The sequence below is a fragment of the Dyadobacter sp. CY323 genome (assembly GCF_021390245.1).
Taxonomy (GTDB): domain Bacteria; phylum Bacteroidota; class Bacteroidia; order Cytophagales; family Spirosomataceae; genus Dyadobacter.
The window spans coordinates 1-57,671 of the sequence record NZ_JAJUXH010000008.1; the positions used below are offsets into that span (position 1 = coordinate 1).

The following is a 57,671-nucleotide window of genomic DNA, read 5'->3' on the forward strand; positions in this document are numbered from 1 at the left end:
ACTAATGACCGACAATTTAAAGGCTAAATTGTAGTCACGCTGACTACGCTTCTTTCTTGATAATGAGACACTTCCCATAATAAGTTGAATTTGTGTCAACTTATTTTAGGACTAGACATTTTTACAAAGCAAAAAAGCGGACTAAGGTCCGCTTTTTTGCTTTGTAACCTTTCCCTCATCCCCATCTCACATCTCACATCTCACATCCAATCATCTCACATCTAATCATCTAACATCTAACGCCTAACATCTAACATCTCACTTTCCACATCCCACAAGCTCCTATTCCCACTCAATTGTTGCCGGCGGTTTGGATGAAATGTCGTAGACAACGCGGTTAACACCTTTTACCCTGTTAATGATATCATTCGATACTTCGGCTAGGAAATCGTAGGGTAAATGCGCCCAATCGGCTGTCATACCGTCTACAGAAGTCACAGCGCGTAGTGCTACCACACTTTCGTAAGTTCTTTCATCACCCATCACTCCCACACTCTGAACCGGCAGGAGCATCGCCCCGGCCTGCCATACTTCTTTATATAAATCCCATTTCCGCAATCCTCCGATAAAAATAGCGTCGACTTCCTGCAAAATCGCAACCTTTTCCGGCGTGATTTCTCCGAGGATACGGATGGCCAGACCTGGTCCCGGGAATGGATGACGTCCAAGTATTTTAGGATCTATCCCTAATGTGCGACCTACTGCCCGAACTTCATCTTTAAAAAGTGTATTAAGCGGCTCCACCACTTTCAACTTCATAAAATCAGGCAACCCGCCCACATTATGGTGCGACTTGATCGTGGCGGAAGGTCCTTTAATAGATACGGATTCTATCACATCAGGGTAAATCGTACCCTGACCAAGCCATTTTACTTCCTCAATCAAATGCGCTTCCTGATCAAAAATATCGATGAATGATTTCCCGATCGCTTTACGTTTGGATTCAGGTTCCGAAAGTCCGGAAAGTGATTGGTAAAAGTGAGATTTTGAATCAACACCTTTGATATTCAACCCCATATCCTGATAAGAATGCAATACCTCAGCGAATTCATCTTTGCGGAGCAATCCATTATCCACAAAAATGCAGTATAGATTTTTGCCAATCGCCTGATGCACCAGGGTAGCAGCAACCGTAGAATCAACCCCGCCAGAAAGGGCCATTACCACCTTATCATCGCCTAGTTTTTTGCGAAGACTGGCAACGGTTTGCTCTACGAAGGATTCAGATGTCCAATCTTGCCTGCATCCACAAATTTTGGCTACGAAGTTGTACATCAGCTTTTTACCTTCGGTTGTATGCGTAACCTCGGGGTGAAACTGAATGCCGTATGTCAGCTCATTCTCAATTTTAAATGCGGCAACTTTCACCGATTCCGTCGATGCGATGACATGAAAGTTTTCGGGTGCATGAACAATCGTATCGCCATGAGACATCCAAACCTGCGAAGAATCCGAAAGGCCGGCCAGCAAAGACGAGTCGGTATCGTCGATTCCCAGACGGGCACGGCCGTATTCACGATGTTGAGAAGGTTTTACATCGCCACCCAACTCCTGGGCTAGTAACTGCGCACCGTAGCAAACGCCTAAAACAGGTACCACTTTACGGAATTTATCAAGATCAATTCTCGGAGAATCGGCGTCCCGGACAGAACAAGGGCTTCCTGAGAGAATAACGCCTTTTATATTTGGAGTAAGATAGGGGTAATTATTGAAGGGGTGGATTTCACAATAAACATTAAGTTCACGGACACGTCGCGCTATTAATTGGGTGTACTGTGAACCAAAATCTAAAATCAGAATTTGTTCAGTCATATATAATGCTATCTAAGTCGCAAAGGTAGGGAGATTGCCCGAAATCAAAAAACTGGCTTCATCATCCGATTGTCTCTCACACAGCTATATCGACCACTCAAACTTTTTTTCTCGCCTCGAGCAACTTTCCTTCTTCCCTTTGTATCTATAAAACGGATCCCAGACACACACAAGCCGCTTATATAACAGAAAAACCACTTATGTAATCTAAGGTTCTATGTTATACCAAGTACTTACATTTGCAATGTACTGAAACAGAGAAACAGTGCATTGACCACAATTTATTAGCCATGAAAATTTTATTTAACCTAACTGTAGCCCTGCTACTGACTGGAAGTTTTGCGTTTGCACAAACCCCTGCGAAAGGAAAAGTATCTGGTTCTATCTTGGACGAAAAATCCCAGCCGTTCCCGTTTGTGAATGTATTATTGCTACAATCCGCTGATTCTGTTCTTGTTAAAGGACTGGCCGCCGACGAGAATGGTAAGTTCACATTCGATCAGGTTGCGCAGGGTAAATACCTCGCATTGGTTTCGATGGTAGGATATCAAAAAAGCTACACCGATGTTTTTACTGTAACCGATTCGCCGGTAACTCTCCCGACCTTCAATCTAAAAACAGATATTCAGGCTTTGAAAGAAGTTACGGTTGTTGCTAAAAAACCTTTTATCGAACAGGAAATCGATCGCACGGTCGTGAATGTTGAAAACAGCATCGTATCGGCCGGCGCCACTGCTCTTGAAATTTTAGAACGGGCTCCCGGCGTAACGGTCGATCAGCAAAACGAACAGCTTAAACTCAGGGGTAAAGAAGGTGTCATTGTACAAATTGACGGAAAACAAACTTTTCTGTCACAACAAGAACTGATTAATCTTCTTCGGAACACGCCCAGCGATAACATCGAAAAAATCGAGCTGATCACCAACCCTTCCGCGAAATACGATGCAGCAGGAAACTCGGGGATCATCAACATTAAGATGAAACGCAACAAAAATTACGGTACCAATGGGAATGTAAACCTGGGAGTCGCACACGCCAAATACGGCCGCGCCAATGCCACCGCGACGATCAACCACCGGGCAGGGAAAATCAGCACGTTCATCAATGGTGGCGCTTTTTTGAACAAGGGTTTCAACAACAACGACATTTACCGTTCTATTCCGTTTGAAGACAAGGTCACCATTTTTGATCAGCGCACCGAGCGCATTAACAAATCCGAATACTACAATGTGCGCGCCGGGCTGGATTATTTCGCCACCAGCAAAACAACTGTCGGTGTCTTGGTTTCCGGATTTTACAACAGTTACAGCAACCCTTTCGGACAAACAAATACACGCATATTAGACGAAAATCTGATTCTGCAAAGAACATTCCGGACCAATGTTTACAATGGCGGGACTATGAATAACATCAGCACCAACGTCAATTTTAAACATCAGTTTGATGATAAAGGGAAAGAGATGACTTTCGATGTGGATTATGTCAATTATGGAGGTAAAAAGAGCAGCAACCTCGACACCCGCTACTACAAACCGAACGGACAAGAAGATGGAAGCCCTGAAACGGTCCGCAATAACATGCCGTCGGACATCAATATCGCAGTTGCCAAACTGGACTACACCCAACCACTTTGGAAAGGAAAATTTGAAACCGGACTGAAAGGCAGCTTCGTGGCTTCTGACAATAACATGGTTTTTGAAACAAAAGCAGATGACTGGGTGCTGGACCCGACACGTTCAAATCGTTTCAAATACACCGAAAATGTGAATGCAGCTTACCTGAACTACAGCGGCGCCATTTCGAAAAAAGTAAAATATCAGTTGGGGTTACGCGGAGAACACACGCATTCAATCGGTAACTCGGTGACCTTGAACCAGAAACGCGACCGGAACTATGTCAATCTTTTCCCAAGCGTGTTCCTTTCAAATCAGCTGGACACAAACAATGTCCTGAATCTGAGTTACAGTCGTCGCATCGACCGTCCCAATTACCAGTCACTTAACCCATTCGAATTTTACCTGGATCCATATACTTTCCAAAGAGGTAACCCGAATCTTAAACCACAGTACACCAATTCATTCCAACTTGTACACGTTTACAAAAACTTCCTCAACACCACACTGGCTTATAGCCGCATTAAAGATATGATCGCTGACGAGCTGCCTCAGCAGATCGCCTCAGAAAACAAAACCTTTGTAACGTCGGATAACCTCGATAACCAGGACAATGTAAGTCTTACGATCTCATTTCCGATTAAAGTTGCCAAATGGTGGAATGTACAGACCAACTTCACGGGTGTCTACAATCATTATAACTCGATTTATCTGGAAGAAAAACTGGAAATCAAACAAGCTTCGTGGAATATGTTCGCGAGCAATCAATTTACTATCACAAAGCAATGGTCCGCCGAGCTTTCCGGATGGTATAATAGCAGAGCGTTCTACGGCTTGTATCAAGCCAAACCAATGGGAATGGTAAATGCAGGTTTACAAAAGAACATCTGGAATAAAAAAGGCACCATCCGTCTGAATGTAAATGACATTTTCTGGACTAACCGTTTCCGCGGTCGGGCGATCTACAAGGACATCGATTTCCATGTAAAATCGCAGTGGCCAAGCCGCCAGTTCAGATTGACTTTCACATATAATTTTGGTAACCAGAATGTGAAAGGCGCCCGCCAGCGCAACACCGGATCTGATGATCTTCAGAAACGGGCAAACGGCGGAAGTTAGTAGGAATTCCGGTCCAACGGGCCCGTGTTCATAAATTAGTTAGGTTTGTTATACAGAAAATCCATCCCGCGGTGTGCGGGATGGATTTCTTTTTTATTCAAAACCTTATTTACAAGTTAAGCTTCCAAAGCTGCAACGCCCGGAAGTACTTTTCCTTCCATGTATTCGAGCAATGCGCCGCCGCCTGTTGAAACGTAACTCACGCGGTCGCCATAACCTGCATTGTTGATCGCGGAAGCAGAATCTCCGCCGCCGATCAATGAGAATGCGTCGTTTTCTTCCGTTACCGCTACGACCGACTGTGCGATTGCATTGGTACCCTGAGCAAAATTCGGGAATTCGAAAACACCCATCGGACCGTTCCAAAGTACGGTCTTCGAGTTCTTGATGATCTCGGAAAAAATCTTGATGCTTTCCGGACCGATATCAAGTCCCTGCCACTCATCCGGAATTTCACCAGCTTTTACAATTTTACGCTCGGCGTCATTGCTGAACTTATCCGCGATCATCGAATCAACCGGCAAAATCAGGTTAACACCCTTATCTTTTGCTTTTTGAACCAGTTCCAATGTAAGATCTTGCTTGTCAGCCTCCAAAAGTGACTGTCCAATGCTTCCACCTTGCGCTTTGGAGAAAGTATATGACATTCCGCCGCCGATAATGAGGTTATCCACCTTATCGATCAGACGTTCGATAATCAATATCTTATCAGAGATTTTCGCACCGCCCATAATGGCCGTGAAAGGTCTTTCCGAATGTTCAAGTAGTCTTTCTGCATTGTCGAGCTCAGCCTGCATTACGTATCCGCAAACCTTGTCTGCGAAAAACTTACCGATCACAGCTGTGGAAGCATGTGCACGGTGAGCCGTTCCGAAAGCATCCATTACCCACACATCACCGAGTTTGGAAAGCTTTTCGGCAAACTCCTCATTTCCTTTTTCTTCTTCTTTGTAAAAACGAAGGTTTTCAAGAAGCAAAACTTCTCCCGGATTTAAAGCTTCCGCAAGTGTCGTGGCGCTTTCTCTAATGCAGTCGTCCGCAAATTTTACCGTTTTCCCCAGGATCAGGGAAAGTGGATTTACAAGGTGTTTCAGGGAATATTTCTCAGTCGGCCCATCTTTCGGACGTCCCAGATGAGACATTAAAATAACGGAACCTCCGTCGTTAAGAATCTTACTGATTGTGGGAATTGTCGCACGGATACGGGTATCGTCCGTGATTTCAAATTTGTCATTTAGCGGGACATTAAAATCCACGCGGACCAAGGCTTTTTTGCCTGAAAAATCATAAGAATCTAATGTAGTCATGGGCGGTAAAATTGTTTTCCATAGGTAACAAATGTAATCCAATTTCTTTATTATATACTATCTTATCGAGAAAAGACGGCATTCGTAATAGGTATAATGCAATTTTTGCTGTCAATTTTTCTATAAAACAACAACTTAACCAAATTTTAATAATCCGGATGTTATTGGTAATTTTAGTTTCTTAAACGAAAAGAATATTACCGTTTTGAACGACGTGCTACCGGATCCATTTGTGCAGAATAGTGAGTTCCCGACGGATCTTCCTCCCAAATATTACCACGATTATTTCAACTATGTCCTGGACTTCGTTAAGAAGAGATATGCTCATATTCTGACGGAAACGGAGGCTGGTTTCCTGGAAAGCTACGAGGCACTTTCCGAGGATGCGCAATGCCTATTTATCCGGTTCAGCAATCGGAGCAAATCCTTTTTCAGGGTGAACAATGTCTCCTACTCTGAAATCGCCGACATGCCCGCGATTTTAAATGAACTGCTTGAAAACGGCTTTATTGAAACGATCTGCGAAGCCCACGAAAAACGCTTTGCCGAAATCATCGATCTTTTTACAAAGCCTGAACTGCTGGTTTTGACCAAACTGCTCGAACCGGATGTAATGCCTTCGAAAAGCATTAAGAAAAACGACCTGGTGCGCTGGCTTCTTCACACGTACGAATTCCATGTATTGTGCGACATCATTTCACAAATGGAGCCGGTCGTGAAAGTGACTTATGAGGCGGAGGTTATGCTCATGAAATTCCTGTTTTTCGGAAACCGGAATGCCGATATGACGGAATTTGTGATCCGCGATCTCGGACATGTTCGTTTTCAGTCTTTCGACGATCAGCATTTGTCTATTCAGTTTGAAACTCGAAAAGATGTGGATGATACCTTGATGATTTCGCTTTTGAAGGAAACTTTTGACGAGATCAAACAGGAATTGCCGCCGGAAGATATTTTCGACTGGTTTATGAACTGGCAGGCAGGAAGTGCGTCGGACCTCAGCCAGAAAGCGATCCCTTCTTTTAATGCATTCATTCTGAGAGTAAGTGCGTGGCTCGAACGCAAAAAAATGCTTTCGCAGGCACTCAGCATTTACCAGCTCACCAACGATGCGCCCGCGCGCGAAAGACGGGTGAGATTGCTGTACAATCTTGGTGAAATCGATGAGGCGTTGGCGCTTTGTGAAGAAATCGCTGAAAATCCGCAAAATGCCGACGAACGTTATTTTAGCAAGGATTTTTACGATCGCATTAAAAACAAAAAAAGCCGGATCATCAAACGGACGACGCAGGCGCTGAAAGCTGCGGAAGCCATCGAAGTATCGGTTTTATTTCGGTATCAAGTCGAATATGGCGCGCTGGAATATTACCGCGCGTTGGGCTACAATGCGTTTTTTAGCGAAAATGAACCGTGGCGGGCATTATTTGGTCTGCTGTTTTGGGACATTATATATGATACCAATGTGCAGACGATCCATAATCCGTTCCAGCGCATCCCGACCGATTTCTTCCTTCCTGATTTTTATTACAAAAGATCAGCTCAGTTAAAGGAACGTTTGCAAGCTGCACATTCCAAAGAAATTATCGACGAAATGGTCAGCCAGACTTTTAAAGACATGTATGGCATTACCAACGTTCTGGTTCCGTGGTACGATGGCGCGCTGGATAAAGTTCTGACATTGACCTCGTTGTTGACTCCCGAACAAATCCGGCTCATTATGCTCGAAATGGCATTGAACCTGAAAGAAAACACGCGCGGTTTCCCGGACATATTGGTTTGGAACGAAACGGAATATGCCTTTATCGAGATAAAATCCCCGACGGACCATCTTTCTTCCAGACAGTTGCACTGGCAGCATTTCTTCGCCGAACATGGTGTAAAAAGCCGGGTAGTGCGTGTGAACTGGATTAAGGATGAGCTAATTAGTCCAATGTAAATTCGGCGGTTACGGGCAAATGATCCGACGCATATTTTTCATCAATTACCTTTGTATCAGACCCTTTCAGCCTTTTTCCTTTTAGATACATAATGAAGTCGATGGTTTTATTCGGCGTTTCAACCGGGATCGTCGGCTTGCATTCTGTACATGTCCGGGTGAAATACTGATCGAAATAACCGATCACCTGACTTTCAGGAACTGCATTGAAATCTCCCGCGAGGATTAATGGCAGCTTGGTTTTCCCCAGATGCTTCATCAGCGTTTCGGCCTGCAAAAGCCGGTTTGGTTCTTTCAAACCCAAATGCGTGCTCGCAAAGATTATCTTCTTTTTATTTGGTAAAATCACCGTCACGGCAGCTACGGTACGGTTTTCTTCTTTCAGTTCCGGATGAATGGGAAGGTCATATCGCACCGAATCCACGATTGGGAATTTAGATAAAACTGCTACTCCATAATCCCCGCCGCCATGATCGATGGCTTTTGAAAAATAAAACCGCATCCCTGTTAATTGAGCAAGTTGTTGTGCCTGATTTTTACCTTTCCCCGAACGCTCCGTATTCACATCCACTTCCTGCAATGCAACAAAATCCGGCTTCTCTGCATTGATCACTTTCGCAATCGCCTCAACGTCAATCTTGTCTCCGGCCGATGGCGGATTACAGTGGTGAATATTATAAGTCATGACCTTGAACCGCTGTTCTTTTGGAAAATCACGATCCCCACTTTTTTCCGGATTTTTCGAATAAACGAAACCGGACAGTACCATTAAGACGCAGAAAATGCTACTTTTCATCGTATTTTTAAAGGATTTAGAATGAATGGAAAATCAAAAATAGAAACAATGTCATCAATGAACCTGAGAAAATTTTTACTGATTGCCCTGCTTGCGGCCGGTTTCGGCACAGGTTACGCACAAACCAAACCCGAAGATGTCAAGACTTTTACATTACCCAATGGAATGAAATTCCTGGTCCTCGAAGACCATTCCATTCCCAATGCGAATATGTACATTTTCTGGAAAGTAGGATCCAGAAATGAAGTCCACGGCATTACCGGACTTTCCCACTTTTTTGAACACATGATGTTTAACGGTTCAAAAAACTACGGACCGAAGCAATTTGACCGGGTAATGGAAGCCAATGGCGGTTCCAATAATGCATATACCAATGAAAATGTAACGGTTTACACCGACTGGTTTCAGAAAGATGCATTGGAAACGATCTTCAAACTCGAATCGGACAGGATCGCAAACCTGTCCATTGATCCTAAAATGGTAGAAAGCGAACGCGGAGTTGTGCTTTCCGAGCGCAGTACCGGACTGGAAAACAGCAATTACAGACTTCTTGGCGAACTTGTTCAATCGGTTGCTTTTCAGGAACATCCGTACATGCTGCCAGTGATCGGTTTCGAATCGGATATTAAAAGCTGGACGCAGCAAGACCTTGAAAATTATTTCAAAACCTATTATTCACCCAACAATGCAACGGCTGTGATCGTCGGCGACGTAACGTTGGAGCAGGTGAAAAAGCTGGCCGACCAGTACATTGAGCCGATCGCGTCACGCGGGTTACCTCCTAAAATACGGACGGTGGAACCTCCTCAAAACGGCGAAAGAAGAGCTACAACCTACAAGGATATCTCAACGCCCAATATCATGATGGCCTACCACGTGCCGGAAACCAAACACGAAGATTATTACGCGATCGACCTGCTGAGCAGTTTGCTAACTTCCGGAAATTCGTCACGACTAACCAAATCGCTCGTCATGGATTCCACACTTGCCACTCAGGTATCCAGTTTTACGGACCAGAGTTTCGATCCGAGCCTGTTAGTAATGTACGCGATTGCCGGAAATAATGTCTCCGCAGATCACCTCGAAAAAGCCATTGACAGACAAATTGAATTGGTTGTAAAAGAAGGTGTAACGGATAATGAATTGCAAAAAGTAAAGAACCAGAAGTTGATGGAATTTTACCGTACACTTGAAACGATCAACGGAAAAGCGAATAGCCTGGGAACGTACGATGTGTTTTTTGGTGATTATAAAAAAATGTTCGAAGCACCGGAATTGTACAAAAAAGTAACCAACGAAGACATCAAACGCGTAGCTGCTAAATACCTGAGCAGCCGCAACCGGACAGTAGGCTATCTGCTTCCCGAAAAATCGAAATAAGGCTTATCGCTATTAAATCAAGTCATACCTGATGAAAAATATTTTTATAGTCTTCCTTGCATTCATCTCTGCGAATGCATTTAGCCAGAGCAGCTTTAAAGTACCGAAATATGAAAAGTTCAAGTTAAAAAACGGACTGACGGTTTACTTAATGGAACAGCATGAAGTTCCATTGATCAATGTTTCGGCTGTTTTTGATGCGGGATCGATCCACGATGGCGAGCGTTTTGGGCTGGCAAACCTCACGGCCGATGCATTGCTGTTTGGTACCAAAAAATACACCAAACCGCAGATTGAAGAAATGATCGATTTTGTAGGGGCGAGCGTGAATACATACGCTGCGAAGGATATGGCGGGCATTACTTCTTCGTTTGCGGTGAAAGATCAGGAAAAACTGTTTGACATAATCCAGCAAATGTTGCTGCATCCGGTTTTTGATCAATCAGAATTTGACAAATATCGCGCACGTACGGTCCAGCAATTGATCCAGCAAAAAGAAAGCCCGCGAGCCGTGATCGGTAACTACTTTAATGCATTTGTATTTAAAAATTTCCCGTATGCCAATCCGGACGCGGGAACGAAGCCAGCTGTTGAAAAACTAAATGCGGCTGATGCAAAGGCTTTTTATGAAAGTAACTACACGACCGGGAAAGGCGCCATTGCGGTGGTAGGTGATTTCAAAACCGCAGAAATGAAAACCCGGATCACCAACCTTTTCGGGGGCTGGAAAACGGCTGAATCCCGAATGATCAAACGCGTGGCACCGGATCTCGATTTTGATAAAAGCCGGGTGTTACTGGTCGACAAACCGGATGCGCGCGAAACTACATTTCTGATCGGAGGAAAAGGAATCGATTATCTTTCAGCAGATTATGTACCCGTTTTAGTGATCAATACCATTTTGGGCGGACGGTTTACTTCCTGGCTCAACGACGCGCTTCGCGTGAACTCGGGACTTACTTATGGGGCAAACAGCCGTTTCAGCCGAATGAAATACGCAGGTACTTTCTCCATCAACACATTTACAAAAAACTCCACGACCGTTCCCGCGATCGATATGGCGCTGAGCGTGCTGGACAGTCTGCACAAAACCGGGATCAATGAGGAAATTCTTTCATCGGCTAAATCCTACGTAAAAGCCAGCTTTCCGCCCGCCTACGAATCGTCGGGCGCATTGGCGCGATTGCTGACGGATATGTTTGTCTACAATTTTGACGAAAGTTTTATCAACACATTTCAGGCGAAAGTGGACGGAATGACGACCGCGAAAGCGAAGGAAATCATTGATACCCATTTTCCGAAAGACAAGCTGCAATTTGTTCTGATCGGAAAAGCGGACGAGATACGGGACCAGGTTAAAAAGTATGGTGAGATCAGCGAAAAGCAATTGAAAGCGGATGGTTTTTAAAGCCAGAAATGACAGGTAATCATTAGTTTGAGTTTGCGGCGGATCAAGTAGTTTTTAGAATATCCGCTGCTTTTGCTCAAAAGTATCATTCAATTTTTAACAACCTTTTGACATGAAGAAACTTACGAAAATGGTATATTTTGTTCTCTCTGTTTTGATCTCTTTTGAAACGCTGGCGCAGAAACCCGTATACACCAATCCCATTGGGATGCAGGCGTATACCTTCCGTGGAAGCTGGGGCAATGGCATTGAAGCAACACTCGATACGATCAAATCATTGGGAGTGACGGAAATGGAAGGCGGCCCGATTAAAGGCATAACCACTGAGGAACTGCGTAAGCAACTCGACAAACGCGGGATTAAGATGGTGTCTATCGGTGCCGATTATAAACAAATCGTGGCCAGCACCGCGGAGACGATCAAAAATTGCAAGATACTGGGCGCAACGTATGTGATGGTCCCATGGATCCCTCATAATGGAGCATTTACCCTGGAAAATGCCAAACAGGCAGTTACTGATTTTAATAAAGTGGGCAAAGAGCTGAAAGCGGCCGGCATAACCTTCACCTACCACAACCACGGCTACGAATTTGAGCCGTATGAGGACGGAACCCTATTTGATTACATTGTGAAAAACACAAATCCGGAATATGTCAGTTTTGAAATGGACGTACTCTGGACCGCATTTCCCGGCCAGGATCCCGCGAAATTACTGTTAAAATACCCTACCCGATTCAAACTCATGCACTTGAAAGATTTGAAAAAAGGCGTTGTCGGAAATTTGTCAGGTGGTACGCCTACTACCAACGACGTTGCGCTCGGAACCGGTTCGATCGACATTCCGGCGGTTTTGAAAGCTGCGAAGAAAGTGGGGGTTAAGCATTATTTCATCGAAGACGAAAGTCCCTCGTATCTGAAACAGATTCCTGTAACGGTTGCTTATATTAAAGGTATTAAGGAGTAATTTGCGTTGGTAGACGTCCTGGACTTGGCAAGTCTTTAAGACTTACCAAGTCTACGAAAAAACAAACTAATATGGAACCAGCACTTCTCAACCAGGTCCCGTCGCTGGATCTGGCAGATTACACATCCGGAAATACGCAGCAGAAAGAAAAATTCGTAGCGGATCTCGGTGCCGCATTTACCAACATCGGTTTTGTGGCCATTAAGAATCACGGACTTAGCGACGATTTGCGTGGTAAATTGTATGATTCGGTTAAAGAGTTTTTCTCCCAACCGGAAGAAGTGAAAAGGAGATACGAGTTCCCGAACCTGTTTGGCCAGCGTGGTTACATTAGTAAAGGAAAAGAAACAGCAAAAGGCTTTAAGGTGGCGGATTTGAAAGAATTTTACCACGTCGGCCAGCCCGAGCCTACGGGTAATATGCCATCGAATACATTTCCGGAAGAGGTACCGGATTTCGAAAAGTATACTTTGGAAGTTTACCGGACTTTTGAGAACACGGGAAAGACATTACTGCGCGCCATCGCCATTTACCTGCATTTGCCGGAAGATTATTTTGAAGATAAAGTCAAAAACGGCGATAGCCTGCTTCGTGCATTGCATTACTTCCCGATCCCGAATCCTGAACTGGTGGCCGAAGGCGCCGTGCGCGCCGCTGCCCATGGCGATATTAATCTGATTACCTTGTTAATGGGCGCCAGCGCCGAAGGTTTGGAGGTTTTGAGGAGAGACGGACAATGGATCGCCATTACCGCATTGCCCGACCAGATTGTAGTAAACGTGGGCGATATGCTCGACCGGCTTACGAACCACAAACTAAAATCCACCATTCACCGCGTCGTAAATCCTCCGCGCGAGAAAATGGGAACGTCACGCTACTCGATTCCATTTTTCATGCATCCCCGCGCCGATATGGACCTGACCTGCCTGGAAAGCTGTGTCTCGCAGGAGTATCCGAAACTTTATACCGATATGACGGCCGGAGAATTTCTGGACGAGCGTCTGAGGGAATTGGGATTGAAAAAATAATCGGTAAAAACTCTTGGCTTATCCACCCATTCGCCGGTTTCGCTACATCATTTACCTGATGGATATCCTGTTGTTATCACTCACTGCTTTTGGCGGTCCGCAGGTACATTTAATGATGATGATCGAAAGATTGGTACGGAAAAGGAGATATATCACAGAAGAGGAATTACTTGAATTACAGGCACTTTGCCAGGTTTTACCCGGCCCCAGCTCCACGCAGACGGTAACTGCCATTGGTTTAAAAATCGGTGGACAGCTTCTCGCCTACCTCAGCCTGATCGTCTGGTCGATCCCCGCCATGGTACTTATGACGGTCGCGGCGATCGGGATACATTACCTGGAAAGAAATTCCATTTCATTGTCTTTTACCAAGTTTGTAGGTCCAATGGCGGTTGCATTTCTGATGTACGGTGCCTCCGCCATCGCGCGAAAAGTGATCCATAATGCACAAGGCTGGACATTTCTGATTATTTCGACCATTCTGGCATATCTGTATCCGTCACCATATATGACCCCGGTGTTGATTATTTCGGGTGGCGTTGCGGCTTCCCTGAATTTTAAAAAACATGAGAAAATGGAAAAAGGGCCAATCCGGATCCGTTGGCGGCCGATCATTTTCTGGATATCCGTTTTGATTGCTGCGGCGATTATTGGTAAAATCACCAATTCCCTACCAGTCAGGCTTTTTGAAAACTTTTACAGGAACGGAAGTCTGGTTTTTGGCGGCGGACAGGTACTGATTCCGATTCTTTATAATGAGTTCGTCGAATTTAAACATTACCTCACCGACCAGGAATTCCTCGCAGGAATGGCGCTGACGCAAATCGTGCCGGGCCCCGTTTTTTCCATTGCCACCTTCGTGGGAAGTGTATCTCTCCAATCGGAGGGCTGGACAGGCCAGGTTATCGGCGGCTTTGTGGCTACTGCCGGAATATTTCTTCCGGGCACCTTTTTCATTTTTTTTGCCTACCCTTTCTGGGATCAGCTCAAAAAATACCGGGGCATACGCGCATCGCTGGAAGGCATCCACGCCGCCAGCTGCGGGCTAACTATTGCGGCAGCCATTTCCCTTTTTCAACCCATGATGACCAACTGGCAACCTCTGTTCACGGTCATTGTTACCTTACTGGTTTTAACCTTCGCCAAGATCCCTTCGTACCTCATCATCCTCGCCGGGTTAGTCCTCGGCCTCATTTTCTGACACCTTTTTCTTGAAGGCAAAACTGATTTCTATGTGTATATTTACCAGACACTTTAACTATTGGTTATGCTGCTGGAACTTGATGATCAAATTGTGCAAAGTACCGGACTTACTCCCGAAGAACTGAGAATTGAACTGGCGGTACAATTGTACGAACAGGGTAAAATTACGGTTGGACAAGGAGGAAGAATGACCGGAATGGGTTCAATTCGATTTCAGCGTGAGCTTGGAAAGAGAGAAATTGTATCGTCCTACGATAAAGAGGATCTTGATTCAGATCTCAATACGCTTAGCAATCTCTTCCAGTGATCGTCGTAAGCGATACGTCCGTTGTTAGTACCCGCTGAAAATGAATCTAACATTAATAAAGATTAGCATATAAGAATGAAAAATACCCTTCTGTTACTCCTCTCTTTTTCCCTGTTTGCTACAAGTTTAAAAGCCCAATTAAATACATCACCCACTTTTCTGCATAAAAACCAACAATGGGTTGATTCTGTTTTTGCGACGCTCACGCCTGATGAACGCATTGCCCAGCTCATTATGATCCCGGCGGTTTCGGATGTAAAAAGGGCTTTGATTGATCCTAAGGCGAGTAGTCCCGCGATGGTTGAAAAACTGATCCGGGAAAACAAAGTCGGAGGCGTAGTGTTTTTTCAGGGCGGCCCCGTACCTCAGGCAAGACTGACCAACCATTATCAATCCATTTCGAAAGTACCGTTGCTGGTAGCCATGGATGCCGAATTCGGGCTGGCCATGCGGATTGACAGTACCGTGCGATATCCCTATCAAATGACGCTGGGTGCGATCCAGGGGAGTAACGAGCTGATTTATGAAATGGGGGCTCAATTGGCGAAACAAGCCAAAAGATTGGGAATGCATATCAATTTCGCGCCGGTTGCCGATGTCAACAACAATCCCGATAATCCGGTGATCAGCTTCCGCTCATTTGGCGAGAATAAATACAAAGTAGCCGACAAAGCGGTTGCCTACATGAAAGGAATGCAGGATAATGGCCTGCTTACCAGCGCAAAACATTTCCCGGGCCACGGTGATACCGGAACCGATTCGCATTACGACCTCCCGCTGATCTCCCATAACACAACGCGCCTCGATTCGCTGGAATTATATCCATTCAAAGCATTGATCAGCAACGGGATCAGCGGCATTATGATCGCCCACCTGAGCATTCCTGCGCTGGATAAAACGCCGAATCTACCCTCGACACTTTCAAAACCAATTGTAACCGATGTTCTGAGAACAAAACTGGGTTTCGACGGTCTCATTTATTCCGACGCCATGAATATGAAAGGCGTTACCAAATATTTCCCTGATGGTAAAGCCGATGCAATGGGCCTGGAAGCTGGAATGGACATTCTGGAATTCACCGAAGACGTCACCAAATCCATCACCGAGATCAAAAAAAGCATTGCAGAAGGAAAAATTACGCAAGAGGAAATTGATTATCGTGTTAAAAAAGTGCTTCACGCGAAAGCCTGGGCCGGGCTTAATCACTACAAGCCTGTAGACCTCAACAATTTATACGAAGACCTTAATCCAAAATCCGCTGAACTTGTAAACCGGTTGCTCACCGAGCAAGCCCTGACGGTTTTGAAAAATGACAATGCACTCTTGCCACTTCGGGCACTGGATACGTTGAAAATCGCATCCGTTTCGATCGGCGCCGATACCATTACTACCTTTCAAAAAACACTTGAACTGTATTCGACTGTTGACCATTTTTTCATTCCGGCAAAAGCAACGGAAACCCAGGTTGCCGATTTACGCTCCAAACTGAAAAACTATAACCTGCTGCTCGTGGGAGTGCATTTGGGTAGCATTTCTCCACGCACCAATTATGGTTTGACGGATCAAATGAGCGCCGTTTTGCAGGAATTAATCGCTACGAATAAAGCAGTTGTCTCGATTTTCGGAAATCCCTACGCATTGAACAAAATCCAGAAACCGGAAAATGCAAAGGCATTGGTCATGGCGTATCAATTGACACCCTACACGCAGGATTTGTCTGCCCAGTTGATCTTCGGCGCCATTCCGGCAAAAGGAAAATTGCCTGTGATGGTGAATGCGACATTTCCTTATAATGCAGGCATCGAAACGCCGGCGATCGGCCGACTCAAATACACCATTCCGGAAGAACTCGGACTTGATTCAAAAATCATCACATTTAAAATCGACTCCATTGCAAATCTGGCGGTTACAGAAAAAGCGACACCTGGCTGCGTAGTGCAGCTGGCGAAAGACGGGAAAGTGTTTTTTAGAAAAGCTTATGGCAAACATACGTATGAAGGTAACCAGAATGTGAAGCTCACTGACCTGTATGACCTCGCGTCCGTCACCAAAATCACAGCTTCGACTTTAGCATTAATGAGCTTGTACGACCAGAAAAAATTCGATCTGGATGCGACTATGAAGGATTATCTGCCTGATTTTGCCAAATCAAATAAAGCCGACCTCGAATGGAGACGCGTGCTGACGCATAGTGCCCGTTTGAAAGCATTCATCGTTCTCTGGAAAGAAGCTCAAAATCCCGACGGAAGCTGGAAAAAGAAAACATTCAGTACAAAGCAGTCGAAACGCTATCCTACATCTGTGGTCGGCGACAGTTTGTTTATTTTCAAAAATTATGACCAGACTATTTTCCACGCCATCCGCGATTCTCCACTAAATGAGAAAGAAGGCTATGTGTACAGCGATTTGTCTTTCATTCTTTATCCTCAAATTGTAAAAAGCCTGAGCGGGGAAAATTTTGAAGATTACCTCAAAAACCATTATTACCATAAACTGGGCGCGAATACGCTGACATTCAACCCGAAACGGTTTTACCAACTGGAAGACATTGTGCCAACCGAGAAGGATACGTTTTTCAGGATGACGCAGCTGCACGGCCAGGTGCACGACGAAGCAGCGGCTATGTTAGGCGGACTAAGCGGACATGCCGGCTTGTTTGGCGATGCGAATGATGTGATGAAAGTTTGGCAAATGTATCTGCAACAGGGGTATTACGGGGGCGAGCAGCTTCTTAGCAAAGACGCTCTCATTGAATTTACCCGTTACCAGTATCCCGAAACGGGAAGCCGCCGGGGGATCGGATTCGACAAACCTACATTCAAATACTCGGGTAATGCGCCGAAATATGCGAGTCCATCCAGTTTTGGGCACACAGGTTACACCGGAATTATGACCTGGGCCGACCCGGCGTGGAAATTAAATTATGTATTTCTGTCGAATCGCGTGTATCCGACCCGGGAAAATTCGAAGATCTCGACGCTTAATATACGTACCTCCATTATGGACGTCGTTTATCAGGAACTGTTGAAAAAGTAGGGAGGCGTTCTGGTGCCTAAAGTTTATCTTTCTAAATTTGTCCGACTCACCTTACTCTATTATGGCACAACACTATCGGTTCGACAAAGAAAAAGCGTCCCGGCGCCCGGGCGTCACGCCATTAAAGGATGCGATCGAACAGATGCTGGACAAGTATCGTATCCGCAACCGTTTTGATCAATCCTACGTGGTAGCGCATTGGGACAAAATCATGGGTTCTGCGATTGCCACCCGGACCAAAAAGGTTTACATTAAAGATCGGACACTGTTTCTTCAGATCGAGTCCGCCCCATTGCGCAGTGAATTATTGCGCGCCAAATCAAAGATCATCGAGCTGATCAACAGAGAAATGAATAGTAGTCTGGTTGATGAAGTGGTGTTTATCTGATTTTGATGAAATTGTAAATTGTATAAATTTGTTGACAGGCTAATTACAACAATTACCCCATGACTACATTAACAATCAATACAGAAAGCCAGGAGGTTTTAAAGGCGGTAAAAGCACTATTAACCGGTTTTCAGGTGTCATATGAAGAAAGTAAATCTTCACCATATAATCCTGAGTTTGTGGCAAAAATTGAAAAAAGTCGGCAGGAGATCAGGGAAGGAAAATCCGTAAAAATTGATCTCGATGATATATGGAAATAGAATATTCTATTCAAGCAAAAAACGACATCGACTACTGGAAAAAAACCAACAATTCCGTCATTCTCAAAAAGATTAGAGCGCTACTCGAATCAATTCAAAATACTCCATTTGAAGGTATCGGGAAACCCGAATCCCTGAAACATAATATGACCGGTTGCTGGTCGAGACGAATTACGCAAGAACATCGGATTATCTATGAGGTCTCCGAAAATATCATCCACATTCTCTCGATCAAAGGACACTACAAGTAAATGCAAGTAAACAACATCAAACTCCCGCCATTTCTAAAACCTGGGGATAAAATAGGGATTGTCGCGCCGGCTAGTGTAGTTAACTATGACGATCTTTTGCCCGGCATTGAGCTGTTCCAAAATAAATGGGGACTGCAAGTGGTGGAAGGTTCTACATTAAAAAGCAACTTCAACCAATTCTCTGCTCCCGACGAAGACCGCCTGGCTGATCTACAACAAATGCTGGATGATCCGACCATCAAAGCGATCATTGCTGCCCGCGGCGGCTATGGCTGTTCGCGCATTGTCGATGATTTAGATTTTGATGCATTTATTAAAAACCCGAAATGGATCGTCGGTTTCAGCGACTTGACGGTGATTCTTTCAAAGTTATATCAATTGGGCTTTGCTAGCCTTCACGCGCCCATGGCGAAATCCATTACGACTGCGGGTGCCGAGGAAGCAGCCGAGTCGTTAAGACAAACGCTATTTGGTGAAATGCCTTCATATTCCTTTCCGGCACATCCGCTCAACAAAATTGGCACTGCTTCCGGTAAACTGGTCGGCGGTAATCTCTGCATGCTGGCCCATTTAATCGGCTCGGATACCGAAATTAACACCGATGGAAAAATCCTTTTCATCGAAGATATCAATGAATACCTGTACAACCTGGACCGTATGATCATGCAATTGAAACGTGCGGAAAAACTAACAAACCTGGCGGGACTGATCGTCGGCCAGTTTACCGATATGAAGGATAATGCATTTCCCACATTCGGAAAAGATTCCTATCAGATCATCCACGAGCATGTACAGGATTTTGATTATCCCGTTTGTTATGGTTTTCCGGTCGGTCATGTTAGCGATAACCGCGCAATGGCCATCGGCATGACAAGTATGCTTGAAATCAAGGAAGAATCTGTCGCATTCCATTACCTGGACCTCTTTCCTGAACTTTCCTGACATGGATTTTTACAAAGACAAAGTGGTGTGGATTACCGGCGCATCGTCCGGAATTGGAGAAGCACTGGCCATTGCTTTTGCAAAAGAGCAGGCAAAACTGGTACTTACCGCTCGCAGGACCGAAGAACTGGAACGTGTTAAAAATCTGACCGGCCTGCCCGACTCTTCGGTGTTGATCTTACCAATGGACGTCACCGAGCTCGATCAAGCTGAAAATGCAGCCAGGCAGATCATCACCCATTTCGGCCGGATCGATATCATGGTGCATAACGCCGGAGTGAGCCAGCGATCCTATATCAAGGATACCAGCATGGAAGTTTATCAACAACTGATGACAATAGATTTCTTCAGTACGGTAGCGATCACCAAAGCCGTGTTACCTTATATGATTGCGCAAAAGAGCGGACATTTTATCGTCATGAGCAGCGTGGCCGGAAAAATCGGCACGATTATGCGATCCGGTTACAATGCAGCAAAACATGCGTTGCACGGATTTTACGATTCGTTGAGAGCCGAGGGTTATTCCGACAATATCAAAGTGACAACGATTTGCCCCGGTTATATCCGTACGAATATTTCCTTAAATGCATTGAACGAATCCGGCGGAAAATTTGGTAAAATGGATTCAAACCAGGAGAACGGCATACCGGCCGATGAATGCGCCCGGATGATTCTGGACGCGGTTAAGAAGGATAAAAAAGAAATCTACATTGGCGGATTTAAAGAAGTGGCCGCCATCTACCTCAAAAGATTCTTTCCCAGCCTGTTGTTCGAACAGGTGAGAAAGAATATTCCGAAATAGCAGGTTTATTTGGTCTTCGTCTTCCCTTTTTCTGTGCCTGTTTTATTTTTCTCCATATAATCGGTTGTCAAACGACTGAGCGATCTCACACCTAATACCAGGCTTCCCTCGTCCAGATAAAAATCGGGAGTATGATGCGGCGCAGCGTCCGCGACATTCTTTCCTTTTGGCATTCCGCCCAAAAAGAAGAACAGGCCCGGCACTTTCTGCTGATAGTAAGAGAAATCTTCCGCCCCGGTTTTAGCGCTGATGAGGTTTACATTCTCTTTCCCAGCCACACTTTGCAGCGTACCGATCATATTTTCAGTTAATGGTACGTCGTTGACCGTCACCGGATAAAGAATGTCAATCTTCACTTCTGCCGCAGCTCCCGCGCTTTCAGCCACATTGGTAGCGATATCATTGATCCTTTTATGAACGAACGTATGCATCTTTTCATCGAACGTGCGTATTGTTCCAACCATTTTCACAGATTCCGGAATAATATTCTGTCTGATCCCGCCATTGATCATCCCGATCGTCACCACCGCAGGAGCCTGGGTAAGGTTCAAATTTCTGCTCACGATGGTCTGAAGTGAGTTAATGATCTGCGCAGATGTCACAATAGGATCTATGCCTGACCAGGGATAGGCACCGTGCGTTTGTTTGCCCTTCACCGTAATATTCAGAATATCCACCGCCGCCATCGTAGGTCCGGGCTTGTATCCGATCTTCCCGACCTCAATCTGAGAATCGATGTGTAATCCGAAAATTGCGTCCACTTTCGGGTTTTCCAGCACACCTTGTTTCACCATCAGCAATGCCCCTCCCTCCTCGCCTTCCGGCGCACCTTCCTCGGCAGGCTGAAAGATAAACTTCACAGTCCCCGACAGATCATTTTTCATGGACGACAGCACTTCCGCAACGCCCATCAGAATGGCTATGTGGGTGTCGTGACCGCAGGCATGCATCACCCCGGTTTTCTGACCGTTGAATTCAGTGATAACCGTCGATTTAAATGGGACATCCACGCGTTCCGTTACCGGCAATGCGTCGATATCTGCGCGTAATGCCACAACCGGACCGGGTTTGCCACCTTTTAGCAACCCAACCACACCTGTATGCGCAACGCCGGTTTGAACTTCGATGCCGAGTTGTTTCAGGTGACTGGCTATTTTCTCGGCTGTTTTGAATTCCCTGTTTCCCAATTCCGGATTCTGATGGAAATCGCGGCGCCATTCGGACAACCTTTTCTCTAATGCCTGTGCTTTCTGATCGATCCTGCCAGCCATGGTAGTCTGACCGTAGCCGCCGGTTGCGAGCAGCGGTAACGCCGCAATCATCAATTTTCTGAGTAACATGCCATTTTTTAGGTTAAGTAAATATTAAAATAATGCAATCGATCAAAAGAATAAAATCGCGGAGGAAAGTGTAGTTTTCTGACTAGGCCAGGCTCGTTTTAATTTAAATCCATTCTTAATAATGTTGACGTATAGCAAATACAATTGCAACTAGTTCTAATTGCCAATCTTAAAGTCAGTTGCAGGTAATGATACAAAAAACATAACAAAATGAACATAATGTTAACAAATATATAACCTCAGAAGGATTTTTTGAGATTTTAAACATTTATAAAAATCGCAAAAAATGCCATTGTTCAGGTATAAAATTTTTCAAAATCATAGCTCATACCAAAGTATATTTTGAAATTTGCTAATAAAAAGGTTGTAATGGTTGAACTAATAATTAATTTTGCAACATTATGTTAACGTAACAAACCTAATTAGTTAATCACGTATGAGGAAGACTCTATTATCCCTACTGGGATGCATGCTGCTTTTGACTGCACAACTGTATGCCCAGGACCGCGCCGTGACTGGTAAAGTCACAGCAGATGACGGTTCCGTTTTGCCGGGTGTCAACATTTCTTTGAAAGGTACTACTCGGGGTACCACTACAGACACACAGGGGCAATATTCTATCAACGCCGAACCGGGAGCTACATTGGTGTTCAGTTTTATTGGATTCCAAACTCAGGAAGCTCTTTTAGGTAGCCAAACCACGATCGATATTTCTCTCAAGAACGATGTAAGCCAGCTACAGGAAGTGGTTGTAACCGCATTGGGCCAGGAGAAAAAACGCAATGAACTGGTTTATGCTGCACAACAAGTGAGTGCAGGATTGCTTACCCAAGGCCGTAACACGAACATGATGAACGCACTTGCCGGTAAAGTAGCAGGTTTGGACATCAAGGCGAGTAACACAATGGGAGGCTCTACCAGTACCATCATCCGTGGTTACAAATCCATTACAGGTAACAACCAGGCTTTGTACGTAATTGACGGTATCCCGGTCTCCAACGCGAACACAAACACCAATGCTCAGCAAACAGGTGGTGTGGGGACGGATTTCGGTAACGCTGCGTCGGATATCAACCCTGACAACATTCAGTCTATCAACGTTTTGAAAGGTGCTGCTGCAACTGCTCTTTACGGTTCACGCGCAGCAAACGGTGTGATTTTGATCACAACGAAACAAGGTCGCAAAAACAGCTTCGATGTAACTGTTAACAGCGGTGTTACCTGGGGTAAAATCGACAAATCGACTTACATTAAATACCAGAAAGAATACGGTGCTGGTTATGGTGGCGCCAATGATTTTTATACCGGAAACCTTGGTTCAGGCGATGGTAAAATTGTTGCCTTTGATGCAGATGCTTCTTTTGGTCCAAAATTCGATCCAAATTTGAATGTATACCACTGGGATGCAATCGACCCATCTTCTCCATTCTACCGCCAGATGCGCCCATGGGTTGCAGCGGAAAATGGCCCCGACAAATTCTATGAAACGGGTGTAACTTCCAACCAGAGCATTAACATCACAGGTGGTGGAGACAACAGCACATTCAAAATCGGTTACACTAGAAACGATGAGAAAGGTGTTCTCCCAAACAGTAAGCTTGGCAAAAACCTTTTCAACTTCTCTGCTTCATACGATCTGTCTAAAAAATTGACGATTGCTGCAAACGTGAACTATTCACAAGTGACAGGTCTTGGTCGTTTTGGAACAGGATATAACGGTAAAAACCCTAACCAGGCTTTCCGTCAGTGGTTCCAGACGAACGTAGATATGGTTGAAATGAAAGACGCTTATTTCAGAAATGAGCAGAACGTTACCTGGAACTGGGCAAACCATTCAGGTGCCGGCGCGGAATTCGCAAACAACTATCCGATCTACGCGGATAACCCTTACTGGTCACGTTACAAGAACTATTCGAACGATTCACGTGACAACTTCTTCGGATATGCCACAGCAACCTATAAAATTGCTTCATGGTTTGATCTGACAGGTCGTTTTGCCTATAATGGAACAAGCGATATGCAGGAAGAAAGAATCGCGGTATTGAGCCAGGCTCCTGGTAACTATACACGTTTCAACCGTTCCTTCAATGAAACGAACCTAGACGTAATCGCTAACTTTAGAAAAAGTATCACAAAAGATATTAACTTCTCTGGTTTGGTTGGTGGTAGCATGAGAAGATCGAAAGAAACCTCAATCCGCGCTTCTACAAACGGCGGTCTTGTGGTTCCAAATCTTTACTCTCTTGAAAACTCGAAAAACCCGATCGAAGCGCCAACTGAAATCTATCGCCGTATCGGTGTGGATGGTTTGTATGCACAGGCATCTTTCGGATTCAAAGAATTGGCTAACCTTGAATTAACTGCGAGACAGGATAAATCAACAACACTTCCTGAATCAAGCAACACGTATTTTTATCCATCCGTTGGAGCAAACTTCGTGTTCTCTGAATTGCCTGCTTTGAAAAACAACTGGCTGAGCGTTGGTAAGATCAGCGCAAACTACGCGGAAGTAGGTAACGATGCTCCATTTGGTTCAACTCGTGACATTTACGACAAACCAACTGCAATCGGTTCTATTCCTTATTTCTCTCTGCCTAACATCAAGAACAATCCTGATCTTAAATCAGAAAGAACTAAAAACCTGGAATTCACCCTGCAAATGGGCTTCCTTCAGGAACGCGTAGGATTTGATGTTACTTATTACAAATCAAATACCCTTGACCAGATCCTTCCGGTTGATATCACAGCTGCGACAGGTTATACCGGCCGCTATGTAAACTCAGGAGAGGTTCAGAACAAAGGGGTTGAGATTTCTGCATTTGTTACACCAATCAGAACTGGTGATTTCGAGTGGACTTTGAATGTAAACTTTGCAAGAAACCGTAACGAAGTATTGAGCCTTTACGGAGACGTGCAAAATGTACAAGTAGCTTCATTACAAGGTGGTGTCACTTTGAATGCGGCATTTACAAAAGATGCGAAGGGAAATGTGAAAGGTATGCCGTTCGGTATCATCCGGGGAACAAATTTCGTTTACCACGAAAACGGACAGAAAATTGTTAAAGCAAATGGTATGTACCAGGCTTCTGCAAGTTCTTCTGAAATCATCGGTAACCCGAACCCGGACTGGATCGGTGGCCTGAACAACACCTTGAAATACAAAACACTTGCACTTAGCTTCCTGATCGACGTTCGTCACGGTGGAGATATCTGGTCATTGGATCAATGGTATGGAGAAGGTACTGGTATGTACCCAATCACTGCTGGTCTGAATGAACTTGGAAATCCTAAAAGAAACCCGGCTTACCTGTACGATGCAAAAGGAAACAACCTAGGTGCTGCACCAAATCAGGGTGGCGTATTGTATCCAGGTGTTCAGGCTGACGGTACTCCTAACACCATCCGCGCAGAAAACACAGATGGTGGTGGCGCAACTGCTTACGGTTATCCTGCTAACCCTCCAAGAGCTCAGTATATCTACGATGGTAGCTATGTGAAACTGAGAGAAGTTGCATTGACTTTCGGCTTGCCAAATGCATTGGTTGCTAAAACCAGAGCTTTCAAGGCGATCGATGTCTCATTTGTAGGACGCAACTTGTGGATCATCCATAAAAACATGGATTTCCAGGATCCGGAAGAAGGTTTGGGATCAGGCCTATTATCAGGTGCAGGTGGTTACCAGACAGGTGCTTACCCAGCTGTAAAAAATTATGGATTCAATGTTAAATTCCGTTTCTAAAAACAACATGAAAAAATTAATCATATTCTTATTACCGGTCGTGCTGCTCGCATCCTGCGTGGATAGCCTGGACGACTACAACATCAATGAGAAGAAAGCGACGGTGGTACCGCCAGCGACCCTTTTTTCAAATGCATTGAAAGGTTTGGCAGATGTTTTGACTACGCCAAGCGTAAATACAAACAACTACCGTTTGTACGTGCAACACTGGTCTACAACGACTTACCTGGATGAGCCACGTTACAATCTTACCGCACGTACGATTCCACAAGCTCTGTGGCAGGCGGTTTATCGGGATGTAATCTCTGATCTGAACGAAGCGAAAAAAATTCTGAATGCGGATGCGCTTTTAGATGCGAAAGTGAAAGCGAACCAATTGGCACAGCTTGAAATCATGGAAGTTTACAGCTGGGCTGTATTGGTGAACACTTTTGGAAACGTTCCTTACACAGAAGCTTTGGATCCTACCAATCCACTTCCAAAGTATGACGATGCGAAAACGGTTTACGACGCGATCCTGGTTCGTCTTGACGCTGCATTGGCCGGAATCACTCCGACAACAGCTGGCTTTACTACCGGTGACCTGATCTATAAAGGCGACATGGCTAAATGGAGCAAGTTCGGAAACTCTCTGAAATTGAAACTGGGAATGATCATTGCTGATGTGGATGCTGCAAAAGCTAAGACATTGGTTGCTGCTGCGGCACCGAACGTATTTACGTCAAATGCTGACAAAGCTGCTTTCCCTTACATTGGAACACCGCCGAACTACAATCCGATCGCACAGAACCTTAACATTCTGTATTCAACCCGTCAGGATTTTGTAGGGTCTTCTACGCTGATCGACCCATTGAATGCATTGAACGATCCGAGAAGATCTTCTTTCTTCACAACTGTCGGAGACAAATATGTGGGCGGTAACTACGGTTTCCTTAACACCTATGCAAATTTCTCAAAAGTAGGCACGAAAATCATCGAGCCAACATTGGAAGGTTTGTTGATGGACTACGCCGAAGTTGAGTTCTTCCTTGCAGAAGCGGTTGAAAGAGGTTTCATCACAAGTGGAACAGCTGCATCGCACTATAACAATGCGGTTACAGCTTCTATCACTTACTGGGGTGGAACTCCTGCCGAAGCTGCTGCTTACCTGGCTCAGCCAGCCGTAGCATATGCTACCGCAAAAGGTGATTACAAAGAGAAAATCGGTTTCCAGAAATGGATCGCCCTTTACAACCGCGGCTGGGAAGCGTGGGTTGAATGGAGAAGACTGGATTACCCAAAACTATCGCCTCCGACAGGTGGAAGTGCCCCTGCCGGTCTGGCGATCCCAGTACGGATCATCTACCCGATCAACGAACAAACGTTGAATCCTGCAAACCGCGAAGCTGCTGGCACTGCGATTGGAGGAGACCTGGCAACTACCAAATTGTGGTGGGATAAATTTTAAATGAAAAAAGTTTAGCATAAAAAAAGGCGGACAATTGTCCGCCTTTTTTTATGCCCCTACCCTTAAAATCAAAAATACTGCCGCAGAGTAACTCTAAAGGCACATTTCATTTTGATAATGCTTGCTTTAACCAAAGTATGAATGGACAAATCGAATTTTCACCACAGATTTATTTTGAAAAACTCGAAATGACCGTTGTGATTGTCAGAACAATAATTATTTTTACTGGTAAATCTTTATAACAAACCTAGCTTAATGAAAAAACATTTATTACCCTTTTTGGGAGGGTTGCTGCTGCTCTGCAGTCAAGCCTATGCCCAAAGCCGTGAGGTGACCGGGACGGTCACTTCCAAAGACGATGGTTCGCTCCTGCCCGGGGTTTCTATCCGAGTCGCCGGTACAAATACCGGTACGCTCACCAACGACAAAGGTGAGTACAGTATTAATGCACGCACCGGGCAGTCACTCATTTTTTCTTTTGTCGGTTTCCTCAATCAGGAGCTGAAAGCGCCAGCCAGCGGAAACCTGGACGTTTCTTTGACGCTGGACGAACTAGCGTTGAATGAAGTCGTGATTACAGCGGGAGGTCTCACTGCCCAGCGCCGCGAACTCGGTAACCAGTCCACGACGGTGAAAGCGCAGGACATTGTGCAGGGCAAGCCCATTAGTGTAGCAGCCAGCCTTGCAGGCCGCGTCCCCGGATTATTGGTAATGGGTGTGAGCAGCGGTGTTAACCCCAACTATCGTTTAGTCCTTAGGGGTAACCGTTCACTCACTGGTAATAACCAGGCTCTCGTTGTGATCGATAACATCATTTCCACGAATGACATCCTGGGTAACCTCAATCCTGAGGACATCGAGGATATTCAGGTTCTTAATGGAGCCGGGGCCGCGGCGCTATACGGATCTGACGCTTCGAACGGCGCACTCATTGTTACCACTAAAAAGGGTAAGTCAGGTAAAACGGAGTTTAGGGTATCGAACACAACAACTATTGAAAGAGTAAGCTTTCTGCCCCAGCTGCAGAAAGGGTTCGGATCCGGAACAACACCGGATGATGTTCCTGAATATACACCATACGAAAACCAGCAATATGGTCCCGCGTTTGATGGATCCATGGTAGAAATCGGTAAGCCATTACAGGACGGCTCCATTCAGACGGTTCCCTACAGTGCACAAGATTTCCGTGAGGATTTCTGGAACACCGGCGTCGCCAACCAGACAGACCTTAGTGTAACTTCGGGTGATGAAAAAGGTACTTTCTATCTTTCAGCACAGTATTTCGACCAGAAATCGACGGTGCCTTACGACAAGTATAAAAGATATAGTGTCCGTGCCAACATTGTCCGTCACATCTACAAAAACCTCACTGCGTCGTTCAATACCAACTTTATCGGAAACCGTACGGACCAGAGCAGCCAGACCTTAGCGGCTTATCAAAACCTGCTGATGTCTCCTTCCCAGGTCGATGTTACCCAGTATGAAGACTGGCAGAATAATCCGTTTGCCAACCCGAACGGATATTTCAACGAGTATTTCCAGAACCCATATTTCACGCTATCGAACAACCGGCTTACGGACAGAAGCGACTATCTGCAGGGAAATATGGAGTTGAAATGGAATCCGGTCAAGCCATTGACATTCACTTACCGGGTTGGTATCAGCACACGTAACCTTTCCGGGAAAGTAAGTACCGGTAAATTCATTTTCTCTGATTATACCAAAAGCATTTCCGGTAGCTCAAAAACAGATATTGCGGGCTCCGTAGCGGACTATTCCGGATATACCACGCAGTTAGTCAATGACTTTCTGGCCGAATACAGAACCACCCTAAGCCCTGCCGTTAGCCTGAACGTAACGGTCGGCACGACGGTTCGCGAAAATGCCACCAAGGCCATGGCGATTGCAGCTAACGGACTTGTGATTGACGGATTGTATAATGTGGGTAATAGTCTTAGTAACCCAACTGCGATCGAAGGCAACTACAAAGCGCGCCAGATTGGTGTGTATGGCGAGGCCCGTCTTGGATTTAAAGAATTCCTTTATCTGCACGCAACTGCCAGAAATGACTGGCGTTCCATTCTTGCTAAAGAAAACCGTTCTTTCTTCTATCCTTCTGTTGACGTTTCCTTCATTGCCAGCGACGCAATTCCTGGATTGGGTAACTGGGAAATGCTCGAGAGCTTGAAACTTCGTGCGGGATACTCGCAGGTTGGGCAGGTCAACCTTGGTGCCAACAGAACTTTTGGTCAAATTCCTTTGAGCAACCAGGGTGCTTATGCGCTTAACAGCACCTTCTCACAGGGTTTCGGATATCCTTATTCAAGCGGCGCAGGTTTCACGCTAGATAATACGCTGGTTTCTTCCAACCTCAAACCGGAAATTACTACCGGACTGGAAGGCGGAATTGATTTCGAATTGCGCCCGATGCGAATTGGTGGCGGACTTACCTTCTATCAAACCAACACGGTAGACCAAACCATTACGGTACTCATCCCAAACTCCACCGGATATGGATTTTTGACAACTAATGTTGGAGAGGTTGAAAACAAAGGTATTGAGGCTACGTTGCACATTACTCCAATTAAGACCGCATCAGGATTACAGGTGGATCTGGGGGCCAACTACACGTATAACAGCAACAAAGTAATTTCCCTTTCTGATCAGTCGAACGAATTGAGTATTGGTTCTGTCGGTGCTACTGCCAAGGTACTCGCGAAAGTGGGTTCACCATTCCCTCTTCTTCAGACCACACGCTACAACCGTGACGAACAGGGACGTATTATCGTGGATTCCAAAACAGGTTATCCGTCAACAAATGGATCTTTCCATGACGTGGGCATCACCAACCCACCTCATATTTTGGGTGTGAACGGAGCAATCAAATACAAAGGATTCAGATTTAATATATTATTTGAATACCGCAACGGACATTATATCTACAATGCGATTTCAACCGGTTACGACTTCTCGGGAGCGGGTGTTCGCACTGCCTGGTACAACAGAGACCGTTTTGTTATTCCCAATTCATCATATAAGAACAGCGAAGGGAATTACGTTGAAAATACCAATATAGCAGTAAGAAGCGGTGGTGCTGACTTCTGGACAGACGGAACAAGAAATACAGGTATTGGAGAAAACTATTCAAATTCTGCCGGTTTCTGGAAGCTTCGTGAGGCTTCGATAGGATTTGAGTTACCATCTTCTCTGCTTTCCGCCACAAAGTTTATCAAGGCAGCAAACATAAGTATCCAGGGAAGAAACCTGTTTATTTGGGTTCCAAAGTCAAATCTTTATACCGATCCTGAGTACAGCCAAAACGGTGCTGACAGCAATGCGGTAGGTTTTACAAACCTCGGACAAACACCGCCCGCCCGCTATTTCGGTGGTACGTTATCATTAACATTTTAATTGAAACAACTAATGAAAAGATATAACATCAGTTGGATACTGGCGCTGCTTATAACGGGCCTTTCATCCTGTAATGATTATCTCGATATCAATACAAACCCCAACAATGCCACCAGCGCCGACGCATTGCTCGTCTTGCCCCAGGCTATCGTAGGTAGTGCTTCTGTCGCTAACCAGTTCAATTCTTATGGAGGGCATTTTGGCGGATACATTGCCAATGCAGGCGGATTTTCGGGTTTCGGTAACTTGTTCAACTATCAGCTGGTGCCGGGCGATTATAATGGACTTTGGGCCAACTCTTACGACAACTTAAATGATTACCAATATGTGATCAATCAGACAGCCGGCAATGATGAGCAAGCCTACGCAAATGCAGCGGCCAAAATCATGACTGCTATGAACTATCAGCGTTTGGTAGATGCATTCGGGGATGTTCCATATACCGAGGCATTGAAAAACAATGCGAACCTGACGCCGAAGTACGACGACGCTGCCACCATTTACCAGGACCTGGTTACCAAGCTGGATTCCGCCATCCTGATCATCGACGGAGCGCAGTTCCCGAAATCGCTCAACTCTTCGTCCGATCCATTATTCGGGGGAGATATGATGAGATGGAAAAAGTTTGCAAACACGATCAAACTTAGAATCCTGATACGTGTTTCCGGTGTTGCGGCGCTTTCTTCTTTTGTGACCACCAAATTCGCAGCAATGGACAAAACGCTCGGCTTTTTAACAGATGACGCAGTCGTTAATCCAGGTTACGTGAGAGACAAACCAAATCCGGTTTGGAATTCGTGGGGGTATTCATCTACCGGAGCAGTGGCGAATACATCCCGGATCCCTACCGAGTTTGCTTTTGGTTTCTACAAAGGTCAGAAGTTGACGGATAATTGGAGAGGATCGGTGATTTATAAAAACTTTGCAACAAATACACCCGTGAATCAACTTGGAAATGAGGTGGATGCACCAACGATCATTACCAATTACTCCACTTGGTATACTGGAAATTTCAGTAGTGCATCAAGCATCGGTAACGCTTTGGGTGTTCTTAAAGGACCAAGCCAGGGACAAGTACTGATGCTGCTCGCAGAATCTGAATTTTTACAGGCAGAAGCGAAGCTGAAAGGTTTCCTGACAGGTGATTTCACTACCAATTTTGACGCTGGAATTGCTGCTTCGTTCAAGTATCTATACAAAGATGTGACGAATGTTGTTGCGGCAGGAAAAGATGTCGCTGCGGATGTAACGGCCTATAAAACCGAGAATGCAGCCAGCTATCTGGTCAATATCAAGCTGGCAACAACACCAGCCCAGAGGCTTGAAGCGATCATTACTCAGAAATATATTGCAGTAAACATGATCAATTCGGAAGAAGGCTATAATGAATTCCGCAGAACGGGCTATCCTGTGACCGCAGCTAATGGAGACGCATACCACAATATCGCTTCCCTGCTGTCCACTTCAACCAGACCGGACAAGCTGCCTTCCAGAATTCTTTATCCATCCTCCGAGCAGTCGTATAATGCTGCTAACTACAAAGTTATTAATCAGTTCACTGACCTCATTTTCTGGGATCCTAACTAATTGAAATATGAAATTTTCGATAAAAATAGCCAGTCTGTTCCTGACGGCAGCGGCATTCACATCCTGCTTAAAGGACGATATCACACTTGATCCGGACAAATCAACCAATGTGGTCGAGTTTAAAAACCCATCCAGTTTTGTGTCACCCTCAGGCAGCACATACTCTCTGTATTCCCAGTCATTTGACCTTGCTGACCAGGCAGACTACCCGATTACGGTAAGTTATTCGGGAGCGGATGTTGCTCCAGCAGATATAACGGTAACTCTTGGCGTGGATACTGCCGCGGTGACTCATTACAATACGGAGCAACACGAGGAATTTGATGCGATTACGCCTAATCTTTACACATTACCTGCCACTGTGGTGATCCCAAAAGGGCAGCGTACTGCTCAGGTTTTGATCAAACTTAAAACAGCGCAATTCGACTTCTCGAAGAATTATGTTCTTCCCGTTCAGATTAAATCTGTTTCGTCAGGTGTGGTAAGCGGCAACTTCGGTACCATCCTGTTAGCGGTTAAGGCTAAAAACATCTATGACGCCACATACGCGGCGACCGGATATGTTTACCACCCGACGTCACCGAGAGCCGTCGCGAAAGACAAATCACTTGTAACCGTCTCACCTACAACCGTATCCGTGGAACTTGGTGACTTGGGTGGGTCGGGTTATTTCGCTAACCTGACAGTAGACCCAAAAACCAATAAGATCACTATCACTCCGGCAGCGGGGGCGGCTGGGGCACCTTACACGCAGTTTGATACTGCATTGCCTGCTCCCTATAAGTCTGCCTGGGCAAATGCTGATAAAGCAAATAACACCTACGATCCCGCCACCAAAACTTTCTATGTGCGGTATGGCTATATGGGTGCCAACGGGTGGCGCGTTGCGGAAGAAATACTTGTAAGAAAGTAAAAGCCATTAAGTAACAGTATAGTTTCTTATCGTGATTTTGAAGAGCCGGTCTTTTTTGACCGGCTTTTCTTGGTTTTAATAGTCATTATTTTAACTAAATTTGTCCATATACGAGCCAATTACAAACATGGAATTCCTTAAAAGCCAGCGTCTCAATAATCTTAAATACGAAATTCGCGGCGCTACTTACCAAAAAGCTTTGGAGCTTGAAAGTCAGGGTTATAAAATTCACAACCTGAATATCGGAAACCCCGCCCCTTTCGGGTTCGATTCCCCCGACGAAATTGTTCACGACATTATCATGAACATGCGTAATGCACAGGGTTATTCGGATTCCCGTGGCTTGTTTGCCGCTCGTAAGGCAGTTATGCATTACACCCAGACGATTGGCATTCAGGATGTTGAGATCAATGATATTTTCATTGGCAATGGGGTAAGTGAGCTGATCCTGCTTTCGATGCAGGCATTGCTGAATCCAGGTGACGAAATCCTCGTTCCTTCTCCGGACTACCCACTTTGGACTGCGTCTATCGCATTGAGTGGCGGAACTCCGGTACATTATGTCTGCGACGAGCAAGCCGACTGGAACCCGGACCTGGACGATCTTGAAAAGAAAATCACTTCCCGGACTAAAGGCATTGTTTTAATTAACCCAAACAATCCAACGGGCGCAGTTTATGAAAAAGATGTTCTGATACGCATTGCTAAAATTGCTGAAGAGCATGGGCTGATCATTTTCTCCGATGAGATTTATGATAAAATCCTTTACAATGGCGCAGTTCATTACCCAATGGGTTCACTTGTAACCGAAACGCTATGCGTTACTTACGGTGGGCTTTCCAAGAATTACCGTTCGGCTGGGTTCAGAGGTGGCTGGATGATCATGAGCGGCGCAAAACATAAAGCAAAATCGTATTCCGAAGGTTTGCTGCTGCTTGCGAGTATGCGTCTTTGCGCGAATGTGCCTACCCAATACGCCATTCAAACTGCATTAGGAGGTTATCAGAGCATCAAAGAACTGGTAGCTCCTACAGGAAGGCTGCACAAACAAATGAACCTGGTGTACGATCGCCTGACTTCCATTCCGGGAATCACCTGCGTGAAGCCGAAAGGTTCATTATATGTTTTTCCAAAAATCGATTTGAAAAAATTCGGACTTAAAACCGACGAAAAATTTGTTTACGACCTGTTAAGTGATCAAAAAGTACTCGTGGTGGCGGGCACCGGATTTAATTATATTTCGGACGACCATTTCCGGATTGTCTTTTTACCAACCGTTGACGAGCTGAACCAGGCGATGGACAAGTTAGAGTTCTTTCTCGAAAATCGCAGAGTATTGTCGACGCGTACGGTTGAAGAAATTATTGCCTGAGCGGTTTGCTCAGGCTTTTTTTGAAATTACCCTCTTTATCACTGAACCCGATAAATGTCCATTCAAGACCCGACCATCCAGGAAGCTAAAAGACAACGCCTGTTTTTGCTGCTTTGCGGCATATTCCTGACCAACGCGCTGATCGCCGAAATCATAGGCGGCAAAATATTTTCAGTAGAATCTTTACTTGGTATTGCGCCAGCCCAGCTGCCGATCGGTGGTCAGCGTCTCGATTTCAACATGACGGCCGGGGTTGTGAACTGGCCGGTGGTGTTCATCACTTCCGATATTATCAATGAATATTTTGGCCGAAAAGGAGTGAAACGCATTTCCTTTCTTACGGCTTGCTTCATTGTCTATACCTTTATCACCATTCTGGTTGCTACCAAACTCCCGCCCGCGCAATTCTGGCTGGAACTGAACAACACTGATAATCAAGGGAATGTATTTAATATCAATGATGCATTTACCAAAATATTCAACCAGGGACTTGGCATTATGATCGGCTCGATCGTAGCTTTTCTTCTCGGCCAGCTACTCGATGTATCGGTATTTTCGTGGCTGCGCAGAAAAACGGGCAGCCGGTTCATCTGGCTCCGCGCAACGGGTTCGACGATGTTTTCACAATTGGTAGACAGTTTTGTGGTCATCACAATTGCCTTTTACGTATTCGGCAACTGGGATTTGAAACAGATATTTGCGGTGGGTACTATTAATTATCTGTATAAAGGAGTTATTGCGATCATGCTTACCCCGGTTCTGTACATCGCGCATTACTTTATTGATAATTACCTCGGAAAAGAATATGCCGAAGAATTGTCACATAAAGCTGCCCACGAGTGATTAATTCGGTTTTGCAGTAATTTGTCGCCTCATATTATCGAGCATTACGGCGGTTGCGATTCCAACATTCAGCGATTCGGCCTCGCCCACTCTCGGTATCGTTACCTTGTGCGTTATGAACGGCTCCACACCCGCACCGATCCCATTCGACTCATTCCCCATCACAATAAAACCGCCATTTGCAGAAAAAGGAAACTCGTAAAGCGATTCGCCTCCAAGAAATGCCCCGATGACATTTTGGTTATGAGCTTGATCCGCCAGGTAGGTAGCCAGGTCGGTATAATAGATTTTGATCCTCGTAAATGAGCCTTTACTGGCGGCGATTACCTTTGGGTTGTAAAAATCGGTTGTGTCCTCGGAACATACGATTTTTGTGATTCCGTACCAATCAGCGACGCGGATGATCGTTCCCAGGTTTCCCGGATCACGCACATCATCCAGAATCAGCACATATTCGGCTTCATTTAAAGACAAAAAAGCATTCTCCTTCGTTTTAGCAACAGCCAGGCATGAATCGTTCGTCTGAAAAGAACCGACTGTTTCCAGCCCGACGATCGTAGCGGTTTCTATTGCAGCGTTATGTCGGGATAGAATAGTTGAGTATTTTTGCTGAAATTCCTCTGTTGCTAATACAAACTCAATCTCAAAATCTGAATCCATTAATTCAAGTACACTTTTAGCGCCTTCGACAATAAAAGCCTGGTGCGCCTGACGGTACTTCTTGATTTTGAGCGAGTTTATATACTTTATACGATTTTTTGAGAGCATTGAATATTCATTGTAGGATTACATACGGCTCATTTCTCATTCTTGTCTTGACGGGATTGTTCTCCTGCACACCCAAGTCATCGTCACCCACCAAAAGTTATTTTTTAGGCACTTCGTCGATTAAAGGCAACCGCATCGTCAACGATTCGGAACTGGATGCATTGATCCCCCAAAAACCAAACCGCCGGCTTCTGGGACTTCCATTCTTTCCATATGTCGGCCTTTACCGATTTGGCGAACTGTTTTACAACCGCGAAGAAAAACAGCGTAAAGTAATCGAAGTGACGCAAAATTATCAGAACGAATCCCGGATTCACGAAAATAATCCGCGAAAGCTGGAAAAAATTCAGCGTCGATATGCTAAGAAACTTGAAAAAGCGCAGGTACGCGCGGATCAAGGAAATTTCTGGATGCGGATTTTAGGCGAAGCACCTGTTTATTTCAACCTGAACGAAGTCGTACAGAATGCCGAAAAAATGCAGAAGTACCTCTACAACAACGGGTTTTTTGAGGCGAAAACTTCTTTTAAACCGGATACCGTTTTCAACCGGATCAGGGTGAATTATCTGATCCATGAGAACCGCCCGACCATGATCCGGGATATTCAGTATCAGGTCAAAAACTATTTTGCCGACAGCATCATCGACGCAAATGCGAAGGATGCAGTTTTGATCAGTAAAAAAAGGTATGACGGCGACTCATTCGAGGAAGAACGGATACGCATCGAAACGCTCCTCCGAAACGAAGGATATATGGGTTTTTCGCGCCAGAATGTCTCCTACCTTGTTAACGATACGATCACGAATGCGCTGACAGACAGCAATTTCAAATCGGTAGACATCAAAGTGCGTGTGGAAATGCCGGATGCAGGTAACAAGCAAACGCGGTATGTGATCAATTCGGTTAATTTCGAGGTATTGCCGCCATCGGGTACGCCTGATTCGCTTTACAAAAAAGACACGACAGTCCACCAGGGGATCCGGTATGTATTTTCAGACAAGCATTTCTCAACGAAGATTCTGGATAGCAAGATTCAGGTACGTCCCGGCGAGTTTTACAGTCAGAAAAAAGAACGCGACACGCAGCAACAATTATCCCTGACAGACCAATTTGATTTCGTCAATTACAACTACACCATTGATTCGACGGGAAAAGGGATTAATAGTTATTTTAAAGTTATTCCATTAAAGAAATACCAGATCTCGACTGATATTGGTCTGAATGTGATCCAGTTGCAAGGTGCGCCGGGCCCATTTGCCAATTTATCTTATAAAATTCGGAACGTGTTCAACGGGCTGGAAAACTTTGAAGCGAACCTTCGCGGCGGGATAGAACTCGTTCCTGGTTTTTTGGGTAACAGACAGATTTACAGGAGTGAAGAAATCGGATTGAACACCTCACTCACTTTTCCCAGGCTTTTAACACCTCGTAACATTCTGCAAAAACAAACGGCCAGTTACAATCCGCGGACGCAGATTGGATTGGGCTATAATTATGTAAACCGTCCCGAATACACCCGTACCAACGTGAAGATCGCGATGAATTATTCGTGGCAGCCGACCAATAATACGCTTTTCAATGTGTCACTGGTTGACCTCAATATACTGAACACGCAAAACATCCGGGCCGATTTCAAAAGCTTGCTAGACACGTTGTATTTACAAGGTAACAACCTGATTAACAGCTTTCAGAAATCATTTGTATCCGATATCAATTTCAATTTTGTTTATAATACCAATGCATTAATGGGCCCGCAAAAGAATGCGAAATATTTTAGGGTAGCACTGGAATCGGGAGGTACATCGCTCAATATTCTACCCGGGCAACAGGATCTGATTAAAAATGTGTTCGGTGACTTGCAATTCTATAAATACCTGCGCTGGAATGCCGATTACCGTCGTTACTGGCCCGTCAATAAAAGATCGGCATTTGTAGCCAGGATCAACAGCGGCGCGATTTACAGTTACGGGGACAGCAAAGTACCACCCTACGAAAAATACTTTTTTGCAGGCGGATCAAACAGTTTGAGGGCCTGGCTTCCACGCCGGCTAGGTCCCGGGTCCTCGTCGCCCAGGTTAACTTCCAACAACTTGTCGATCGAATCGCCGGGTGAATTTCTGCTCGAAGGTAACCTCGAATGGCGCGGATTCCTGGCGAAATTTTTCGGTGATATCAACTACGCACTCTTTATCGACGCGGGAAACGTGTGGAACCTGAACAGTACGGCGACGGAATCGCAGAAATTTGAAGCCAACAGCTTTTTGCGCGAAATCGCAGTTGGTACCGGGTTCGGGATCCGATATGATCTTTCGTTCTTTATACTCCGATTTGACTTCGGGATCAAGGTATACGATCCTGCATTACAGCGATTTGTACTGGACGAATTAAAGTTCAACAAGCTTTTCAACCGTACACAATCCAATTTTCTCAATATCAATCTGGGAGTTGGATATCCTTTTTAATTGCTGCAAAGCTCGCCCATCTTAGTATGACAGTTTGTCAGTATACCTGATTTTTCCCTATCTTTGCAACCGTCCGGCCTGAACCGAAGTTGAAATAATAAGTGATTTCACTTCGCTGACAGGCATTGAAGATTACAGATTTCCTTTCCAATGGAACACAGAATTTCAAATTCATTAAAAATACTGACCGAGGCTGATAAAGAAGCTTGCGAAACCGTGCGTGTCTCGGAAAATGAACCTCTTACAACTAAAAAAAGGCTGTTTATTGAAAGCTACGGTTGTCAGATGAATTTTTCGGATAGTGAAATCGTAGCTTCTGTCATGCGTGACGCCGGCTATGCGACCACGTCAGATGAAAACGACGCCGATCTCATTTTTCTGAATACATGCGCGATCCGTGACAATGCGGAACAGAAGGTTAGAAACAGGTTGAGGCATTTAAATTTCCTGAAAAATAAAAAACCGGGAATGCTCATCGGTGTGCTCGGTTGTATGGCTGAGAGGCTCAAAACCCAGTTGCTGGAAGAGGAAAAAATGGTCGATATCGTTACGGGGCCTGATGCCTACCGTGATCTTCCAAGACTTGTGCTGGATGCAGGAACTGGTCAGAAAGGTGTAAATGTGTTTCTTTCCCGAGAGGAAACTTACGCCGATATTTCTCCGATCCGTCTGAATTCCAATGGAGTAACCGCGCTCGTTTCCATTATGCGGGGTTGTGACAATATGTGCAGCTTCTGCGTGGTACCATTTACGCGTGGCCGCGAACGGAGCAGGGACCCGCATTCCATTGTGAAAGAAGCCGAAGATCTTTTCAATCTGGGCTATCGCGAGGTTACCTTGCTCGGCCAGAATGTGGACAGTTACAAATGGGAAAAACAGGTCAATTTCGCGCAGCTGCTGGAAATGGTTGCCCGGATAAATCCGGAACTGCGTGTAAGGTTCAGCACGTCGCATCCGAAAGACATTACGGATGAGGTTTTATATACCATTAAAAAGTATGATAACATCTGTAAATACGTCCATTTACCTGCCCAAAGCGGAAACAGCCGGATACTGGAACTGATGAACCGCACGTATGACCGTGAATGGTACCTGGAACGGATTGACAGTATCCGCCGGATCTTGGGTGAAGATTGCGGAATTTCTCACGACATGATCACAGGTTTTTGTACTGAAACCGAGGAAGAACACCAGGATTCTCTTTCATTGCTTGAATATGTAAGGTTTGATTTCGGATACATGTTTTCGTACTCCGAACGTCCGGGAACGCTGGCCGCGAAAAAATTCCAGGATGACATTTCGGCTGAGGTAAAGCAAAAAAGACTTGCCGAAATGATCGACATACAACAAAGAATATCCCTGGAACGCAACCAGAGACTGATCGGTACCATCCAGAAAGTATTGATTGAAGGAACCTCAAAACGTTCCGAAAACGACTTTACAGGCAGGATCGATCAAGGTAAAAAGGTTATTTTTCCGAGGGAAAATTTCAAAAAAGGTGATTATGTACACGTTTTAATCACCGAATGCACAGCCGCAACGCTCAAAGGAAAAGTAGTTGCAGAGGTTGAGGCCATTTAAACGCAATAATAATGTCCGATGTCACAAAGAAAATCAGACATTTAACTCTAAAAGGCTAACAGCCCACAGCTGGCAGCCAACCGCTATTTGAATGAATCCATCGGAGATACAAGCAATAAAAAATCGTTTCGGGATCATCGGGACATCCCCGGGCCTGAACCACGCCATTAATGTAGCAGTACAGGTTGCAGCGACTGATCTTACCGTATTAATCACGGGAGAAAGCGGTAGTGGTAAAGAATCTTTTTCAAAGATCATTCACAGTTTGAGTTCGCGGAAACATGGGCCTTTTATCGCGATCAACTGCGGTGCCATACCCGAAGGAACGATCGACTCAGAACTTTTCGGTCATGAAAAAGGCTCATTTACGGGGGCATTGGATGCGAGAAAAGGGTATTTTGAAACAACCAACTCAGGTACCATATTCCTCGATGAAGTAGGTGAAATGCCGCTGGGCACGCAGGCGCGTTTGTTGCGTGTACTGGAAAATGGTGAATATATAAAAGTAGGATCTTCCAAAGTCCTTAAAACAAATGTGAGGGTCGTTGCCGCGACTAATGTGAATTTGCTGGATGCGGTTAATAATGGGAAATTCAGGGAAGATCTTTATTACCGGTTAAATACAGTCCCCATTTACGTGCCGCCACTGCGTGATCGCGGAGAGGACATTCTGTTGTTGTTCAGGAAGTTCACCAATGATTTTTCCGAAAGGTACCGGACTAAACCTGTCAGGCTGGATAACGAAGCCCGGGATCTTTTAATGGGCTATGCATTTCCAGGGAATATCAGGCAGTTAAAAAATATCGCCGAACAAATTACCATTCTGGAAACAGACAAGGAATTTCCGATCAGCGTCGATACGCTCAATCACTATCTTAATCCGGTTCAGCCGGCGGGTCGAAAATCACTCATTCAGCTACGCCAAAACGACGACTCGACTTCTTTCTCAGAGAGAGAATTACTTTATAAGGTACTTTTCGACATGCGCAGGGATGTGACGGAATTGAAAAAACTGGTCCGGAACGTTTTAGAAAATGAGAAATACGGCGGAGATATCTTGAAAGATCATCAGGAATTATTCAGCTCGATCAACAACGCTGAACCGGTGATCAGTTCGCCAACCATTGAACCATCCCGGCTACTTTCGCCCCCACCTTCCAGAGTAGTTGATCTCGACCGTTATTCCGACGAGCGCGGTGAAATCGAGGATGTTGTGCATGTGACTGCGGAGGAAGAGTCGCTCTCGCTGGAAGACAAAGAGAAAGAGATGATTATCAAGGCGCTCCGCAAAAACAACAACAAACGAAAGTATGCAGCGAATGCATTGGGCATATCCGAACGGACGTTATACAGGAAAATCAAGCAGTATGATATTGAAGAATAGTGAATTAGGTCGGTTGTTAAAAACAGGCGGCGAAAGATTGATCCTCGTCCTATTGTTCCTGCATTGCTCCGTTTTCATTTCGGGATGCGGCGTTTATTCTTTTACCGGAACAAACTTATCTCCTGACATTAAGACATTTAGTGTGTTGAATTTTACAATGGGCACAGCTGGCGGACCGTCCGATCTGCCGCAAAGGCTGACAGAGGATTTGAAGGAATATTTTCAGAGAAATACAAGCCTTATCAGCCAGCCCGGCGGTGGCGACCTGGTCATCGAAGGCTCAATCGTGGGATATGACGTACTCGCGGCTGCACCCACCGCAAACGACCAGGCCGGGCTCAACCGGTTGAATGTCTCCGTCCAGGTTCGTTACACTAATGCAAAAGACGAAACAAAGAATTTTGATCAGTCTTTCACCTATTACGCCGACTTCCCACAGGATCAAACACTTAACCAGAACGAAGCCCGTCTTTTGCCAACGATCCGCGAAAATCTAGTTCAACAGATCTTTAATAAATCAGCCGCGGACTGGTAAGACACGTCTCTTTTCTTTAATTTCATCCTCTTTTCAGAAAAATTCAACCTCCGGTTATGGCCATTATTGAAAAAGAAGCATTTGGTGAGCTGGTGAAAAATCCGGCAGGAATTGGTTCTGATATAATTCCTTTACTGGAAGCTACTATCAAGGCGTATCCTTACTGCCAAATCCCTTATTCGCTCTTGGCAAAGGCCTATGCAGGCACGGAAAAGCTGGACGAAACAAAGCCGAAAGCCGCGGCATATGCATTAAGCCGCGTTGCTTTGCAGAGGCTGGTCGAAAATGACACCGAGCGTTATGACGCATCTGTTAATGTGGACCAAATTCTTGAAAATGAGCAAGAAGTAGTTCCGCAAAATGGCGAGGATATTCTGATTACGCTCGTTGAACAGCAAACCACTCCGTTATCCATTCAGAAGTCGGAAGAACAGAGACGGCAGCAACAGATCATCGAGGGTTTTATGAAGAAAAACCCGAGGATCAACAAGCAGGATAATAATCTTGAACCCATTTCTCTGGATGTAAGTGGCCGGGTCGCCGAATCGGGAGCCGGAAGTATTGAGACCGAAGCATTTGCCAAAATATTGATCCGTCAGGGTAAAATTGAAAAGGCGATTGATATCTATCAAAAATTGATCTTGAAAAAACCAGAAAAAAGAAATTACTTTGCGAAAAAATTGAGTGAGTTGTACCGGCAGTAAAATTGTTTGTTAAACTTCGGCTGTCGGCATTCAGCTATCAACATTCACTCATCGCACCGGCGACCCGGTCACTCATTCTGTCATTCAAAAAATTAAAAAAGCATGTATTTAGGTTTAATTATTCTCGTGGCGATCGTCGCAGTGTTATTGATTCTGGTGGTTTTGGTTCAAAACTCAAAAGGTGGCGGACTTTCAAGCGAATTTAGCGGCGCTGGCACCACCCAGATGTTTGGTGTTAAAAAGACAACCGATTTGCTCGAACAAATAACCTGGGGACTTGCAGGTGCAGTAATCCTGATCTCTCTGGCATCTTACATTATCGTTGGCAACAGCAATACAGGATCAGGAATTAACAGTATTAATGTGGACAGAGCACAGAATGCAGTTGTTCCGGGCGGAAAAATTGCTCCGGCACCGGGAGGTGCGGCGCAAGGCGCACAGGAATCGACTACTCCCGCTGCAACCACGCCGGCAACTCCGGCACCGGCTGACAGCTCAAAATAAAAATTTCGGTTTACCCGCATAAAAAATGTTCACGAGTCATTCGTGAACATTTTTTGTTTTTAAGCCGCCTAAGAATCTAGGCAATCGTAATCTCTTTAAGTATCAGCTTTTCGGCCACTGGCACAAGCGTTTCATGCAAAGGATACTCGTATTTTGATTCAACGATGTACGTTGCAGGATTTGGCAGTGATTTATTTTTTCGGGTCAAATCAACCTTTACCTGCGAAACAGAATGTCCGATCCCAATCCGCACAGTTTCCAAAAACCAGGTTTTCAGATAACGCTCACGCATTTGGTTGAATAAAGCGAGCTGATATTGAAAAATGCTGACGAGAGGCTGCCACGTGTGCAAAAACAATAGATAACCCTCTTGCAACCTCAACGGCACAATGCCAACGGGTGAAATTTTGACATTCTCCTCCACCTCATTAAACCGCTCCGTACCTTCCACAATGTATTTTGAAAACCGCGGCATCGCGAAATCCAGAATGTAGTTCAGGTCTTCCATGTACGGATCGTCCTGGTGCGTTTCTTCATATTCCAGTTTCAATTCACGCAAGTTAATGCCGGTCAGGTTCTTAGGCAGTGATGTTTTGATCTGATTTTTAGTCGATTTGATCTCGGTGCAGGTATTGAGATGCTTTCTCAGCTCCGGCAAATGCGGGTGTAGCCGGTTGTTGGTGAATTCACTGTTAATATGTTGCAGGTAGGCCAGCAACACGTATTTTTTATACTCAAAATCAAAAGTTCCTTCGGTTAACCAATTGTAATGCAGGTTCTTCATACGATTTTAACTTGGTGCCGATAAAATTTACGTAATTTCAAAGTGCGAAGCAATCTTTCCAGTTTACCTGACATACAAATAGCAGTATAATTACATGGGCGCAGGTTTAGATACAAATTTGTCACACTCGCCGGAAAAAATGTCATAGCACCCCTCGCTGGCACAGATTGTGCTTACCAGTAAACAGTCAAATCAAATACTGACAATCTTAAAAACAAACGTTTAATATTTATGTCAACTTTAGCAGAAATACAAGTTAACGTACAACCTCTGGCTGACCGTGTTCTTGTAGAACCAGCCCCAGCCGAAGAAAAAACTGCATTTGGTATCATTATCCCTGATACTGCCAAAGAAAAGCCACAACGCGGAACCGTAGTTGCCGTTGGCCCAGGTAAAAAAGATGAGCCTCTTACAGTAAAAGTGGGTGACACCGTTTTGTACGGCAAATACTCCGGTACTGAATTAGCATATGAAGGAAAAGATATCCTGATCATGCGCGAATCAGACATTTACGCCATTATTGGTTAATTGTCCGACATTATTTATTCCAAAAGTTTCTCTTAAAGTTTTTTCAAATTATTAACTGTTATGTCTAAGAAAATATTTTTTGACACAGAAGCCCGTGACAAGATCAAGAAGGGTGTGGACACATTGGCTGACGCCGTAAAAGTTACATTGGGACCACGTGGTCGTAACGTTGTAATTGACAAAAAATTCGGTTCTCCAAGCATCACCAAAGATGGTGTTACTGTTGCCAAAGAAATCGATCTGAAAGATCCTATCGAAAACATGGGAGCTCAGTTGGTGAAAGAAGTTGCTTCTAAAACTGCTGACTCTGCGGGTGACGGTACCACTACTGCAACTGTTCTGGCACAAGCGATCTATTCGATCGGTGTGAAAAACGTAGCAGCTGGCGCTAATCCAATGGACCTGAAACGTGGTATCGACAAAGCGGTACAAGTAATCGTTCGGGATCTTGAAGCTCAGAAAAAAAATATCTCCACTTCAAAAGAAATCGCTCAGGTTGCAACAATCTCTGCTAACCATGATGAAGAAATCGGTCAGATGATCGCTGAGGCGATGGAGAAAGTAGGTAAAGAAGGTGTTATCACCGTTGAAGAAGCTCGTGGTACCGAAACAGAAGTTAAAACTGTTGAAGGTATGCAGTTTGACCGTGGTTACCTGTCCCCATATTTCGTAACGAACACAGAGAAAATGGAAGCTGAATTGGAGCGTCCATATATCCTGATCTCTGAAAAGAAAGTTTCTTCCATGAAAGAACTTCTTCCAGTTTTGGAAGCAGTTGCTCAAACTGGTCGTCCATTACTTATTCTTTCAGAAGATGTTGACGGAGAAGCACTTGCTACATTGGTAGTAAACAAAATCCGTGGTGCATTGAAAGTGGCAGCTGTTAAAGCTCCTGGTTTCGGTGACCGTCGTAAAGCAATGCTTGAAGACATCGCGATCATCACTGGCGGTACTGTAATTTCAGAAGAACGCGGTTTCAAATTGGAAAACGCTACTTTGGAATACCTTGGTACTTGCGAAAAAGCGATAATCGACAAAGACAATACAACTTTGGTAAATGGTGCAGGTAACTCTGAAGATATTCAGGGACGTGTGAACCAAATCAAAGCGCAGATCGAAAACACAACTTCAGATTACGATCGCGAAAAACTTCAGGAACGTCTGGCTAAATTGTCAGGTGGTGTTGCAATCCTTTACATTGGTGCAGCTACTGAGGTTGAAATGAAAGAGAAAAAAGACCGTGTTGACGATGCATTGCACGCAACCCGTGCTGCCGTTGAAGAAGGTATCGTAGCCGGTGGTGGTGTAGCTTATATTCGCGCTACTGCGGCTCTTGAAGGCGTGGTTGGCTCAAACGAAGACGAAAAAACCGGTATCAATATCATCCGCGTTGCTTTGGAAGCTCCATTGAGAACAATCGTTTCTAACTCAGGTCAGGAACCTTCGGTTGTTGTTCAGAAAGTGAAAGAAGGAACTGGTGCTTATGGTTACAATGCTAAAGACAATGTATACACAGACCTTTTGGAAGCTGGTATCATTGACCCTAAGAAAGTATCCCGTCTGGCACTTGAAAACGCAGCATCTATCGCAGGCTTGTTGTTGACAACAGAATGTGTGATCGCTGACGAACCAGAAGAAGCTCCGGCAGCAGGTGGCCACAGCCACGGTGGCGGAATGGGTGGAATGATGTAATCGTTTGTTCAGATAGAAATGACAAAAAGCCGTCGGGAGTGATTCTGACGGCTTTCGCTTTTTATCAGATTGTTTTTAAGAAAGCATTACCCCATCCTGCATCACCATTCTCCTATCTGCCATTTCCGCCAGCTCTTCGTTGTGAGTCACAATTACGAAAGTCTGACCAAACTCATCCCTTAGTTTAAAAAACAATTGATGCAGATCAAGCGCATTATGAGAATCCAGGTTACCGCTGGGTTCGTCAGCGAGCACGATGGACGGTTTGTTAAGCAAAGCTCTCGCAACTGCTACCCTTTGTTGCTCGCCGCCGGATAGCTGCGATGGTAAATGGTCTGTCCTTCCCGAAAGGCCTAAAAGTTCGAGCAGCTCCCCCCCTCTTTTAACAAGTTCCTTTTCACTTATTTTTCCATTGATATACCCCGGCATACATACATTTTCCAACGCCGTAAACTCGGCGAGCAGATTATGGAACTGGAAAATAAAGCCGATTTTCTCATTTCTGAACCGCGCCAGATCTTTGTCTTTTTGAGTAAAAACATTAACACCTTCAATAAAAACCTGCCCTTCTTCAGGCCGGTCCAGTGTACCGAGAATGTGCAGAAAGGTACTTTTACCAGCTCCCGACGGACCCACAATGGCGACTACTTCGCCCTTTTGTACTTCAAGATCAATCCCCTTCAAAACCTGTAATGAACCATATGTACGCCTGATTCCGCTCGCCTGAAGTAATTGCATGACCTGAAAAGATAATTGGCTTAATTCCTACGCCCGTTTTGATTAATTCCTTAATTTGCCGTAAAAATACCCATTTACTTTTATACTCATGAATATTCACGAATATCAAGGCAAAAGCGTTCTTAAAAAATACGGTGTGCGTATTCAGGAAGGCCTCGTAGCTGATACTCCCGACAAGGCAGTGGAAGTTGCACGTGAGCTTAGCCAGCAGACAGGCACCAAATGGTACGTTGTTAAGTCTCAGATCCACGCAGGTGGTCGCGGAAAAGGACGTATCGTAGGTACCGAACAACGTGGTGTTGCCCTTGCCAAATCTGTTGAAGATGTAAGAACCATATCCAATAATATTTTGGGTAAAGTATTGGTTACTCACCAAACCGGCCCTGACGGAAAGCGTGTTAACAAAGTACTTATTGCCGAAGATGTTTACTACCCGGGCCCAAGCGAGCCGAAAGAATACTACCTTTCTATCCTTCTTGACCGTGGTAAAAACTGCAATGTGATCATGGCCAGCACCGAAGGCGGTATGGACATCGAAGAAGTTGCGGAGCATACCCCTGAAAAAATCATGAAAGAATGGATCGATCCGAAAGTTGGATTGCAGCCATTCCAGGCACGTAAAGTAGCATTTGCACTGGGTCTTGAAGGTGATGCATTCAAAGAAATGGTGAAATTCATTACTGCTCTTTACAAAGCTTATATCGAAAGTGATTCAGCGATGTTCGAAATCAACCCGGTTTTGAAAACGTCTGATAATAAAATTCTTGCCGTTGATGCAAAAGTTGATTTAGATGACAATGCATTATACCGTCATCCTGAGCTTGCCGAAATGCGTGATACCAATGAAGAAGATCCGTTGGAAGTAGAAGCAGGTGCAAACAACCTGAACTATGTAAAACTGGACGGAAACGTAGGTTGTATGGTAAATGGCGCTGGTCTTGCAATGGCTACGATGGATATCATCAAACTATCAGGTGGCGAGCCTGCTAACTTCCTGGATGTTGGGGGTGGCGCGAATGCACGTACCGTAGAAGCCGGTTTCCGTATTATCCTGAAAGATCCGAACGTAAAGGCGATCCTGATCAACATTTTCGGAGGTATCGTTCGTTGCGACCGTGTTGCGGCTGGTGTTGTAGAAGCTTACAAAGCAATCGGTGAAATCCCTGTTCCGATCATCGTTCGCTTGCAAGGAACCAATGCAGAAGAAGGAGCCCGCATTATCAATGAATCAGGTTTGAAAGTATATTCCGCTATCGAATTCAAAGAAGCCGCTACCAAGGTATCGGAAGTACTTGCTGAATTGGGCGTATAATTTCTCAATTGGGTGACAAGTTTGTCCCCATTTTTTTGTCATGTTGAGCGGGGTCGAAACATCAGCAGTTTGCTAGTGTCTTCGACTCCGCTCAGACTGACAAAGCGGTAAAATTCAGACTGACAAGGCGGCAAGATTCAGACTGACAAAGCGGTAAGATTCAGGATCACATCTCCATTAGATTCAGAATGGTGGACTGCTATTATAGCAATTCCATAACTGCCTCATCCCCCATTACTGCATTTGCGGGTCGTGGGTGAGCTTCGTTGAAAACTTCAAGATCTTTACTTTCCAATACTTTCGCGGGAGATTCATCAATATCGCCATGTGAATCTTTAATCGCCTTCAGATCCAATCCCAGGTGTTTGGCAATAAATCCGTACATCGCTTTACGTTTGGATGGGCCGAAATCATGCTTTTCGTCGGCAAGGTGAACTCCTTCCAAATGATTTTTCTTTCCATACAGATTATAAATATTCTCGATGAAGGGAAATTCGACCACTGGCGTATTCTTCGTCCAGTCGCCGCCATCTGAGATCAGGATCATTGGCCGGGGCGCCGCCAGCGCCGCTATCTCTACATTATTTGTCTGGAAATCCCCATTTTTATGAATGGGAAGGCCGCTTTCGCAGACACAGCCGCCGAAGAAATAAGCTGATACCATCACAACCGGAACAGATACTTTGACCCGATTGTCCAGTGCCGCCAATAAAAATGTCTGCGTACCTCCACCTGATTCGCCGGTAACTGCCACCCTTTCAGGATCAACGCCCGGAATAGATAAAAGATAATCCAGAGAGCGGATGCTATTGATCGTCTGCAGTTTCAGCGCCTTCGCCATTTTGTGTTCACATTGCCTCGAATCACCCTGGCCAACCATATCCCAAACAAAAACGATGGCACCCATTCGCGCGAGCATGGCGCAGCGTTTCTGGGTTTGCTCCCGAAACCTGCCATGCGGATTTTCACCATGCCCGTGCGGACAAAGTATACCTGCATACGATTTTTGTTTCTTTAAAGGTTTGTACAAATTCCCTGTTACGTAAATACCCGGCATACTCTCAAAAGCCACATTTTCAATCGAATACCCATCCATTTCCTTCCGGCTATGAACGATCGGCTTCGAAGTCGGCTTTTCTGGCAATGTATTCAAATCCATTCCATCTCGGATCTGTTTCCTGATTTTCTCTGCCCGCGTCTCCCACTCCACTCTCGAAGCAACCTGATGTTTTTCTAAAAATGCCTTTCCTTCTTCTTCAGTAAAATAGGCACCCTGACAGAGTTCAGGAGTTTGTGCAGCACTTTGAAATACAACACAAATGAGCCCAAACAGTAATGGAAAGATTGTTTTCATGCGAATAAGTGGTTGTTTGAGATTAAAAGAAATGCGGGAACGGAGAATACTGTTGTGGCGGTCGGCGATCGGCTTTCGAAAAAAATGCTCTGATAGTTGACCATTGATGGTCTTCAATTGTCAAGCTAATCGCTAAAAGCCGACCGCCGGCTACCGAAAGCCCTACACCACCGCCACTCTAATATAACTTTTCAAAATATGCGCTTCCAGGTGCTTTACCATTCCTTTGTACTCCCCGTCGATCTGGAAATGGGCTTCTTTATTAATGCATTCGATTTCTGCTTTTTCAACTGACAATACCTGCATAATCTCCGGATTGAAGTCGGTGTTGCCGGCGAGGATTTTTGCGGTTTCTATGAAGTCGAGTTTTTTGGCAATGACCAGCTCAAAAAAGCCATCGGACATATCGCCGGCGGGGTTAATGGTTACCCCGGTACCGTATTTCTGAGCGTTCGCAATGATCACGATCAATGCATCCATTTCCATTACTTTTTCTTCTGTCGTAATGCGGACGGTGAAATTTTCGTGCTCGCTCAGTGTTTTCAGCATCTCACGCGCATATCCCAGTTTCCCGCGCGTTTCGCTGTTTTCGTAGTTTTTTACCAACAATGCATTTAATCCTATATCACTCAAATGCAGGCTGATATCCCCATTAATAGATACCGCATCAATACATACCGAATTTTCTCCAAATGCAATTTCCAGGGCTTGATCCACAGAACCTGAAAGTCCAAAATCCACAGAAAGTCCGTTGGCTGAACCGGCCGGGATAATGCCTAACACTACATCCAATCCATACAATGCCTGCGCCACCAGTGAAATAGTGCCATCGCCACCAGCAACCAAAACCCGTTCCGGTTTTATAGCCTCCGCCATCTCCCGGATCGTCTCCAGATCGTGTTCGCCAGTGGTGGAATAAATACGGAGATCGTATCCCTCAGACCCTGATTTTTCAATAACCCGTTCAAAAATAACATCCTTCTCAACATCCCCCGATATGGGATTTACTACCAGCAAAACTTTTCGTTCTGGAAACATATTGTCTAAATTAGGGACTTCAAGTCTAAGGAGGTTAAAGATAGTTATGAAACGTTGTGACTTAAAATTGTATCGGGGTTATGCCAATAAAAAAGAACTTGTGGTATTCGGGCATGTGGTTAAAAAGTATCCTTCCGGCGACCGCAAATACACGCGCAGCGGTTTCAGGTACGCACGGACGATCATCGAACTCTTCTCGATAAAGACAATTCCCTTTCTGAATGTGACGTTACGGGTCGGTGATCTGGTAGCGCAGACCCAGGCGGAGGAAGATGGTTACTTCCGGTTTCAGGTACCATTTGAGCAGGAAATCCCCAGCGGCTGGCATACCTATGAAGTCAGCGTGGATGAAGAAGTGGATGGAAAAAAATACAAGGCGAGCAGTACCGAAGAGTTTTTTCTGCCATATAAAACATCTTACGGGCTGATTTCTGACATCGACGATACCTTCCTAATCTCACATAGCCGCCGGTCTTTCAAAAAACTATTTGTTCTTTTGTCTAAAAACGTGCAGGCCAGAAAGCCGTTTGACGACGTGGTGAGGCATTACAAACTGCTCTCGTTCGCGAGCCGGACGCATCCTCAGAAAGAGAATAACATCTTTTTTTACGTATCCAGCAGTGAATGGAATTTGTACGATATGATCGTCCGTTTCGCTGAATTAAATGGGTTACCAAAAGCGGTTCTGAAATTAAAAAAACTGAAATCCGGGCTTGACGACTTTGTTATGACAGGTTCCGGTTCCCATTTGCACAAGCTTCGCAAGATCCATAATATTATCAGTTTCTACCCCGAACTGCAGTTCATCCTTTTGGGAGATGATTCACAAAAAGACCCGGAAATCTATGAAGAAGCTTGCAGGACATTTCCTACAAACATCCGGGCGGTTTACATACGACAAACCAGAAAACGGGCCAGACCCTTGACGGCCACATTACTTAACAACATTCAGCAACTGGGCATCGATACCTGCTATTTTTCACATAGCAATAAAGCGATTGCGCATTCGCTCGAAAACGGCATTGTAATCGAAGTGCCGCTGGAAGTTATCTCACCCGAAAATTTACCGGAATCTTAATTCGTATAAATGGACATTTCGCATATTATCAATGAGCTCGGCGAAGACAGAAGTCTTTATTTTAATGCAGTAGCACCTCCCATTGTTCAGGCCAGTAATTTTGTTTTTGACTCTTTTGAAGATTTACGCAAAGCCTTTGAAGATGAAGATTCAGCCTATTTATATTCCCGGGGTAAAAATCCGACCATTGAAATACTAAGAAAAAAACTGGCTGCGCTCGACGGCGCCGAAGATGCCCTCGTTTTCAACAGCGGGGCATCGGCGATTTTTGCCTCGGTACTTGCGAATGTAAAAAGCGGAGACCACATTATCTCTGTTGACAAGCCGTACAGTTGGGCATGGCGCATGTTCGACCGGATGCTACCGCGCTTCGGGGTCACCACCACGTACATTGACGGTACAGATATCGGGAATTTCCGGAATGCATTGCGACCGGAAACGGCCATTATTTACATGGAATCACCTAATTCCAATACGTTTGAATTGCAGGACCTGCAAGCGGTGGCCAGCCTGGCGAAAGAGCGTGGGATTATTACGATCGTGGACAACAGCTATTCTTCACCATTACATCAGAAACCAATCTCGCTCGGCATTGATATGGTACTGCAGTCAGCTACCAAATACCTTGGCGGGCACAGCGACACGGTTGCTGGTGTGCTCACAGGGAAAAAAGATATGTTGAATAAAATTTTCAACGAACAACTGCTTAATAACGGTTCCATCATATCGCCATTTAATGCATGGCTGATCCTTAGAGGCCTGCGCACTCTCCCTGTGCGTCTTGAACACATTGGAAAAACGACGGAAAAAGTAATAGCCTTCCTGAAAAGTCATCCAAAAATAGAACGTGTGATCTTTCCTTTTGACAGTGATTTCCCCCAACTTGAACTGGCAAAAAAACAGATGACCGGTGCCTGCGGGTTATTTACCATTGTACTGAAAGCCGATTCGCACCATGCTATCGAACGATTTACGTATTCGCTGAAACACTTTTTGGTAGCCGTTTCCTGGGGTGGTCATGAGTCGCTGATTTTGCCCCAAGCCGCCGGATTAGCACCTGAGGATTTCGACCCGATAAATGAAAGACATCGAATGGCGCGCGTATACATCGGACTGGAAGATGCTGATTTTTTGATCAGAGATTTCGAGCAGGCACTTGCCGTTTTGTAGTTTTAGTAAAATAGCTGAATGAGTTTTTATGAAAAAAATCCTGATTGTTGAAGATGACCGCAGGATCGCGCAAAATATCTTTCGCGGGCTGGCTGCTGAAAGCTTTGAGGCAGAAATCGCGTATGATGGCATCACAGGCAAACAACTGGCACTCGACAAGAAATTTGACCTCGTTCTCCTGGACGTAAACCTTCCTGGATTAAAAGGGTATGACGTTTGTCAGCAAATCAGGATTTACAAGCCCAGCCTGCCGATTATTATGCTCACGGCTTATGGCGAAATTGAAGACAAAGTGGAGGGGCTAAACCGTGGAGCTAATGATTACATTGTAAAACCATTCGATTTTCGTGAACTGCATGCGCGGATTAATGCGCAACTGCGGCTGTCGGAAATCAATAATCCTGAGTCCGCAGACAAGATACTCCGCATTGCGGACCTGGAAATGAACCTGGGCACCAAACAGGTGAAACGCGGCGGCAACGCCATTGACCTCACAGCCAAAGAGTTTGCATTATTAGAATATTTCCTTTTGCACCGCGGACGCGTCGTTTCGAAAATGGATCTGGCGGAACATGTCTGGCATCTTAATTTCGACCCGGGAACGAATGTTGTTGAAGTGTATATCAATTACTTACGAAAAAAAGTGGATCGGGATTTCACCACAAAACTGATTCACACCCGTCCGGGAATGGGTTACATTATGAAAGAAGAATAGAAGATCATCATGAAAATTAAAAACCGGATCGCATTACAGTTTACGCTTTTGGTGGCAGCGATCCTGTTGTTATTTTCCGTTGCAATTTATAGTGTTTCCGACCATTATCGTCAGGAGGAATTCTATGATCGTCTTCAGGGCCGCGCGCGTACTACCTGCCGCCTGCTCGTAAAGGTAAAAGGTATCGACAAAGACCTGCTCAAAGCGATTGACCAAAATACACTTTCGGAAATGCTGGATGAAAAGGTACTGATATTTGATTCAGACAACGAACTCATCTATTCCAGCGTCGACGACAAGCTGCTTACATATCGCACTGCTTTATTAAATGAAGTGCGTCAGCTGGAATATATGGAGTTTCATCAGGGTGAAAACGAGGTGATTGGATTGCTGTATGAGGAAGGTGACGAGCCGCTCGTCGTGCTCGCATCTGCCTATGATACTTTCGGCCATAGCAAACTGAAAAATCTTCGGAGTACGCTTACCTGGGGATTGCTGACAGGAATCGGTGTCACGGTGGTGCTGGGGATCTATTTTGCCGGAAATGCATTGCGACCGATCAGCCGGATCAACGAACAGGTTTCGCTCATTACCGCTCACAACTTGTCCCAACAACTTGACGAAGGAAACCGGAAAGACGAAATTGCACAACTAGCCATTAACTTCAATACCGTACTTTATCGCCTCAACAAGGCATTTGAACAGCAAAAAAGTTTTGTTTCCCATGCCTCGCATGAATTGCGTACACCACTGGCTGCATTGAAGTCCGAAATTCAGCTTGGGCAGCGATTTACCACCAACAATCCGGACCTGGAAGAAGTATTTGACAACTTATTCTCAGATACCGAGCGCTTGATCAGCATTACCAATAACCTGCTGTTCCTGGCACGCTCCCTGGAAAACATCGGTGACCTGAAAATGGCACCCGTACACATCGAAGATCTTGCGTTTCTGGCAAAAGAAGAACTACTGGCCTCCCACCCGGACTACGTGGTAACAATCGGCTACGAAACGATCCCTGAAAACGAGAACGAAACAGTTATCAAAGGGAATGAGGAATTATTGAAAAGGGTTTTCTCAAACCTGCTCGACAATGCCTGCAAGTATTCATCAGATCATCAGGCGCAGATCATCATTTCGTCCAATGCCAAATCCTGCATTGTAAAAGTGAAAGACAAAGGCATTGGGATCAGCGAGGAGGACATTCCGCATATTTTCAATCCGTTTTTCAGGTCGTCAAACGCTTCGGATCTTCCCGGATTCGGCATCGGGCTCTCCATTTGCCAGCGGATCGTGGAACTGCACCACGGGGTGATTTCGGTTACGAGTGAGCTTGGCGTGGGTAGTGAGTTCCAGGTGCAGCTTGGTCATGTGTAGGAAGCGTTTTTTTCCCCTAAATCCCCTCAAGGGGACTTTTGCGTTTGCTATGTACGATCATGCTTTGACCAGTTTTGCCCCCGACCCCTAAAGGGGAGACTTACACATTTCCGCTTTCACTTTTCCATTTTTCACGCCAACACCAAGTCCCCATGAGGGGATTTAGGGAAAAAAACGCGAAACGCCGCCAGCCCCCCGCCCCTAAAGAGGAAACATTTCACATTTCACTTTTTCACTTCTCACATTTCACTTCTCACATTTCACTTCTCACATTTCACTTCTCACATTTCACTTCTCACAATCCCAAACACCCCCCATTCCAGCCAACTAAGACCCCTTTTCTGCATTCTAATTTTTTTCTAAGACTATTTTAAGGCTGTTGTAATACCAGCACCCGAATATCGCATCATTCTAACACAGAAAATATGCGAATCCATTTCTTCGGGCTTTTGATTTTGATATCGACCAGTCTACACGCACAAGACACACTCAGGCTCTCGATCCGGCAGGCGGACAGCCTTTTTCTTCAAAATAATCTCGAGATCCTCGCTGAAAAATATCAGATCGACATTGCCAAATCCATTGAAATCCAGGATAAGCTCTGGAATAATCCGACTTTCGGCGTGGAGATCAGCGCATACAATCCGTCCCGTGGTGCATTTGATGTTGGTAAAAATGGCCAGAAAGCATTCAGCATCCAGCAACTCATTACCCGAGCCGGCAAACGCAACAAACAAGTTGCATTGGACGTCGAATCGACGCGAAAAAGCGAATATCAATTTTATGACCTCATCCGGACATTAAAATTTGATCTGCGCCAGATCTTTTTTGAATCCTTTTATCTGGAAAAAACGGTTTCATTATACGATAATCAGATCGCCACGCTTAACACCACCGTGAATGCATTTGAAAAGGAATATGAACGGAAAAACATCTCTCTGAAAGAAGTCGTCCGGCTCAGGGCGTTGTTGTTTGAGCTGACAAACGAGCGGGCTGCCATACAATTTGAATTACAGGAAAATCAGCGTGATCTGCGTACGCTGCTGAATTCGGAACGCCCGATAAAATCCATTGTCGATAGTTCGGATATCCGACGCTATGAGCTTGCGAAGTATACCCCCACATTCCTGAAAGAGAAGGCACTTGAAAGCCGGGCTGATCTTAAAGTCGCTCAATCTTCGACCAAGCAGGCGGAATTGAACTACACCTTACAAAAAGCCCTGGCCAAACCCGATATCCAGGTCGGCGCTACTTATGATCAGGCAAGTAACTATGTCAATAACTATTTTGGATTGTCAGCTGCGATATCTCTGCCCTTTTTTAACCGGAACCAGGGAAATATCCGCGCGGCAAAAAGCAACATCAGCTATTTCAAAACATCGGAACTGGCTAAACAAAATAGTGTGAACAATGAAGTAGACGCGGCCATTCAAAAAGTGGGCATTGCTGAAAAAGCCTACCAAAGTGTTGAAAGCCAATTCACAAACCAGTTCCAGTTGCTCAGTACCGGCATGTACGACAACTTCCAGAAAAGAAATATAACCCTCCTCGAATTCATCGATTTTATTGAAACCTACAATGAAAGTACCAAAGAATATAACCGCTTGCAGGCCGACCGGATCAAGGTATACGAGGAGCTCAACTATGTGGTTGGTGAAGAGCTTTTTAACTAAATTCAAAATGAAAAATTCACTTTATGCTGTTTTGTTGGCCTCTTTTGTGATCTGGCTGACGTCCTGCGAAGGAAAAAAAGAAGATCCCGAAGAATCAAAGGCATTTATGTTGTCCGACACGATGATGAGCCGGATCAAAATCGATACGGTGCGAACGGAACAGGTCCGAAATGAGCTTACCCTCGTCGGGAAGATCGTTCCGGATGAAAATCAGGTGATCAAAGTATATCCGCTGGTAGGTGGCAATGTGGAAGAAGTGGATGTGGAACTGGGTGATAACGTCCGGAAAGGTCAAAAGCTGGCAACAATCCGGTCCGGCGAAGTTGCTGATTTTGAACGGCAGATGATCCAGGCGCAGTCTGATTTGCTCGTTGCACAAAAGAATTTATCCTCGACAGAAGATCTTTTCGAAAGTAAGCTGGTACCCGAGCGGGATGTGATCTCGGCAAGACAAATGGTCGACAAAGCGCAGGCGGAACTGAGCCGGGTGAAAGAGATATTCTCGATTTATGGGTTGGGAAAATCAACAAACTATGTGGTTAAGTCGCCGATCAACGGTTTTATCATCGACAAAAATGTAAACCGCGGCATGCAGCTGCGCTCCGACAATTCCGAAAGCCTTTTCACTGTGGGACAAATCGCGGATGTGTGGGTAATGGCGAATGTGAACGAGAGCGATATCCCCAGAATCCAGCTTGGAATGCCTGCGGAAGTCCGGACGATCAGCTTTTCCGACGAAGTTTTTAAAGGTAAGGTAGACAAGATATACAATGTACTGGATCCGGACACGAAGGCGATGAAAATTCGCATTCAGCTTCAAAATATCGGTTTTAAGCTAAAACCGGAAATGCACGCGACGGTCAGTCTGAATTTTGAAGAAGGAAATCAAATGCAGGCAATTCCTTCTCAGGCGATCATTTTTGATAAAAGTAAGAACTGGGTAATGGTCTACCACAACCGCGGAAAAATTGAAACCCGGCCCGTCGCCGTGTACCGCTCCCTCGCAAACCGTGCCTACATCAGCGAAGGCCTGAAACCCGGCGAAACCGTAATCTCAAAAAACCAACTTT

At 45.1% G+C, this 57,671-nt stretch carries 45 protein-coding genes (1 of these 45 running past the window's edge); 36 read left to right on the plus strand and 9 right to left on the minus strand.

The genetic code is table 11. From position 1 onward, the window contains the following. Window positions 1–282 precede the first annotated feature (282 nt). On the minus strand, window positions 283–1,812 hold the full coding sequence (guaA, locus tag LZG72_RS13955) for a glutamine-hydrolyzing GMP synthase (protein ID WP_233873210.1): 1,530 nt from the start codon (window positions 1,810–1,812) through the stop codon (window positions 283–285). A gap of 290 nt (window positions 1,813–2,102) precedes the next feature. Here guaA and LZG72_RS13960 point away from each other — a divergent pair, with 290 nt between their 5' ends. After that, window positions 2,103–4,544, plus strand: a complete 2,442-nt coding sequence (locus LZG72_RS13960; protein WP_233873212.1) for an outer membrane beta-barrel family protein — start codon at window positions 2,103–2,105, stop codon at window positions 4,542–4,544. 116 nt (window positions 4,545–4,660) lie between these two features. On the opposite strand, the gene LZG72_RS13965 is transcribed toward LZG72_RS13960, so the two are convergent. Next, window positions 4,661–5,851: a phosphoglycerate kinase gene (locus LZG72_RS13965; protein ID WP_233873215.1), complete on the minus strand. Its 1,191-nt coding sequence runs from the start codon at window positions 5,849–5,851 to the stop codon at window positions 4,661–4,663. Window positions 5,852–6,065: 214 nt separating this feature from the next. On the opposite strand from LZG72_RS13965, the gene LZG72_RS13970 reads away from it, so the two are divergent. After that, window positions 6,066–7,787: a VRR-NUC domain-containing protein gene (locus LZG72_RS13970; RefSeq protein WP_233873405.1), complete on the plus strand. Its 1,722-nt coding sequence runs from the start codon at window positions 6,066–6,068 to the stop codon at window positions 7,785–7,787. Here the strand turns inward: LZG72_RS13970 and LZG72_RS13975 are convergent. Next, window positions 7,774–8,583, minus strand: a complete 810-nt coding sequence (locus LZG72_RS13975) for an endonuclease/exonuclease/phosphatase family protein (RefSeq protein WP_233873220.1) — start codon at window positions 8,581–8,583, stop codon at window positions 7,774–7,776. The two genes, LZG72_RS13970 and LZG72_RS13975, sit on opposite strands and share 14 nt — an antisense overlap. Window positions 8,584–8,640: 57 nt before the next feature. Here LZG72_RS13975 and LZG72_RS13980 point away from each other — a divergent pair, with 57 nt between their 5' ends. The 12 genes from LZG72_RS13980 (at window position 8,641) to LZG72_RS14035 (ending at window position 20,552) form a co-directional block, all read left to right on the plus strand. Next, the gene (locus LZG72_RS13980) at window positions 8,641–9,963 is read left to right on the plus strand and encodes a pitrilysin family protein (protein ID WP_233873223.1); all 1,323 of its coding nucleotides are present in this window, start codon (window positions 8,641–8,643) and stop codon (window positions 9,961–9,963) included. Between the two features lie 31 nt (window positions 9,964–9,994). After that, window positions 9,995–11,371, plus strand: coding sequence for a pitrilysin family protein (locus LZG72_RS13985; protein WP_233873225.1), 1,377 nt, complete (start codon window positions 9,995–9,997; stop codon window positions 11,369–11,371). A gap of 112 nt (window positions 11,372–11,483) precedes the next feature. After that, the gene (locus tag LZG72_RS13990) at window positions 11,484–12,335 is read left to right on the plus strand and encodes a sugar phosphate isomerase/epimerase (protein ID WP_233873228.1); all 852 of its coding nucleotides are present in this window, start codon (window positions 11,484–11,486) and stop codon (window positions 12,333–12,335) included. A 71-nt stretch (window positions 12,336–12,406) separates the two neighbouring features. Beyond that, entirely contained in the window at window positions 12,407–13,363 is a 957-nt protein-coding gene (locus LZG72_RS13995) for an isopenicillin N synthase family oxygenase (RefSeq protein WP_233873230.1), read from the plus strand. Window positions 13,364–13,421: 58 nt separating this feature from the next. Beyond that, window positions 13,422–14,564 carry a chromate efflux transporter gene (chrA, locus tag LZG72_RS14000; protein WP_233873408.1) on the plus strand — a complete coding sequence of 381 codons (1,143 nt, stop codon included), beginning with the start codon at window positions 13,422–13,424 and terminating at the stop codon, window positions 14,562–14,564. A 66-nt stretch (window positions 14,565–14,630) separates the two neighbouring features. Next, window positions 14,631–14,873, plus strand: a complete 243-nt coding sequence (locus LZG72_RS14005) for a UPF0175 family protein (RefSeq protein WP_233873233.1) — start codon at window positions 14,631–14,633, stop codon at window positions 14,871–14,873. 75 nt (window positions 14,874–14,948) lie between these two features. After that, window positions 14,949–17,909, plus strand: coding sequence for a glycoside hydrolase family 3 N-terminal domain-containing protein (locus tag LZG72_RS14010; RefSeq protein ID WP_233873235.1), 2,961 nt, complete (start codon window positions 14,949–14,951; stop codon window positions 17,907–17,909). A gap of 61 nt (window positions 17,910–17,970) precedes the next feature. After that, complete coding sequence (locus LZG72_RS14015) at window positions 17,971–18,297, plus strand: DUF721 domain-containing protein (protein ID WP_233873238.1); 327 nt, start codon at window positions 17,971–17,973, stop codon at window positions 18,295–18,297. A gap of 59 nt (window positions 18,298–18,356) precedes the next feature. Further along, window positions 18,357–18,557 (plus strand): DUF2683 family protein, encoded by a 201-nt coding sequence (locus LZG72_RS14020; RefSeq protein WP_233873241.1) that lies wholly within the window; start codon window positions 18,357–18,359, stop codon window positions 18,555–18,557. Further along, a complete protein-coding gene (locus tag LZG72_RS14025) occupies window positions 18,548–18,808 on the plus strand; it encodes a Txe/YoeB family addiction module toxin (RefSeq protein WP_233873244.1) in 261 nt (86 codons plus the stop codon). The genes LZG72_RS14020 and LZG72_RS14025 overlap by 10 nt, the downstream gene beginning before the upstream one ends. Beyond that, window positions 18,809–19,750: an LD-carboxypeptidase gene (locus LZG72_RS14030; protein ID WP_233873247.1), complete on the plus strand. Its 942-nt coding sequence runs from the start codon at window positions 18,809–18,811 to the stop codon at window positions 19,748–19,750. It abuts the gene before it with no gap. Between the two features lies 1 nt (window position 19,751). Continuing rightward, entirely contained in the window at window positions 19,752–20,552 is an 801-nt protein-coding gene (locus LZG72_RS14035; RefSeq protein WP_233873249.1) for an SDR family oxidoreductase, read from the plus strand. A gap of 5 nt (window positions 20,553–20,557) precedes the next feature. Here the strand turns inward: LZG72_RS14035 and LZG72_RS14040 are convergent, their stop codons facing one another. Further along, window positions 20,558–21,892, minus strand: a complete 1,335-nt coding sequence (locus tag LZG72_RS14040) for an amidohydrolase (protein WP_233873252.1) — start codon at window positions 21,890–21,892, stop codon at window positions 20,558–20,560. A gap of 436 nt (window positions 21,893–22,328) precedes the next feature. On the opposite strand from LZG72_RS14040, the gene LZG72_RS14045 reads away from it, so the two are divergent. The 7 genes from LZG72_RS14045 (at window position 22,329) to LZG72_RS14075 (ending at window position 35,204) form a co-directional block, all read left to right on the plus strand. Then, window positions 22,329–25,631, plus strand: coding sequence for a SusC/RagA family TonB-linked outer membrane protein (locus tag LZG72_RS14045; RefSeq protein ID WP_233873255.1), 3,303 nt, complete (start codon window positions 22,329–22,331; stop codon window positions 25,629–25,631). A gap of 7 nt (window positions 25,632–25,638) precedes the next feature. Next, window positions 25,639–27,078: a SusD/RagB family nutrient-binding outer membrane lipoprotein gene (locus tag LZG72_RS14050; RefSeq protein WP_233873258.1), complete on the plus strand. Its 1,440-nt coding sequence runs from the start codon at window positions 25,639–25,641 to the stop codon at window positions 27,076–27,078. Between the two features lie 255 nt (window positions 27,079–27,333). Next, entirely contained in the window at window positions 27,334–30,489 is a 3,156-nt protein-coding gene (locus LZG72_RS14055) for a SusC/RagA family TonB-linked outer membrane protein (RefSeq protein WP_233873261.1), read from the plus strand. A gap of 12 nt (window positions 30,490–30,501) precedes the next feature. Then, window positions 30,502–32,076, plus strand: coding sequence for a SusD/RagB family nutrient-binding outer membrane lipoprotein (locus LZG72_RS14060; RefSeq protein WP_233873264.1), 1,575 nt, complete (start codon window positions 30,502–30,504; stop codon window positions 32,074–32,076). A gap of 7 nt (window positions 32,077–32,083) precedes the next feature. Beyond that, window positions 32,084–32,989, plus strand: a complete 906-nt coding sequence (locus LZG72_RS14065) for a BT_3987 domain-containing protein (protein ID WP_233873267.1) — start codon at window positions 32,084–32,086, stop codon at window positions 32,987–32,989. Window positions 32,990–33,116: 127 nt separating this feature from the next. Continuing rightward, window positions 33,117–34,361, plus strand: coding sequence for a pyridoxal phosphate-dependent aminotransferase (locus LZG72_RS14070; protein ID WP_255701028.1), 1,245 nt, complete (start codon window positions 33,117–33,119; stop codon window positions 34,359–34,361). A 54-nt stretch (window positions 34,362–34,415) separates the two neighbouring features. Continuing rightward, window positions 34,416–35,204, plus strand: a complete 789-nt coding sequence (locus tag LZG72_RS14075; protein WP_233873270.1) for a queuosine precursor transporter — start codon at window positions 34,416–34,418, stop codon at window positions 35,202–35,204. On the opposite strand, the gene LZG72_RS14080 is transcribed toward LZG72_RS14075, so the two are convergent. Beyond that, entirely contained in the window at window positions 35,205–35,972 is a 768-nt protein-coding gene (locus LZG72_RS14080) for an RNA methyltransferase (protein ID WP_233873272.1), read from the minus strand. On the opposite strand from LZG72_RS14080, the gene LZG72_RS14085 reads away from it, so the two are divergent. The 6 genes from LZG72_RS14085 (at window position 35,972) to secG (ending at window position 43,142) form a co-directional block, all read left to right on the plus strand. Continuing rightward, window positions 35,972–38,434 (plus strand): BamA/TamA family outer membrane protein, encoded by a 2,463-nt coding sequence (locus LZG72_RS14085; protein ID WP_233873275.1) that lies wholly within the window; start codon window positions 35,972–35,974, stop codon window positions 38,432–38,434. The genes LZG72_RS14080 and LZG72_RS14085 overlap by 1 nt on opposite strands. A 150-nt stretch (window positions 38,435–38,584) precedes the next feature. Continuing rightward, on the plus strand, window positions 38,585–40,015 hold the full coding sequence (gene miaB, locus LZG72_RS14090) for a tRNA (N6-isopentenyl adenosine(37)-C2)-methylthiotransferase MiaB (RefSeq protein WP_233873278.1): 1,431 nt from the start codon (window positions 38,585–38,587) through the stop codon (window positions 40,013–40,015). A 91-nt stretch (window positions 40,016–40,106) separates the two neighbouring features. Continuing rightward, window positions 40,107–41,399 carry a sigma-54-dependent Fis family transcriptional regulator gene (locus LZG72_RS14095; RefSeq protein WP_233873281.1) on the plus strand — a complete coding sequence of 431 codons (1,293 nt, stop codon included), beginning with the start codon at window positions 40,107–40,109 and terminating at the stop codon, window positions 41,397–41,399. Further along, window positions 41,383–41,934, plus strand: a complete 552-nt coding sequence (locus tag LZG72_RS14100) for an LptE family protein (protein WP_233873284.1) — start codon at window positions 41,383–41,385, stop codon at window positions 41,932–41,934. The genes LZG72_RS14095 and LZG72_RS14100 overlap by 17 nt, the downstream gene beginning before the upstream one ends. A gap of 56 nt (window positions 41,935–41,990) precedes the next feature. Then, window positions 41,991–42,638 (plus strand): hypothetical protein, encoded by a 648-nt coding sequence (locus tag LZG72_RS14105; protein ID WP_233873287.1) that lies wholly within the window; start codon window positions 41,991–41,993, stop codon window positions 42,636–42,638. A gap of 102 nt (window positions 42,639–42,740) precedes the next feature. Continuing rightward, window positions 42,741–43,142 carry a preprotein translocase subunit SecG gene (secG, locus tag LZG72_RS14110; RefSeq protein ID WP_233873289.1) on the plus strand — a complete coding sequence of 134 codons (402 nt, stop codon included), beginning with the start codon at window positions 42,741–42,743 and terminating at the stop codon, window positions 43,140–43,142. A gap of 76 nt (window positions 43,143–43,218) precedes the next feature. Here secG and LZG72_RS14115 read toward each other — a convergent pair whose 3' ends face one another. Beyond that, entirely contained in the window at window positions 43,219–43,926 is a 708-nt protein-coding gene (locus tag LZG72_RS14115) for a hypothetical protein (RefSeq protein ID WP_233873292.1), read from the minus strand. A 231-nt stretch (window positions 43,927–44,157) separates the two neighbouring features. Here LZG72_RS14115 and groES point away from each other — a divergent pair, with 231 nt between their 5' ends. After that, window positions 44,158–44,454: a co-chaperone GroES gene (groES, locus tag LZG72_RS14120; RefSeq protein ID WP_031526862.1), complete on the plus strand. Its 297-nt coding sequence runs from the start codon at window positions 44,158–44,160 to the stop codon at window positions 44,452–44,454. A gap of 60 nt (window positions 44,455–44,514) precedes the next feature. Next, the gene (gene groL / locus LZG72_RS14125) at window positions 44,515–46,146 is read left to right on the plus strand and encodes a chaperonin GroEL (protein ID WP_233873295.1); all 1,632 of its coding nucleotides are present in this window, start codon (window positions 44,515–44,517) and stop codon (window positions 46,144–46,146) included. A 75-nt stretch (window positions 46,147–46,221) separates the two neighbouring features. Here groL and LZG72_RS14130 read toward each other — a convergent pair whose 3' ends face one another. After that, entirely contained in the window at window positions 46,222–46,884 is a 663-nt protein-coding gene (locus LZG72_RS14130; RefSeq protein WP_233873298.1) for an ABC transporter ATP-binding protein, read from the minus strand. 88 nt (window positions 46,885–46,972) lie between these two features. On the opposite strand from LZG72_RS14130, the gene sucC reads away from it, so the two are divergent. Next, a complete protein-coding gene (gene sucC, locus LZG72_RS14135; protein ID WP_233873301.1) occupies window positions 46,973–48,196 on the plus strand; it encodes an ADP-forming succinate--CoA ligase subunit beta in 1,224 nt (407 codons plus the stop codon). Between the two features lie 202 nt (window positions 48,197–48,398). Here sucC and LZG72_RS14140 read toward each other — a convergent pair whose 3' ends face one another. After that, window positions 48,399–49,550 carry a S9 family peptidase gene (locus LZG72_RS14140; protein WP_233873303.1) on the minus strand — a complete coding sequence of 384 codons (1,152 nt, stop codon included), beginning with the start codon at window positions 49,548–49,550 and terminating at the stop codon, window positions 48,399–48,401. A 162-nt stretch (window positions 49,551–49,712) separates the two neighbouring features. Next, window positions 49,713–50,588: a diacylglycerol kinase family protein gene (locus LZG72_RS14145; RefSeq protein ID WP_233873306.1), complete on the minus strand. Its 876-nt coding sequence runs from the start codon at window positions 50,586–50,588 to the stop codon at window positions 49,713–49,715. Window positions 50,589–50,634: 46 nt separating this feature from the next. Here LZG72_RS14145 and LZG72_RS14150 point away from each other — a divergent pair, with 46 nt between their 5' ends. The 6 genes from LZG72_RS14150 to LZG72_RS14175 form a co-directional block, all read left to right on the plus strand. Continuing rightward, window positions 50,635–51,666, plus strand: a complete 1,032-nt coding sequence (locus tag LZG72_RS14150) for an App1 family protein (RefSeq protein WP_233873308.1) — start codon at window positions 50,635–50,637, stop codon at window positions 51,664–51,666. Window positions 51,667–51,675: 9 nt separating this feature from the next. Beyond that, window positions 51,676–52,836: a PLP-dependent aspartate aminotransferase family protein gene (locus LZG72_RS14155; RefSeq protein WP_233873310.1), complete on the plus strand. Its 1,161-nt coding sequence runs from the start codon at window positions 51,676–51,678 to the stop codon at window positions 52,834–52,836. Between the two features lie 28 nt (window positions 52,837–52,864). Continuing rightward, window positions 52,865–53,551, plus strand: a complete 687-nt coding sequence (locus LZG72_RS14160) for a response regulator transcription factor (protein WP_233873313.1) — start codon at window positions 52,865–52,867, stop codon at window positions 53,549–53,551. Between the two features lie 9 nt (window positions 53,552–53,560). Next, window positions 53,561–54,928, plus strand: coding sequence for a HAMP domain-containing sensor histidine kinase (locus LZG72_RS14165; RefSeq protein ID WP_233873316.1), 1,368 nt, complete (start codon window positions 53,561–53,563; stop codon window positions 54,926–54,928). Window positions 54,929–55,353: 425 nt separating this feature from the next. After that, entirely contained in the window at window positions 55,354–56,601 is a 1,248-nt protein-coding gene (locus tag LZG72_RS14170; protein WP_233873319.1) for a TolC family protein, read from the plus strand. Window positions 56,602–56,608: 7 nt separating this feature from the next. Further along, window positions 56,609–57,671: the 5' portion of an efflux RND transporter periplasmic adaptor subunit gene (locus LZG72_RS14175; protein ID WP_233873322.1), read on the plus strand. The gene runs 26 nt beyond the window's last position; only the first 1,063 of its 1,089 coding nucleotides appear in the window; it begins with the start codon at window positions 56,609–56,611; its stop codon lies off the right edge, out of view.

Excerpts from the sequence above, each read along its gene's own strand:
- guaA (WP_233873210.1), bottom strand. The coding sequence starts at position 1,812 with ATGACTGAACAAATTCTGATTTTAGATTTTGGTTCACAGTACACCCAA.
- LZG72_RS13960 (WP_233873212.1), top strand. The coding sequence starts at position 2,103 with ATGAAAATTTTATTTAACCTAACTGTAGCCCTGCTACTGACTGGAAGT.
- LZG72_RS13965 (WP_233873215.1), bottom strand. The coding sequence starts at position 5,851 with ATGACTACATTAGATTCTTATGATTTTTCAGGCAAAAAAGCCTTGGTC.
- LZG72_RS13975 (WP_233873220.1), bottom strand. The coding sequence starts at position 8,583 with ATGAAAAGTAGCATTTTCTGCGTCTTAATGGTACTGTCCGGTTTCGTT.
- LZG72_RS13980 (WP_233873223.1), top strand. The coding sequence starts at position 8,641 with ATGAACCTGAGAAAATTTTTACTGATTGCCCTGCTTGCGGCCGGTTTC.
- LZG72_RS13985 (WP_233873225.1), top strand. The coding sequence starts at position 9,995 with ATGAAAAATATTTTTATAGTCTTCCTTGCATTCATCTCTGCGAATGCA.
- LZG72_RS13990 (WP_233873228.1), top strand. The coding sequence starts at position 11,484 with ATGAAGAAACTTACGAAAATGGTATATTTTGTTCTCTCTGTTTTGATC.
- LZG72_RS13995 (WP_233873230.1), top strand. The coding sequence starts at position 12,407 with ATGGAACCAGCACTTCTCAACCAGGTCCCGTCGCTGGATCTGGCAGAT.
- chrA (WP_233873408.1), top strand. The coding sequence starts at position 13,422 with ATGGATATCCTGTTGTTATCACTCACTGCTTTTGGCGGTCCGCAGGTA.
- LZG72_RS14005 (WP_233873233.1), top strand. The coding sequence starts at position 14,631 with ATGCTGCTGGAACTTGATGATCAAATTGTGCAAAGTACCGGACTTACT.
- LZG72_RS14010 (WP_233873235.1), top strand. The coding sequence starts at position 14,949 with ATGAAAAATACCCTTCTGTTACTCCTCTCTTTTTCCCTGTTTGCTACA.
- LZG72_RS14015 (WP_233873238.1), top strand. The coding sequence starts at position 17,971 with ATGGCACAACACTATCGGTTCGACAAAGAAAAAGCGTCCCGGCGCCCG.
- LZG72_RS14020 (WP_233873241.1), top strand. The coding sequence starts at position 18,357 with ATGACTACATTAACAATCAATACAGAAAGCCAGGAGGTTTTAAAGGCG.
- LZG72_RS14025 (WP_233873244.1), top strand. The coding sequence starts at position 18,548 with ATGGAAATAGAATATTCTATTCAAGCAAAAAACGACATCGACTACTGG.
- LZG72_RS14030 (WP_233873247.1), top strand. The coding sequence starts at position 18,809 with ATGCAAGTAAACAACATCAAACTCCCGCCATTTCTAAAACCTGGGGAT.
- LZG72_RS14035 (WP_233873249.1), top strand. The coding sequence starts at position 19,752 with ATGGATTTTTACAAAGACAAAGTGGTGTGGATTACCGGCGCATCGTCC.
- LZG72_RS14040 (WP_233873252.1), bottom strand. The coding sequence starts at position 21,892 with ATGTTACTCAGAAAATTGATGATTGCGGCGTTACCGCTGCTCGCAACC.
- LZG72_RS14045 (WP_233873255.1), top strand. The coding sequence starts at position 22,329 with ATGAGGAAGACTCTATTATCCCTACTGGGATGCATGCTGCTTTTGACT.
- LZG72_RS14050 (WP_233873258.1), top strand. The coding sequence starts at position 25,639 with ATGAAAAAATTAATCATATTCTTATTACCGGTCGTGCTGCTCGCATCC.
- LZG72_RS14055 (WP_233873261.1), top strand. The coding sequence starts at position 27,334 with ATGAAAAAACATTTATTACCCTTTTTGGGAGGGTTGCTGCTGCTCTGC.
- LZG72_RS14060 (WP_233873264.1), top strand. The coding sequence starts at position 30,502 with ATGAAAAGATATAACATCAGTTGGATACTGGCGCTGCTTATAACGGGC.
- LZG72_RS14065 (WP_233873267.1), top strand. The coding sequence starts at position 32,084 with ATGAAATTTTCGATAAAAATAGCCAGTCTGTTCCTGACGGCAGCGGCA.
- LZG72_RS14070 (WP_255701028.1), top strand. The coding sequence starts at position 33,117 with ATGGAATTCCTTAAAAGCCAGCGTCTCAATAATCTTAAATACGAAATT.
- LZG72_RS14075 (WP_233873270.1), top strand. The coding sequence starts at position 34,416 with ATGTCCATTCAAGACCCGACCATCCAGGAAGCTAAAAGACAACGCCTG.
- LZG72_RS14080 (WP_233873272.1), bottom strand. The coding sequence starts at position 35,972 with ATGCTCTCAAAAAATCGTATAAAGTATATAAACTCGCTCAAAATCAAG.
- miaB (WP_233873278.1), top strand. The coding sequence starts at position 38,585 with ATGGAACACAGAATTTCAAATTCATTAAAAATACTGACCGAGGCTGAT.
- LZG72_RS14095 (WP_233873281.1), top strand. The coding sequence starts at position 40,107 with ATGAATCCATCGGAGATACAAGCAATAAAAAATCGTTTCGGGATCATC.
- LZG72_RS14100 (WP_233873284.1), top strand. The coding sequence starts at position 41,383 with ATGATATTGAAGAATAGTGAATTAGGTCGGTTGTTAAAAACAGGCGGC.
- LZG72_RS14105 (WP_233873287.1), top strand. The coding sequence starts at position 41,991 with ATGGCCATTATTGAAAAAGAAGCATTTGGTGAGCTGGTGAAAAATCCG.
- secG (WP_233873289.1), top strand. The coding sequence starts at position 42,741 with ATGTATTTAGGTTTAATTATTCTCGTGGCGATCGTCGCAGTGTTATTG.
- LZG72_RS14115 (WP_233873292.1), bottom strand. The coding sequence starts at position 43,926 with ATGAAGAACCTGCATTACAATTGGTTAACCGAAGGAACTTTTGATTTT.
- groES (WP_031526862.1), top strand. The coding sequence starts at position 44,158 with ATGTCAACTTTAGCAGAAATACAAGTTAACGTACAACCTCTGGCTGAC.
- groL (WP_233873295.1), top strand. The coding sequence starts at position 44,515 with ATGTCTAAGAAAATATTTTTTGACACAGAAGCCCGTGACAAGATCAAG.
- LZG72_RS14130 (WP_233873298.1), bottom strand. The coding sequence starts at position 46,884 with ATGCAATTACTTCAGGCGAGCGGAATCAGGCGTACATATGGTTCATTA.
- sucC (WP_233873301.1), top strand. The coding sequence starts at position 46,973 with ATGAATATTCACGAATATCAAGGCAAAAGCGTTCTTAAAAAATACGGT.
- LZG72_RS14140 (WP_233873303.1), bottom strand. The coding sequence starts at position 49,550 with ATGAAAACAATCTTTCCATTACTGTTTGGGCTCATTTGTGTTGTATTT.
- LZG72_RS14145 (WP_233873306.1), bottom strand. The coding sequence starts at position 50,588 with ATGTTTCCAGAACGAAAAGTTTTGCTGGTAGTAAATCCCATATCGGGG.
- LZG72_RS14150 (WP_233873308.1), top strand. The coding sequence starts at position 50,635 with ATGAAACGTTGTGACTTAAAATTGTATCGGGGTTATGCCAATAAAAAA.
- LZG72_RS14155 (WP_233873310.1), top strand. The coding sequence starts at position 51,676 with ATGGACATTTCGCATATTATCAATGAGCTCGGCGAAGACAGAAGTCTT.
- LZG72_RS14160 (WP_233873313.1), top strand. The coding sequence starts at position 52,865 with ATGAAAAAAATCCTGATTGTTGAAGATGACCGCAGGATCGCGCAAAAT.
- LZG72_RS14165 (WP_233873316.1), top strand. The coding sequence starts at position 53,561 with ATGAAAATTAAAAACCGGATCGCATTACAGTTTACGCTTTTGGTGGCA.
- LZG72_RS14170 (WP_233873319.1), top strand. The coding sequence starts at position 55,354 with ATGCGAATCCATTTCTTCGGGCTTTTGATTTTGATATCGACCAGTCTA.